We start from the raw sequence: 57,671 nt of genomic DNA, 5'->3' as shown, positions 1-57,671 counted from the left end.
CGAGGGCCTGACGTTCCCGTTGCTCAGCGACCCGGAGAAGAAGGTGCTCACCGAGTGGGGCGCATTCGGGGAGAAGAAGATGTACGGCAAGACCGTCACCGGCGTCATCCGGTCGACGTTCCTGGTCGACGCCGACGGCACGATCGAACTCGCGCAGTACAACGTCCGGGCCACCGGACACGTCGCCAAGCTGCGCCGCGACCTGTCCGTCTGAGCCGGCCCCGATGCCCGAGTCCGCCGAACCGCTGGTGCCGCGCAAGCGGCCCACTCAGGAACGCAGCAAGCGCAAGTTCCAGGCGATGCTCGAAGCAGCACGCGAGCTGTTGATCGACGTCGGGTTCGAATCGCTGACCTGTGAGGAGATCGCGACCCGGGCCGAGGTCCCCATCGGCACGCTCTATCAGTACTTCGCGAACAAGTACGTCATCGTGTGCGAGCTGGACCGCCAGGACACCGTCGACGTCCGCGAGGAACTCACGGCGTTTTCCTCGGAGGTGCCGTCCCTGGAGTGGCCCAGCCTGCTCGAGAAGTTCCTCGATCACCTGGCGGCCCTGTGGCGCACCGACCCGTCGCGGCGGGCGGTGTGGCTGGCCGTCCAGTCGACACCGGCGACCCGCGCCACGGCGTCGCTGAACGAACGGGTGCTCGCCGAACAGGTCGCGCGGATCATCGCGCCGCTCACGCCGTCGCAGCGCGAACGCCGCGAGATGATGTCCCAGGTGCTCGTCCACACGGCCTACTCGCTCCTGAGCTTCTCCGTACAGGACGGCCACGACCACGACGAGACCGTCGCCGAACTCAAGCGGATGCTCGCCGGCTATCTGCTGCTCGAGGAGTCGACGACGGTCTGAGAGCCGCGCGGGGCTACCTGCCCTCGAGGATGGCCACCGCCGCAGCGGTGTCCCCGTCGTGGGTCAGCGACACATGCACGGTCGTGTCGCGCAGATGCTCGCCGATCTCGCCCGACAGACGGATGGCCGGACGGCCCCACGTGTCGGTCACGACCTCGATGTCGCTGTGCCGGATCAGCGGCAACAGCGGCGACCGCGAGAAGCGGCTCACCGACCACGCCTTCACGACCGCCTCCTTGGCCGCCCAGCGGGCGGCCAGATGCCGGGCGTCGTCGCCGGTCCCGGCGGCCGAGTCCCGACGCTCGCCGACCGTGAACCGGTCGGCGAACGTCGTACCCGGCTGCCGGAGCTGCTCGCCGAACTCCGGGATCGACACGATGTCGATTCCCACACCGAGAACGCTCATCCCTTGGTAGTCGCTCGCGCCATTCGCCTCACCGGGTGTCACCGACCACCCGCCACCGGCTCACCGGCGACGTAGACGTCGGCGCCGTCCAGACGGGTCTGCGGATCGAGGAGCATGCCCGCCTCGGCGTCGTGCTCGTCGACCGACTCGTCGAAGCGACGGTTCGGCGGACGCTGGTAGGCAGGCTCGCCACCGCAGATCGACTGCAGGAAGCGCTGACTGCCCAGGCGGGTCCGCTCGTCGGCGCGCTGACGGTAGGCGTCGCGCTCCTCCGGGTTCAGCGAGGCGATGAACGCCTCCGGGTGCACCACCGCGATCAGTCCGGACACGTGACCGAAGCCGAGGCTGGTCAGCAGACCCGCCTTGAGCGGGAACCGCTCGCCGAGCTGGAGGGTCTCCCGCGGCCAGACCAGGTGCGGGTACTCGGCCATCTTGTCGTCGACACAGTCGAGGCTGCGGTTGGGCGGGATCACGCCGTCACGCAGGATCTGGCACAGACCGATGAGCTGGAAGGCCGCCGCGCCACCCTTGGCATGACCGGTCAGCGACTTCTGCGACACCACGAACAGCGGTGCGCCCTTGCCGCGGCCGATGGCCGCCGCGAGCCGCTCGTGCAGTTCGGACTCGTTCGGATCGTTCGCCTTGGTGGAGGTGTCGTGCTTGGACACGACCGCCACGTCGTCGGCGCTGACGCCGAGCGAACCGAGCGCACGTGCCAGCGGCGAGGACAGCGACCCGCGAGCCGCGCCCAGGGCACCGAGACCCGGAGCCGGGATCGAGGTGTGCACACCGTCGCCGAAGCTCTGCGCCCACGCGACCACACCGAGCACCGGCAGACCCATCTCGGCCGCGACATCGCCGCGGGCGAGCAGGATCGTGCCGCCGCCGGCCGACTCGACGAACCCGCCGCGTCGGCGATCGTTGGCACGCGAGAACCGGCGATCGTCGATGCCGCGCGCGGTCATCTTCGCCGAGTCGGCGGTCGCCGACATCGCGCCGAAGCCGACGATGCCCTCGATACCCAGGTCGTCGAAGCCGCCCGCCACCGCGAACAGCGCCTTGCCGAGGCGGATCTTGTCGACGCCCTCCTCGACCGACACAGCTGCGGTCGCACATGCCGCCACCGGGTGGATCATCGCGCCGTAGCTACCGACATACGACTGGACCACGTGTGCCGCCACGATGTTCGGCAGGGCCTCCTGCAGGATGTCGTTGGCGTTGGCCTCGCCCAGCAGGGTGTTGATGTACAGGTCGCGCATGGAGGTCATGCCGCCCATACCGGTGCCCTGCGTGTTGGCGACCAGACCGGGGTGCACCCAGCGCATCAGTTCGCTCGGCGTGAAGCCCGACGACAGGAAGGCGTCGACCGTGGCCACCAGGTTCCACAGGGCGACCCGGTCGATCGACTCGACCATGTCGGGGCTGACGCCCCAGCGGGTCGGGTCGAAACCGGTCGGGATCTGACCGCCCACGGTCCGGGTCAGCGCGAACTGGCGCGGAACGCGGATCTCGGTGCCCGCCAACCGGGTGACCTGCCAGTCGCCGTCGGCGTTCTGCGTGACCCGGGTCTTCTCCGGGTTGGCACTGGCGAATGCTCGCGCCTCGGCCTCGGAGTTGACCGTGAAGGTCAGGTCCTCGTCGACGAAGACCGAGGTCAGCAGCGGCGAGGTGTTGTCGACCATCGCCCCGTCGTCGGCGTAGCGGCGGATACCGCAGCGGGCGACGACCTCGTCGTGGTACCGCTCGGCGATCTCGCTCTCCGGCACCGGGTCTCCGGACGCGGTGTCGTACCAGCCCGGCTTCGGCGCCGAATCCCAGTGCACCAGTCCGGTGTTCCAGGCGAGCTCGAGAACGCCTGCGGCCGAAAGCTTCTCGTCGACCTCCATCTCGAAGCGGGTGCGGGCCGAACCGAACGGGCCGAGCTCGCCGGCACCCACGATGACCACGAGGTCCTCGGGTCGGGCGTCGATCGACGGCCACTGCGGACGCATCGCCTTCGGGGCGCGCGCCGGTGCCGGCAGCGCCGCGACGGTCGTCGCCGACACCTCGTCGGTGTCCGCGGACTCCTCGGCGGCCGCCGCCGCGGTGGCCGCGAGCGCCTTGAGGTCGGTCGAGCTGTCCAGGCCGCCGGTGAAGTCGGCCAGGATCGGCGCACTCACCGCGGCCGACCGCTGCTCGGGGCGGCACAGGGTGAGCAGGTTCGCCGCCATCTCGTCGGTGCTCCAGGTGCGCACACCCGCCGCCTCGACCGCGTCGACCATCCCGTCGTTGTGACCCATCAGCCCGGTGCCGCGCACCCAGCCGATCAGGGCGTGGGCGAGCGTCGTCTTGGAACCCCAGGACTCCTCGGCCGACCAGCGCTGTACGAGTGCGTCGAGCGAGGCCTTGCTCTCGCCGTAGGCACCGTCGCCGCCGAACATGCCGCGGTTCGGCGAACCGGGCAACACGACGTGCACGCGGGCGGCGATGTCGTGATCGGAATGGACGTCGGCGAGACCGCCGATGAGCCGCTCCACCGACCAGAGGAGCACCTTCATCTCCAGCTCGGCGCGACCACCGGCGTCGGTGAGATCACCGGCGACCCGCGGTGCGGCGAACGGGAACAGCAGCGTCGGCTTCATCGCCGGCTTCACCACTGCCGTTGTGCCACCGAGGTTCTCCGTCTGCTCCCCCGCGATCCAGCCGACGAGGTCGTCGACATCGGCGTACGACGCCATGTTCGCGGGAGCAATCCACAGCGCGGCACCGGCCCGGGCGTTCTCGCGGTACAGCTTCTTGTAGAAGGCGAGACGGTCGGAGTTCAGGCGCGACGTCGTGGCGATCACGGTCGCGCCACCGGCCAGCAGCCCGGCGACCACGCCGGCGGCGATCGAACCCTTGCTCGCACCGGTCACCACGGCGATCTCGCGGCTGTAGGCACCCTTCTCGGGATTCTCCGCAGCGTGCGCGATCGCGCCGAAGATGCGGCCGTGCACGGCGTTTCCGTTCGCGAGGGCCTTGCCCTGCCACCAGGTGGCGTGGTCGGCGACGGTGTCACCGGCTCCGGCGAACCCGCCGACGATGGTGTCGAAGTCGGCGTCGAGGTCCTGCTCGTCGGTCAGCCAGAGTCGGACGAGATCCTCACGGGCGGTTGCCCACCGGTCGTCGATGAGGACGACCTTGGCCGCGTCGAAGGCCGGCGCCACCGTACGGGCCCAGTCCGACCCGAGTTCGGCGCTGACCAGCTCGGCGAGCTCGGCGTTCGGGTCGGCCACGGCCTCGGCGAGATCGGCGACCTCGGCGAGTCCGAGCTTGTCCAGCAGGGTGTACGCGGCCGAGGCCAGCGCGCCGGACCGGCCGGTGATCTGCTCGGTGAACTCTCCCAGCGCCGCGGCGTCGACCGTTGCGCCACCACCGGATTCGGCGGCCGGCTTGCCGACCGGGATGCCCTTGACCGCACCCACCGCGGACACGGCCTTGTCGATGAGGGTGTCGAGTGAATCGGTGTCCGTCAGCGGGCCGTCGAGCAGATTGCCCAGCGCCTCGCCGCGGACGGACGCGCCGTCCCTGGTGCCCAACGCCAGCGCGACGGTGGTGTGCAGACCCCACCCCGGACCCAGCTGCCAGACACCCGACACGCGGTCGGTGATGTAGTTCTGGCGCTTGCCCAGCGGGCCGAGCACCTTGCGGACCTGGTCGCTGACCGCATCGGTGAGCACCGCACCCAGCGGCCGGTAGCCACGGGCGAGGGTCTCCACGGTCGACGACAGCGCGGTCATGTCGGCTTCGGCGGCACCGTCGATGGCGCCGAGTCCGAGCTCGCCGCCGATGTCGAGGAGCAGCTGGTTACGACGCGACGACACACCGTCGCAGAGCGCCTCGATTGTGTCCGCGGACCCGATCTGGTCGACGCGCATCTTGGTCCACAGCGCAATCACGGACTTCACCGCATCCGACGGCGTGAACGCGATGTCGTCGGGACGCGGGCCGCCGGCGGGTGCCGCCGGTGCCGCGGGAGCAGCAGGCGCGGGCGCCGCCGCGGCGGCCGGAGCCGCGTCCGCCGCCGACGTCTCGGCCGCTGCGGGAACGTCGAGCTCGTCCTCGTCGGGCTCGTGCCCGGCGTCCTTGGCCAGGATCGTGTCGGTGTCGCGCTCGACGTTGAGCACCTCGGTGGTGGCCGCGGCGTAGTCGTCGAGCTTGAGGGTGTTGGTGGCCAGACCCGACAGCGTCGGGGCGCCCTTCAGACCGATCTCGACGAAGCGCTGGACTCCCAGCCCGTTCCGCTCGGGACCGCTGAACAGCAGTTCCTGGGTCTCGATCCACCGCACCGGGCTGGCGAACTGCCAGGCGAGCAGCTCGATCAGGATCACCCGGGCCAGTTCGCTCGGGGTCGCCTCCCAGGCGTCCCAGTCGGCGAGGACCTCGTTCAGCGGATCCGACGGCACCAGCGCCGCGATCTCCTCGACGAAGTCGCGTCCGAGGTTGAACAGGCGCGGCACCAGGTTGGGGATGTAGCGGCCGATCAGGATGTCGATGTCGATGTCGGCGGGCAGCAGCTCGGCGAGCTTGCCGCGGAATTCCGGGACCCCGGCGCGCAGCACGCTCGAGTGGAACGGGACGTCGATGCCCGGGATCAGGATGAACGCGCGCTTGCCCCCGAACTCCGCACGCCGCCGGTCGATCTCGGCCTCGAGCAGTTCGAGACCGCGAACCGTGCCGGCGATCGCGTACTGCGAGCCGAGGAGGTTGAGGTTGACGACCTCCAGGAACTCGCCGCCCGCGGCGCCCACGCCGGACACGAAGTCGGTGACCTCGGCGTCGGCCAGACCGAACTGGCTCGGCCGGATGGCGGCCATCCGATAGTCACTGCGCCCCTGCTCATCTCGCGGGACGAGGTGATGCATGGCCTCGCCGCGCTGGAACACGACTTCGAGGACGGCCTCGAGCGGGAGGACGCCGGCGCATGCGGCGAGCGCGTTGTACTCACCGACCGAGTGACCACACGTGATGGCACCCTCGACGAAGCCACCGGACTCCTTGAGCTCGGCGATCTGCGCGACACCGAGCGTCGCCATGGCGACCTGGGTGAACTGCGTCAGGTACAGCACGCCGTCGGGGTGGTTGTAGGTGGTCCCGTTGGCGACGAGCGTCGTCGGGTTGTCGCGGACCACGGCGAGGATCGAGAAGCCCAGCGCCGCACGGGTGTGCTTGTCGGCACGATCCCAGATCTTGCGGGCGGCCTTCGACCGCGAGCGGGCGTCGAGTCCCATGCCCTTGCTCTGGATGCCCTGGCCGGGGAACGCGTAGACGGTCCGCGGCGCGGCGAGCAGACCGGTCGCGCTCATCACGAGGTTGTCGCCGACCTTGGCGCTGACCTCGACGACCTCGTTGCCGTTGTCGAGACCCACGCGGTCGACGCGCACCGAGATGCGGTCGCCGAGCCGGACCATGCCGAGATAGCGTGCGGTCCAGCCGATCAGCGGACGAGGCGATGGCGTCGGATTCTTCGCGTCGGTCGCGGTGACGACCTGCTGCGCGGCGGCCGACAGCCACATCCCGTGGACGATCGGGTCGCCGAGACCGGCCAGCTTCGCGGCTGCGGCGTCGGTGTGGATGGGGTTGCGGTCACCGGACACGACGGCGAAACCGGTCATCCGGTTCGGCGCGGTGATGGTGGCCGTCCGGAGCAGCTTGCGGGTGGCCGACTGCTCGGCGGCGGGTGCACCGCCGGCCCGGGCCGGGTCGGTGAGCTCGGCGGCGCCCAGACGCCCACGGATCGCGAAACGCTCCTCGAGCGTCGCGATCGGGCCGGCTGGTCCGGCGATCTCCACCGTGACCTCGACGACACGACCGACGTCGGCATCCCGGACCGCGCCGGTCCGTGCGGTGACGGTCAGTTCGGCTGCGGTGGCGGGGATCTCCCCGGTCAGCGCGATCGCGTGATCGAGGTGGACCAGGTCGAGCAGACCCTCGACGACCGGGTCACCGGAATCGGTGCGGGCGGCGCCGATGACGCTGAACACGCTCGGCCAGCACGCGCCGACCAGGGTGTCGGGCACGGCGAAACCGAACGGGTCGGTCGGGGTGGTCGGGCGCAGGTGCGGCGGCAGGGAGAACCCGGTCACCGCAGCGTGATCGGCGACCGAATCCGGCTGCCAGGAGACGGTCGTGACCGACACGCCGTCGGTCACCTCGGCCAGGCTGCCGCCGGCGGCCACGGTGAGGATCTCGCGCATCGCGGTCGACGCGTCGTCGAGGCCCACCAGCGGCGAACCACCGTCGCGCAGGCTTTCGCCGGCCAGCAGCGGGATACGCACGGAAGCGCCCGAGATGGGGACGACGAGGTCGAAACGGGTGGCGTCGGAGTCGGCGGAGACCTGCTCCAGGACGGCGCCGCTGACGGCGTGTTCGGCCCGCTCGGGTCCGACCACGGTCCAGGCGTCGCGATCGCCGAGCAGCGCGATCGGGCTCGCCACGATCCGGCCGGCCCAGCTGACGTCGTCGGACTCCAGCACCGAGGTCAGCACGCCGGCCTCCTCGGCCAGCCCGGCCCGGTGCCGGGAGGCGACGGCGACCGGGCGCTCGCCGGTGGCCTGCAGATCGGACGCGACCCGGGCCTCGAACCGATCGAGCAGTTCGCCCACGGGCTCGTCGACGCGGGTGATGCCCGCGACGGCGACCGGCCCCGGGATGACGCAGACGGCGTCGGCGCCGTAGCGCGGGTCGTGGGCCTGCCACAGGGAGTCACTGCGCCACCAGCGGCGCACGTCCTTGTCGATCACCGGCACGAAGTTGACGGGCTTGCCGGGGGTGCGGCACAGCTCCAGGAAGAACGCGACGTCCGCGGGATGCAGGATGTCGGTGTCGATCTCGGGGTACACGCTGCCGAGCGCGTCGATTGCGGCATACGCATCGGCGGCAGCGGTGACCTCGGCGAACATCGTCGGGATGGGCCCGGAGTCCTGCGGGTGCATGCGCGCCTCGGTGCGCTGCAGCATCTCCACGAAGCGCTGCTGCCAGGTGATGTCGGCCCACGGGACCTGCTCGCCGCGGGCGTCACCGACGGCCAGCGCGGCGTACCGGTCGAGCCACTCGCGGTAGGTCATGGTGGCGACGTCGCCGAAGTACGGCTTCGCGGTGTCGGCCATCGCGGCGATGATCTCGTCGCGGCGGGCGGCCACGGCGTCGGCGTCACCGGCGACCTCGTCGAGCAGCCGGCCGCACCGCGACGCGGTGTTGTCGACCTCGTGGATGTCGGCGCCGAGCTGCGAACGGCCGGACGCCATTCCGGCGGTGGCGTGACCGGCGCCGATCCACTCGTCGATGCCGGCGGTGTCGACGAGGAGCTGCTTGACCTCGGGGGTGGTCGTCGCCTCCTTGGCCGCCATGGCGGCGGTGCCGATGAGGATGCCGTCGAGCGGCATCGTCGGGTAGCCGTAGCCGGCCGACCAGCTGCCGGTGAGGTATTCACTGGCGCGCTCGGGCGTGCCGATGCCACCGCCGACGCAGATCACGACGTTCGGGCGGGCGCGGAGCTCGCCGTAGGTCGCGAGCAGCAGGTCGTCGAGGTCTTCCCACGAGTGGTGGCCACCGGCGCGGCCGCCCTCGATCTGCACGATGATCGGGTGATGCGGAACCTCGGCCGCGATGCGCACGACGGACCGGATCTGCTCCACGGTGCCGGGTTTGAAGGCGACGAACCGGAGTCCGGCCTCGACGAACTCGTCGACGAGCGCGACCGCGTCCTCGAGTTCGGGTATGCCCGCCGAGACGATGACGCCGTCGAGCGGGGCTCCCTGCGCGCGGGCCTTCTGCACGATGCGCTTGCCGCCGAGCTGCAGCTTCCACAGGTAGGGGTCGAGGAACAACGCGTTGAACTGCGCCTCGCGTCCCGGCTCGAGCAGATCGGTGAGCGTGGCGATGTTGCGCGCGAAGATCTCCTCGGTGACCTGACCGCCACCGGCCAGCTCGGCCCAGTGTCCGGCGTTGGCCGCGGCGGCGACGATGGCCGGGTCGACGGTCGTCGGCGTCATGCCGGCGAGCAGCATCGGCGAACGTCCCGTGAGGCGGGTGAAGGAGGTCTCGACGACGGTACGGCCGTCGGGCAGCTCGACGAGGGTCGGCGCGAACTGCGACCACGGGGTCGCGACCTCGGGCACGCCGCCGGGGCTGAACAGGTTGCGCTGTCCGACTCGCAGCGCGGCGGGCACCAGGCCGACGCCCTGCCCGCGGACCAATGATGCGGTGAGACGGGTTGCGATGTCCCCGGGACCGAAGTCCAGGACCCACTTGGCGCCGCCGGCCACGATCGAGTCGACCGAGGCGACCCAGTCGACGTGCCCGACGAGGATGTCGTGGGCGTGGCGGGTGGCGAGGTCACGGTCGATGCCGCAGCGGTCAGCCCACTGGCCGACCAGCTCGACAGCCTCTGCCATCGCCGGGTGGTGGAAGGCCACCGACACCTGCAGGTGGTCGAACTTCGGCGCGAACGGCGCCCCGCCGGTGAGCTTGCGCTTGCGCTCGTCGGCCTCGGTCGCGGCGACCCGCTCACAGAGGGCGGCGAACGCGGCGAGGTGCCGCGGTGCCCCGGACAGCACGACGGCGGTGCGGCTGTTCTTGATGGCGACCACCGGGGCGGTCGTCAGATCGTTGTCGGACAGGCCGGCGCGGTACTGCGCCAGGATCTCGTCGACGCGAGCCGGGCTGACGTTGGTCAGTGCGAGCATCGGCGTGCCGTCGGTGGTGACACCCAGCCCGCGGCGACGCGCGGTCAACGAACCGGCGGCGCCGATGAGGTGCGCGACGGCCAGCAGCAGGCCCTGACCGGACTCGGCGATCCGGCCGTCGGCGCCCACCGCATCGGTGGCCAGCGAGCCCTGGGAATGCCCGACCACGGCCTTCGGCGGGAGCACGGCGGTGTCCAGGCCCTGCTTGCGGAGTGCCTCCACGGCGGCGAGCTGGGTGAGCAGCACACCCGGACCCGAGAGGGTGAAATCGGCGAGAGTGGCCTCGGCGGGCACGTCTTCACCTGCGTCGTGCGCGTGCACCCAGGTGAGCGGGTGGAACCCGGACACCCGTGCCACGACGAGTTCGTCGGCAACCGGCTCGACGAGCCGTTCGGCGGAATCGACGATGGTGGCGACCCGGTGTTCCAGGTCGGCGTCGACGACCAGCTCGGTCAGCGTGGGCAGCCATGCGCCGCCCTGCCCGCCGAAGCTGATCGCGTAGGGCTCGCCCTGCGTGAGCCGCTCGATGAGCGTGGTGGTGGGCCGTTCTGCGTTGGCGGCGCCCTGCGAGCCGGAGCGGAACTGGTCGACGGTCACGGATACTCCTCTGTGGTGGTCGGTCTCAGAGTGTGGACTTGCGGAGTGCGTAGGTGCGGTGCAGTAGATGTCTGTGGGTGTTGTGCGGTTGGTCTGCGAGTCGCGGCGGCGCGAGAAACGCTGTCGGCAGCGGCCTTTCCGTGCGCTGACGTGATCGGTCTCGCCGCCGTCGCGCACGACCGGCCGCGGTGGCGACACCGCCGGGTCGAACTAGCTGGTACAACAAAGGAACACGCCTGCCGCACAACAACATTGGCGCGCACCGGTTTTGTCCGGAGCCGGCGTCGGCGTGAACGTGACACCAATGATGACACACGAAAGTGAGGGAACCCTCATGTTTGTCGGTGACCGGTCGGTATACCGACCAGTAACCGCGCGGGTAACTTTCGGCACCGTGTCAACCGCCATGGGAAGCGTCGGAAAACCGCCAGGCCAGGCAACATACCCAGGGGTACGCGTGCGCCCGAACTCTCGCTCGGTCAACCGTTATCAAACCGTTATGTGATGTGGGGCACCATTGCGCGTCGCGGTCCAGCCGTGCCGCAGGCCGAGTGCCATCGAGACACCCCACTAGAGTCGGCCGCATGAGCAGTTGCATCTTCTGCGCCATCATCGCGGGCACCTCCCCGGGTCGCATCGTCTACTCCGACGACGACGTCCTCGGGTTCCTCGACATCCGGCCCGTGACCCGCGGGCACACCCTCCTCGTGCCCCGGGTCCACTCCTCCGGGCTCGGCGACCTCGACCCGACCCTCGGCGCCGCTCTCTTCCGCGCCGGCCAACGAGTCGCCACCGCGATGAAGACCGGACCGGTGTCCGCCGACGGGGTCAACCTGGCACTGAACGACGGCCGCGCGGCCTTCCAGACCGTCTTCCACACCCACCTGCACGTCGTCCCCAGACACGACGGGGACAAGCTGAGTTTCGCCAAGGGCTTCCTCGTCCGCCGCGACCCCGACCCCGACGAGACCGCCGCTGCGGTGCGCGCCGGGATCGAGTCCGTCGGATGACCTTCGCCGGCGAGCCCGACCCGGACACCGGGGCCGGGACCCGGATTCCGGACGGGGTGGCCGACCTCGTGCGCCGCGCGGAGTGGATCACGGTGTTCAGCGGCGCGGGTATGTCGGCCGAGAGCGGCATCGCCACCTTCCGGGACGCCCAGACCGGTTTGTGGGAGAAGTTCGATCCCGCCGAACTCGCCACCCCGGAAGCGTGGGCGCGCGACCCCGCACTGGTCTGGGGGTGGTACCGCTGGCGCGCCCGCGAAGTGCTTGCCGCGCAGCCCAATGCGGGCCACCGCGCGCTCGCCGAACTCGCCACGAGCCGCACCGTCATGATCGTGACGCAGAATGTCGACGATCTCCACGAGAGGGCCGGCAGCGATGTCGTCAGCCACCTGCACGGCAGCCTGTTCGCCCCCCGGTGTTCGGTCTGTGGGACCCCGTACGACGGCCCGGGCGCATTCCCCGATCCCGGCGACACCGGTACCGCGCCGGACGACCCGCGCGTCGACCCGCCCACGTGTCCGCGCTGCGGCGGGAAGGTGCGGCCCGGCATCGTGTGGTTCGGCGAAGCACTGCCCGGATCGGACTGGCAGCGAGCGGATCAGGCGTTCCGTGCGGCCGAGGTGGTGCTCGTCGTGGGCACCAGCGGGATCGTCTACCCGGCAGCCGCGCTACCCGAACGCGCGGTGCGCGCGGGCATCCCGGTCATCGAGTTCAACCCGTCGCCGTCCGCGCTGTCCGACATCGTGACCCACAGTCTGCGGATGCCCGCCGCGGTCGGTCTGCCGGCGTTGCTCGCGTCACTCGGCTGACGTGGTGCGGCGTCACTCCCCCGCGGTGAGATCGATCGGCTGCCATCTCCCGACATCATCCGTCGTCTGAACCGCGACGAGCGACCCCGGCTTGCATCCGCGCTCGTCGAGCACGGCGGCGACATGGTCGAGCACGCGGTCGGGATCGAGTTCGAACTCCGACTCGCGCACGCGGACGAATTCCCAACCGCAACGGCGCAATTCACGCTCGCGTTCCAGATCCGACCGAGCCTGCTGCCCGGTCCCGGCGAACTCGTCGGCATCACACTCGACGGCCATGCGCGCATCGGCCCCCAACACGACCAGGTCGACGATCCGGTTGTTGACCGTGACCTTCGGGGTCACGTGATAGCCGAGCGCCGCGAGACGGTTGAACACGCGCTGTTCGAGGAGGTTGTCGAACGGGCTCACGCGGCGATCATCGGGCACGTCGGACGGCATGGCCCCGATCGACGGACCCTCGTTGGCGGACACGTAGGACAGCAGCGAGGCACGAAGGTCGTTGGGGCGCAACTCGTCGAGTCCGATCGACTGGAACAGCCACAACTGGTCCATGGCCCGGGTGGCCGCCACGTTGACCCGGCGTTGGGACTCCGCGCGGGTCAGCGCGGAGATCGCACCGGCGTCCGAGACGACCATCGACAGGAAGACCACGTGCCGCTCGTCTCCCTGGAAATCCGGGGGTGAGCCGACGCGGATACGACGCGAGCGCCAGGTCTCGATGTCGATCGCGGCGCGTAGCGCCTTCTCGATCGTCTCCACCTGCTTGACGCCCTGCAACGCGATCACACCGAAGTCCAGATCGTCGTATGCCGGGTCGGCCAGACACCCCCGGAGGGCATCGACGATGGCGGCCGCCTCGGCCTCGTTGCTGATGCCGTTGCCGGTCCCGGTGGCCGTTCCGTCGACCGCGACCGTCCGCAATGGTTCGAGCCGGTCGGAACCGTACTGGCGCACCGGGATCAGCGGCGCGGACCCGTAGAATTGGCGCGACGAGAACTCGATGATCTCGGGCATGGACCGGAAGTGTTCCCGCAGTCCCACGACGTTGCCGAAACGGCTGCGCAACAACGAGAACAGGCTGGACCGCGGCGTCAACCCGTCGCGCAGGTATGTCGGGAGGTCGGGCAGCGCGGCATCGAGTTCGGCGAACGCGGAATCGAGGCTGGTGCCGCTGAGACCGACGGGCGCGCACTGCTTGTCGTCACCGACGACGATCACGCGCGGGGCCAGCCAGAGAAGGAACGCGCTGGTGATGTCGGCCTGGGACGCCTCGTCGACGATGACGACGTCGAAGGAGTTGCGGCGCGGTGGGAGGGTCTCGGCCACCTGGCTGATCGACATGATCCAGGCGGGCACGGCGTTGCGCGCCTCGGCCATGGCCTCGCGCGCCGCGCGTCGGAAACGATTGGCGTGCTTGCCCGATCCCTTGCCCAGGTTGATCATGTGGTCGCGGTAGGACTGGACGGCCTGCAACTCGCCGGCCGTGGTGCGCGCCAGCACCTCGCGGACGGCGCGCGCAGAGGCCAGCCGGGTGGTGAGGGCCGCGATGTCGACCTCGACGGCATCGAGGTCGGACTGCAGCCGGTCCTCGGCGAACGGATCGCTGCGTTCCTCCGCCCAGGTGTGGGCGAACCGCCACGCCCACGCCGCGCCCATGTCCCGGGCGCGTTCGGTCCAGATCGGGTCCTGCGCGCTCGACCACATCGTCTTCGCGAGTTCGGGTGCCCGGCTGCGCAATCGGAGCCCGAGAAGCTCCAGGGCATTCTGCTCGTCGGCCTCGGCTGCGGCGGCCGCGAACGCGCGCCGCGCGTCTCGGATCGCGACCGGGTCGGCCGTGGCGAGTGCCGAGAGCAGCGCGTCACCCTCCGGCGACGGCCCCTGTTCGAGTTCGGTCGTCAGGCCGTACACGCGGTCGGCGAGTTCCTGTTCGGCGAGGACCGCGCCGTTGGCGGCCGCCACCGATCGCGCCTGATCAGCCACCTCGGCTGCCTCGGCGACGGTGCGTGGTCTCGGGCCGCCGGGGCTGATCGCCTCGAGTTCACGGACGAGATGCTCCCGGCCGGTGAGCAGCCTCGAGATCCACGCCAGTTGGTTGTCCAGGCGGACGAGGTGGTCGAGCTGCGCCGACCGCGACCCCGACGCGTCCACCGGGACGTGCAGGTCCGCCAGGATGCGATGCACCTGATGTACCGCGTCGATGACGGTGAGGTGATCGGCGACCCGGCGCAACGAGGCCTCGTCGCGAGGAGGCCGACCGTCCACGGTGGCCCGCACCGGCGACTCCTCGACCGCGCGCTGCTCGGGCGAACGCCGCAACCGTCCCCGCCACTGACCGCCGTCTCGCAGGAAGTCGGCGGCGGCGTCGAACAACGCGGCGTCGCCGGGCCGCGCCCCGTCGACGACGACCGCATGCGCGCCCAGGTCACGGTCCCGACGAGCGGCCTCGGCGATGACCGGTGACAGCGTCGTCACCCGCGACCAGAGGTGCGCGGCGCGTCCGGCGAGCAGCCGGTCCGCCATGTCGACGATCGGCTCCGGGTACGACGCCACCTCGCCGGAGGCGACGGCGAGTTCGTCGCAGATGTCCTTGATCCGGACCAATCGGTCACTGTCGACCCCGTCGAGCACCGACAGCAGCGTCCCGGCGCCGGCCATCGGCTCGCGGGGCCGCGCGGCGATCCGGGTGCAGATGGAGTCCATCTCCGCCGGCTCGGGCAGGTGGTGGTCGAGGTCGACGAACCGTTGCGCGAGACGCGATCCGGAGCCACCGGTGCTCGCGAGCAGGTCTGCCAGCCGGACGAACTCGGCCGAGTCCAGCGGGGGCACCGCGCCGTGGACCGGCCCGGGCAGCCAGTCGAACGCGGCGGCGTCTGCCCGCACCCGGCGGACGATCTCCGCCGGGGATCCCCGATAGTCCCCCGCGACCCATTCGTGGACCTCGGTCTCTTCCGCACGGAGGTCCCAGAGTTCGCGGAGCAGCTGATCCCGTTGTCGCAGAGCGTGATCGCGGCGCGCGGCCAGGTCGGCGATCTCCGCGTCGGCGACCCCGGGCGTGAACGACGCCTTGCGTTCGGCGAGCTCGGTCACCGCATCGACGATGCCCTCGGAACTGTCCTGGGACACGTCGGCGATCGACACCGTGAGCGCCCGCAGAGCGGGCGGCAGCATGTCCCGGAGCACGTGGAGCGCATGGGCTTTCTCGCTGACGACCAGGACGCGCTGTCCTTTCGCCAGCAAGGCCGAGGTCACGTTGGCGATGGTGTGGGTCTTGCCGGTTCCGGGCGGACCCTCGACCACCACACCGGTGTCGGACCCGAGCCGGGCGAGCACATCGCGCTGTTCGGCATTGGACGGCAGCGGGAACAGCGCATCGGCGACCAGGTCCGCTGGATCGAGGACGCCGGGGGCGCGGAGGGCGGCGAGTCGGTCGGGCGCCTCGATCGGGCGGACGAGCTGGGTCAGTGCGACCGGTACCTCCGACTCCTCGTCCCGCAGGTCGTCGATGATGGCGTCGTAGAACGCGGGGGAACTCCCCACCCCGCGACGGCGGAGGACCACCGCGGGCCGGCTCTCGACCGTCAACGACACACGCTCGGCGTCGACTTCGATCGCCTCGCGCCACTCGGCCATCAGCTCGGAGGTCTTCGGCGACAGCACCGAGGTCTGCGCCGACAGCTTGCCGCGGATCCCGACCGCGCCCGCGAGATCGAGACCGTCGAGAGCAGCGAGCAGATGGGTATCGCGAACTGCGGGAGACGAGCCCGCCCCGAGCGAGAACCGGATCGTGTCGTCCGCGTCGCGGTCGGCGACCAGAACCTGACTGAGGAGATGTTCGCGGACCAATGGGTCGGCGTCAGCGTCTGTCGCGTCCCGCACCGTGACCAGTGCGGACGCGATGACGAGTTCGAGTTCTTCGGGCTCCGCGCCGAGCGCGTCGACCAACGCGGCGAATTCGGCATGGACCGCGCAGGCCCGAGCGGCGTCGGGGTCGTCCGGACCGACCTCGACCACCACCTGGCCCGGCACCGCGTTCGACCGGACGGCGACGGCGGTGGACGGACCGACCCAGACATGGCCGGGGTGGTCGGAGATGTCGTGGACGTCTCCGGAGCGAGACCGGACGAGATCGGCCAGAAACGTCATCAGCCGGGTGACCTGATCGCGCAACGTCTCGCGCGTGTCATCCTGCATACCGATGTGTTCCTCTCGTCGCCGGCGACTCCTACGCTACAAGACGCTGGTCAGAGGAACTCCGTGCCTCCGCGCGGGTCGGCCGGATTCCCGACACCGAGCCGGTCAGCCGACGGAGCTCGAACGCAGCGCGCGGTATCCGCCGTCGACATAGCGCACGTTGGTGTATCCGCACTCGGCGATCTGTTCGGCGATCCGCGGGGCCTCTGAACGGACCGACACCACGGCGATCTCGGTGTCGCGGTCGCGGATCACCGGGAAGGTGCCCGACGGAGTCGGGGTGAACCGCTTCGGCACCTCGGTCGGGTCGACCACGAGGGCACCGGGCAGACTCCCCTGATGCCGAACCACCTGGGGACGCGCGTCGACGACGACCGCGTTCCCCTCGCGGCTGTGATTCATTGCCTCGACTGCCGAAATCGAATTCACCACTGACACCGGTGACTCACCAATCCTGTTGCTCGAATTTGTCCGTGTTCATGCGTTCGCGACGGCCATCGGGTGACGGCCGTGGCGTAATGACCCCCGTCGACCAGGTTACGGAACGATCTCGAATTGACAAGTTTTCTCACACAGCTCTCAGAAGGGCGCAGTCATGCGCTCCTTCTGGTAGGCGATCCGCAGCGGAACCGTCGGGGTCAGGAATGGCGGCCGCGCCCCGCGACACGCGGGGACGGACGCTTACCCCAGTTGTCGCCACGACGACCGTCCCGACCGCCGCCGTGCCCGCCCGCCCCGCGCTTTGCGCCCCCGCGCGTGCGCGGTGCGCCCATGTCCTTGCGGATGTCGATCGGGTTCTTCCCGATCTTCGTGTGCCGCAGCGACGAGAGGGTCTCGTTGTCGAGATCATCGGGAAGCTCGACGAGGCTGAAGTCGTCGCGGATGCTGATGTTGCCGAAGTCGGCACGGGTCAGGCCGCCCTCGTTGGCGATGGCACCGACGATCGCACCGGGCGACACCTTGTGCTTGCGGCCGACGGCGATGCGGTACGTCGCGAAGCTCGCGCCCGGGCGCCGCGGAGCACGCTCACGCTCGGAGCGCTTCTCCGACTGCGGCGGGTCCGGGGTCATCAGGAAACCGCCGTCACGTGTCTCGAGCGCCAGCGCGGCCGCGATGTCGGCCATCGCGACGTCGTTGTCCCGCGCATAGTTCTCGATCAGCCCGCGGAACAGATCCAGGTTGTCCGACGACAGGTTCTGGGTGATCGAGTCGGCGAACTTCGCGACCCGCTGTGCGTTGACATCGTCCACGCTGGGCAGGCCGATCTCGGTCAGCGTCTGCCGCGTGGCGCGCTCGATCGCACGCAGCAGGTGGCGTTCGCGCGGCGAGACGAACAGCAGCGCGTTTCCCGAGCGGCCGGCGCGCCCGGTACGGCCGATGCGGTGCACGTAGGACTCGGTGTCGTGCGGGATGTCGTAGTTCACGACATGCGAGATGCGGTCGACGTCGAGCCCGCGGGCCGCGACATCGGTCGCGACGAGGATGTCGATCGAGCCGTTCTTCAGCTGGTTGATGGTCCGTTCCCGCTGCGCCTGCGCGAGGTCGCCGTTGATGGCGACCGCGGAGAACCCGCGAGAGCGCAGCTTCTCGGCGAGTTCTTCGGTCGCCTGCTTGGTGCGGACGAACACGATCATCGCGTCGAAGGTCTCGACCTCGAGGAAGCGTGTCAGCGCGTCCAGCTTGCGCTGGTGGGAAACCTGGAGATAGCGCTGCGTGATGTTCTGCGCGGTCGCGGTCTTGGACTTGACCGTGATCTCCTGCGGCGAGTTCAGGTACTTCTGCGCGAGGCGCCGGATGGCACTGGGCATGGTCGCCGAGAACAGCGCGACCTGCTTGGTGTCCGGGGTCTCGGCGAGGATGCGCTCGACGTCCTCGGCGAAGCCCATCGTCAGCATCTCGTCGGCTTCGTCGAGGACCAGGAACTCCAGACCGGAGATGTCGAGGGTCTTGCGATCGAGGTGGTCGATGACCCGACCGGGTGTGCCGACGATGACCTGCGCGCCGCGACGCAGACCCGCGAGTTGGACGCCGTAGGACTGCCCGCCGTAGATCGGCAGCACCTTCACCTCGGGCATGTGCGCCGAATACTTGCCGAAGGCCTCGGAGACCTGCAGTGCCAGCTCTCGCGTCGGCGCGAGGATCAGCGCCTGCGGGGTACGCGCGGAGGTGTCGAGGCGGGACAGGATCGGGATGGCGAACGCGGCGGTCTTGCCGGTACCGGTCTGCGCGAGGCCGACGACATCGCGTCCGTCCATGAGCGGCGGGATGGTCGCCGCCTGGATGGGCGACGGGGTTTCATAGCCGACGTCGGTGATGGCCGCGCGTACCCGCGGGTCGATCTCGAGGTCGTCGAACGAGCCGACCTGCGGGTCGGCGGGGGCGTCGTGCTCGCCGTGATTCGAGGTACTCATGCGGCGGAAGTCTCATTCATCGCCCTCAACTGTAATGGCCGTCCACCAGAAAGTCGGCATCACGCCCGGGCGGGGTCGCACCAGCCCCCTGAGCAGGGCACGAGCCACGTTCGGTCACCGGTGTGATGCATCTAACGAATACTGGTACTGTCAGTGCCACTCATCCGGCCATCGGTCCCGGTCACACGCACACCGGTGTCCGGAATGTCCATTTGTTCTCCCGTCTCAGGAGTGCCATGCAGCAGCAGTACGCCACCCCGTCCGATCTGACGATCGACGACAAGGCGACGACCGTCGACACGATCCTGCGCTACCGCGCGGAGCGCCCCACGATGCCGCTCTTCCGCAAGCGCTCGCACAACCAGTGGGTCAACGTCACCGCCAAGCACTTCACCGACGAGGTGGACGCGGTCGCGAAGGGTCTGATCGCCTCGGGTGTGCAGGCCGGTGACCGCGTCGCGATCCTGTCGTCGACGCGCTACGAGTGGACCGTGCTGGACTACGCGATCTGGCGCGCCGGGGCGTGCACCGTCGCGATCTACGAGACGTCCGCCCCCGACCAGGTCCAGTGGATTCTCGAGGACTCCGGCGCCAAGCTGCTGTTCGTCGAGAACCATGAGCACTACACCCGCCATCTCCGGGTCATCGACGAGACGCCCACCCTCAAGGAGACCCTGGTCATCGACGACCACGCGCTCCCCACGGTCACCAAGCGCGGCGCGAAGACCGCCGACGCGGACCTCGACCAGCGTCAGGCGAATGCGTTGTCGTCGGATGCCGCCACGCTGATCTACACCTCGGGCACCACCGGACGGCCGAAGGGCGTCGTCCTGACGCACGCGAATTTCCTCGCCGAGACGGCCGCGACCCGCGACGCGGTCGGCGCCGGTATGCGGGAGGGCAAGTCGACGCTGCTCTTCCTGCCGCTGGCGCACATCTTCGCCCGCGTCGTCGCCGTCGGCTGCGTCGAGAACGGCGTGATCCTCGGCCACACCAACGACCTGACGAACCTCGTCGCGGACCTGGGCGTGTTCAAGCCGAACTACGTGCTGTCGGTGCCGCGCGTGTTCGAGAAGGTGTACAACTCGGCCAAGCAGAAGGCCTACGACGGCGGCAAGGGGTCGATCTTCGACAAGGCCACCGACACGGCGATCGAATACAGCAAGGCGACGGAAGCCGGCAAGGTCGGCCTCGGCCTGAAGCTCCGGCACGCCGTCTTCGACAAGCTCGTGTACGGAAAGCTGCGCGACGCCCTCGGCGGCCAGTGCGAGGGAGCGATCTCCGGTGGCGCTCCGCTCGGTGCGCGCCTCGGCCACTTCTTCCGCGGCGTCGGCATCCCGGTGTACGAGGGCTACGGATTGTCGGAGACCACGGCCGCGGTGACGGCCAACAACGAGGAGAACCAGAAGGTCGGTTCGGTCGGACGCCCGATCCCCGGCGTCACCGTCGCCATCGCCGACGACGGCGAGGTCCTGCTCAAGGGGCCGGTCGTGTTCGGTGGGTACTGGAAGAACCAGTCCGCCACCGACGACGCGATCCGCGACGGGTGGTTCCACACCGGTGACATCGGCACCCTCGACGACGGCTACCTCTTCATCACCGGCCGCAAAAAGGAACTGATCGTCACCGCGGGCGGCAAGAACGTCTCCCCGGCGCAGCTCGAGGACACCATCCGGGCGCACCCGATGGTGAGCCAATGCCTCGTCGTCGGCGACAACAAGCCGTTCATCGCCGCGCTGATCACGATCGACCCCGAGGCCGTGCCCGGTTGGTTGGACCGTCATGGCCTGCCCGCCGACACCCCGATCTCGGACCTGGTCGAGAACGCCGATCTCAAGGCCGAGATCGACGCCGCGGTCAAGGAGGCGAACACCAAGGTCTCCAACGCCGAGGCGATCAAGAAGTTCTCGATCCTGGACACCGATTTCACCATCGACACCGGTGAGCTCACCCCGACCATGAAGCTCAAGCGCAATGTCATCCACGACGCGCACAAGGAAGCGATCGCCGACCTCTACACCTGAGCGGATCTCTCACGACTCGCCGCGGCCCGGGATGCCCCCGGGCCGCGGCGCTGTCTATCGTGCAAGTCAATGAAACGAGACCTGGCCATCGATGCCACCCGCGGGGTGGCCATCTGGAGCATGATCACCGCGCACTTCGCGCATGAGTCCGTGCTGGCCACCCCGACCCACGCCTTCCCGTACGTCGACGGCATGTCCGCGTTCGTGATGCTCTCGGGCGTCGTGCTGGGTCTGGTCTATCAACGATGGGTCGCTCGCCATGGGCTGGCTTTCGCATACAAGCGTCTTGCCAAGCGGATCGTCGTCCTCTATCTGTGCCAGCTGGCGATCGCCCTCGTCGCGGTCGCGGCCGCCCTGGCCGGTCACCGATGGCTGACACTCCTGCTGCCGGTCGACGGGTGGGGTGACGGCCTGCGCCTGGCGCTGACCATGGATTACCTGCCCAGCGGGGGCAACATCCTGCTGCTGTACATGGTCTTGCTCATCTCCGCCTTCGGGCTGTTCCCCCTCCTGCGTCAGGGCTGGTGGCGCTGGGTGCTCGCCGGTTCGATCGCCCTGTACCTGATCTCGCTGGTCCACTCCCCCGACTGGTTCTATCTGAGCGCCTACCAGGCGGCACCGCACATCCAGAACGTCGCCGGCTGGCAGATCATGTTCGTCCCGGCACTGGTGATCGGCTGGAACTGGTCGCAGTGGCGTGTGACGGAGTTCGTCGACCGCTGGATCATCGCGATCGTCGCCGTCGCGCTCGCGGTGGCACTGTTCTTTCACTTCGGCATCGACTACGGGCCGTGGGCCCATCTCGAACCGGCGGTCGCCGACAAACTCGACTTCCGCCCGGCCCGCGCGATCGGCGCCTATCTGGCCATTCCGGCCGTCTACGGGATCTTCCGACTGTTGCTCAGGTGGTGGCATCACAACTGGCTGCGCCCACTCGTCATGACCGGTACCCGCAGTCTCGACTCCTACGTCATCCAGGCGATCGCCCTCGTCGTGGTGCCGATCCACATCGCACACCGCCCCTGGAACACCGTCACGATGGACGCCGTCGCGCTCCTGGTGTTCGCCGCCTGCTGGGGGTGGGCCGAGTTCCGGTACTTCGCTCACGTCGACAAACTGCACAAACTACCGCTGCGGATGGTCCGGCTCGTGCGTCCGCATCGACCCGACATCGTCCCCGGCCCCGAGCCCGGCGTCCCCACCCCGGAGAGCTCGGACGTCACCCGGGAACCCCGACCGGTCGTCGACGACCTGCCCGGCGTCGACCGGACCGGGACAGCCGAAGACGGGCCAGAACGAGACGGGCCAGTCCGGGCCGGAACAGCGCCGGCCGGGACACGTGCGACCGAGCCGATGGGAGTTCATCCGTGACGGGTGAGATGACACGCAGCGTGCACGCCGGAAACGATTCGTCGGGCCCGTCGGTGCGGACGCCCATCACGATGGCGAACTCGTATCACCTCCCGCCCGAACCCGAGGCGATGAGCTGGTCGGGCACCGAGCAACTGTTCTACACACGCAACACCGGCGCCAATCAGGTTGCGCTGCAGGACAAGCTGGCCGCACTGGAAGAGGCCGACGACGCCGTCGTCCTGGCCTCGGGCGTGGCCGCGCTGCACGCGGTGTTCTTCACGTTCCTGTCCGCCGGGGACCACGTGGTGGTGTCCGACACCACCTACGAGGCCACCTGGAAGCTCTGGTCGGAACTGCTGCCGACCAAGTACGGGATCGAGGCGACCTTCGTCGATGTCGGCGATCTCGACGCCACCCGGGCCGCCCTGCGCCCCAGCACCCGCATGCTGATCGCCGAGACGATCGCCAATCCGACGACGAAGGTCGCCGACATCGGCGCGCTGGCGCAGATCGCCGCCGACGCCGACGCCCTGCTGCTCGTCGACGCCACCTTCACGCCGCCCACTCTGTACCGTCCGCTCGCCGACGGCGCGGACCTCGTCGTCCATTCGCTGACCAAGTACATCAACGGGCACGGCGACGCCATGGGCGGTGCCGTGCTCGGCCGGTCGGAGCTCATGTCGCAGATCCGGGAACAGGCGATGGTCGACGTCGGCGGCGTCATCTCGCCGTTCAACGCATGGCTGATCGCCCGCGGCGCGATCACCCTGCCGCTCCGGTTCGCCCAGCATCAACGCAATGCCGAGCGGGTCGCGGCCTTCCTCGACGACGACCCGCGCATCACCTACGTGCGGTACCCGGGTCTGGCGTCGCATCCCGAACACGACCTCGCGGCACGACAGTTCGGCGGCCGCGGCTTCGGGGCCATGATCGCGTTCGCGGTGCGCGGCGATCCGGCCACCCAGAACCGATTCGTCGCGGCGCTGACGACGATCACCTCGGCGGTGTCGTTGGGACACGACGAGTCACTCATCGTCCATGTCGGCACCGACGGCCCACGGGTCGCGGCCTACCCCGAACCGTTCCGCGAGTGGGGACATCTGCGGTTCTCCGTCGGGCTGGAAGACGCCGACGATCTCATCGCGGATCTCGCCGCGGCGCTCGACGCGACCTTCCCGGCCACCCCCGCTGGTTGAGCCGGCACCGAGCGAAGCCGAGAGCCCACCCCCGCTGGTTGAGCCGGCACCGAGCGAAGCCGAGAGCCCACCCCCGCTGGTTGAGCCGGCACCGAGCGAAGCCGAGAGCCCACCCCCGCTGGTTGAGCCGGCACCGAGCGAAGCCGAGAGCCCACCCCCGCTGGTTGAGCCGGCACCGAGCGAAGCCGAGAGCCCACCCCCGCTGGTTGAGCCGGCACCGAGCGAAGCGAGGAGCCCACCCCCGCTGGTTGAGCCGGCACCCAGCGAAGCGAGGAGCCCACCCCCGCTGGTTGAGCCGGCACCGAGCGAAGCGAGGAGCCGTGTCGAAACCACCTCCGCCACAACCCCTCTCAGATCGCCTCGTAGAGAATCCCCCGGCCGATCGCTTCGCGGACGACGGGCAACGCGGCTTCCGCGAGGGCCTCGGCGTCGACGCCGTGGAAGCCGGCGAGCAGTTCGAGCAGTACGCCCAGCGGGACCTGCCCCCGACTGCCGGCAAGCAGTGCGCGCGAGACCTCGTCGACGCCGAGTACGGCGCCCGGACCACCGGGCCTGCGCACAGTTGCCGACACCTGTTGCCAGCCCTCGTCACCCGGGAGCGAGTGCTCCTCGAGCATGACCGGCGCCACCGAGAGGCGACGGGTCAGTAGCTGCTCGTCCGAGGTCTCCCGCAGGTAGCGTCGTCGCGCCAAGAACGCCTGCGCCTCGTATCCGGTGACTTCTTCACCCGCTCCGGTGATCTCCTCGATCACGACGTCGGCCTCGCGACGCTCGCCCGGCAGTGGGGCGTGGGCGGTGATCGAGCCCATCCCGATGGCGACGATGCCGTTGGCCTCGAACCATTCGAGCCACTCCGCACCTCGCCGCGCGGCGGTCGCCTCGTCCTCACCGGCATCGGACAACCACAGCGACACATAGCTGATGGGGTCGGCGACCTCCCGCTGGACGACCCAGGCGTCGAGTCCGGTGCCGGCGAGCCAGGAGCGGACCCGTTCCGGCCAGTCCTCGCCCTCGCGGATGACCCAGTTGGCCAGGATCTGGGCGGTGCCACCAGGATTCAGATGGGCAGGCAACTCGCGGACGAGTTGCTCGCACAACCCGTCTCCGACGACGCCCGAGTCGCGGTAGATGTAGTCCTGCCCGCCCGCGCCGATGACGAACGGAGGGTTGGACACGATCAGGTCGAACCGCTCCCCCGCGACGGGTTCGAACATGCTCCCCGCCCGCAGATCCCACGACATCCCGTTGAGGCGGGCCGTCGCCGCAGCCAGCGCCAGCGCCCGGTCGTTCGTGTCGGTGGCCACGATCTGCTCGCAGTGCGCATCGAGATGCAGCGCCTGGATGCCACATCCGGTTCCGATGTCGAGAGCTCGGCGGACGGGTTCGCGGATGACGGCCCGGGCCAGCGAGATCGACGCGCCGCCGATCCCCAGGACGTGGTCGCGGGCAACGGGTCCGGGCCGCATCGCGGCGTCCTGGTCGGCGACGACGAGGTAATCGCGGGTGTCGTCTGCGTGCGGCCGGATGTCCAGGCAGGCGCGTACCCGTGAGTCGTCGACGCGTGTCAGTACGCCCTGTGCGACGAGCGAATCGGTGCTGCACGTCGGAAAAGCCTCGGCGATCGCATTTTCCGGTTCGTCCGAACCCAGCAGGAACAGCCGGATCAGGGTCGCCAGCCGCGCGTCTTCGCCGGTGACCTCTCGGGTCACTGCGAGGGCGGGCCACCAGACTCCGCGGACGAGGGCATCGTGGGCGTCGGCGCCGAGCAGTTCGGTCACGCCGTCGTTGTTGTACCCCGCCGACCGTAGATCAGCGCCGAGCGCCGCGACGGTTGCGGCATCAGCGAGTGGTCGGGGTCGTCCCTGGTCCGAGGTCACGGTCTCCACGCTACCGACGACGTGCGCGCCCGCGGCTCGACGGGTTCAGCACGACGCGAGGACCCGACTCATCGCGTCGCGTTCGGCAGGCGTCACCCACAGCCCGTAGATCTTCTTGACCTCGATCTGCCGGCTCACGTAGGTGCACCGGTAGGACTTGTTCGGGGGAAGCCAGGTCGCCGCGTCGCCGTCGCTCTTCTGTTGGTTCACGGCTCCCGACACGGCCTGGAGGTTTCGCGGGTCGTTCGCGAACTCGATGCGCTTGACCGCGGTCCACCCGGCCGCGCCCTTCTGCCAGGCGTCCGACAATGCGACGACGTGGTCGATCTGGACCAGCGCCGAGGTGTCCTCGCCTCGGGTGAACGGCATCGTTGTACCGGTGTACGGGTCGGCCAGTGTGCCGGCGAGCACCCGGCACCCGTCGGCGTGGAAGGTGATGCCGGTGAGGTCTCGCCGCAGGATGTCCTCCCGGGTCCGGCAACCGTTGCGGCCGTACTGCACGTCGACCGCGTCGTCCCATGCCCTACCGAATCGCGACCGTTCATATCCGGTCTTGGGCGCGCGACCCTTCACCTGCAGCGACGCGAGATCGGCCTGTTCACGGCCGGCCGCCGGTGGTGGCATATCGGGTGACACACCAGCCGGCGGTGACGATGGCCCCGTCGTCGAGGGCATGGACTGGGTGCGCTCGGATGAGGGGCGCTCGAGGCCCGGGGCGGGTTCGACGTCGACGCACGACACGAGCGCCACGGCGACCGGCACCGCGGCGAGTACTCCCGACAACCATGCCGCTCGACGCCTCACCCCGGAATCGTTGCACGGCGCGCCGACATCCCCGTTCGCCGACCCGGTGCGCGGGTTCTCGCCGCGCACCTTAAGCTTCGTTCGACTAACTTTCCCTTCGCGGACTGCTGTGGTCACGCACGACGCCGCCGCGGCGCACGATCGCCGGCGGTGTCGCCGGGTCATCGGACGACTATTCGGGTAGTGGGTGCATGAGTTCAGGTCGGGGCAATGCGGCGCGGGGTGTACCGCCATGGGTTCTGCGGATGATCGCCGTGTTCACACTGGCGATGTCGTTGCCCACACTTGCCGGCGGGTCGGGCACCGCCGCGGTGCTCGGCAGCCCGGCACCCTTCTCCGCGTCACCCCTGCGTGCGACGCCGGTCCACGAACTGACTCCGACCGTCGACCCGGAGACCGAGACCTACCCTGAACGACTCGAGCGCATCGAGACCCTGACGCGCCCGCTGCTGCCGACGCCGAAATCATTCGAAGGCGTCGAGACACGCTGCGCGAGCGGTGATTTCACGACCCTTGCAGTGGTGTACGACTCGATCTTCGATGCGGTGTACGACATCCTGCCGCCATCTATGCACGCGTCGGCCCGGGCAAGTCGGATAGCGGCGCACCGCGACATGCGGCGCCTGCACATCTCGACCCTCGCCGTCACCGAACATCCGCTGACCCTCGGGGCGGACGACGACGATCCCGCACTCGACTACCGCGACCCGATCTCCCAACTGCTCGTCTCGAACCTCCTCAAGATCCGCGACGGCCGCCACACCGAGGCGATTCCGCTCGGGAACATCACCGTCATCCAGGCAGTGGAGACGGTGTGGCTCTACATGTTCACCACCGTCCTGGTCCCGGCACGGCTCCTCATCGGCTCGGCACCCGACCTCGGGAGCCCGTTCGCCGGGACCGAGGCCGACGGCCTCGCCCAGTTCGTCACCTACAACTGGCTCATCACGGCCTTCGTCTTCTCGTCGGAATTCGCGGTGAAGGCCCTGTTGCGGGCCACCGCGAGAACGGTCCTCGAGCAGTGCCTCGCACGCGTCACCGATGAACAGCGCGCCCTCGCCGGACGCGCGAGCGACACCGTGCATTTCGACATCCCCATCCCGCCGATGGTGGCCGAGATCGCCGAACACCTCGCACTGGCGGATGTCGAGACGTGTACGCCGATCGGGTCGCTCACACTCGGCCGGTTGGTGCGGTATGTGTCTGCGCAGGCGCAGGAGAACAACCCCGCCGACGCACCCCGCATCCGGGCCGAGACCACCAGAATTCTCGGTGCCATGCGCGGAATTCGCATTCACCACAACCTCATTCCGCTCGACCCGGCGGAGGACCGCTCCGTCGGCGAGTTGGCGGCGTCGTTGTTCGGTTCGCTGATCCCGATCTTCGGCGGGGCGCCGCTCGACATCCTTCTCGGCATCGGGCACAACATCGGCCACGGGGCGGACCCATGGGAGACCGTGTCGCTCGACGAGCTCACGGTCAGCAAACCGATCACCGCGGCGCATTATGCGTACAAGCTGGCGCTGCATTTGATCCGGGAAGTAGGCAATGTCATCGAGCCGTCGATCGTCGGTGACAGCCCGCTACGACCCACCAGACTGCTCGTCACGGTCCTGGGCCTGCCGATGACCTACGGACTGGTGACCGCGCACCACGTAATCCGGTCGATGTGCCTACGCGTCGACGACACGACGGGCAGCGGACTCGGCGCGGAGGCCAATCGGCGGACGACAACCGACTCGACTCCCCGCATCAAGCCGACGCGAAAGCCGGAAGCCTCCCGGTCATCGGCGTCGAGAACATCGGAACCGTCACGTCCGGAAGAATCCATTCGCCATCCCGAACCGCCCCGATTCGCCATTCCCGGCCGCGATTGACTCCGTGTTGCGCATTCGGTAATCGCGATGTCGGACGATTCGCCCGAGAATCCCGACACCGGGAAAGCGCAGGTCCATGCTTCCCGCGCGTCTATCGACTACCGTTGGGGGCGTGTCGAAAATTCAGACGGTGACCTTTGTCGACGACCTGGACGGTCGCGAACTCGATCCCCAAGACGCACAGACCGTTTCGTGGTCGTGGCTCGGTGTCGACTACGAACTCGACGTGTCCGCTGCCAATCTCGACAAGATCGAGCAGGGCAAGGTGACAGTCGCGAAACTACTCAAGGCATCGACCCGGGTCGGTGGCCGACGACGGTCGCCATCCGCACGGACGAAGACCAATTCCGCCGGGAGTGGTGCGTCGGTGAATGCCTCGATTCGAGACTGGGCAGCCGAGAACGGATATGAGGTGTCCGCACGCGGCCGCATTCCGAACGACATCGTCGAGGCATACAACTCCGCACACTGATGTAGCCCACCGTGTTGTCACATTGATCGCCAGAGCCCGATTCTTCGGACTCTGGCGATTGTTCTTCCGCGGGGCTGATTGTCGATCCCCCGCCGATTACGTTCTGCCCTAAGGAGTTCCGCCGGCAGGGCGGAAAAACCCTGCGGCGGCGTCGAATCGAGATGCCGCGCAGATTCCGCCACCGATCAGCACCTTCCCCGTCTTCATCCTGTCAATGGACATCTTTGATAAACTGATGTCCACGCATGGTGTGCCACCGACGTGCAATGCAGTCACCGTCGGAGGCCACCCGAGGGGGACAGGACAACCGGATGAGCACAACGGAGAACGAGTCGGTCGACGCCGACCACGCTGACGGCGAGGCCCCAGGGGAGGTCACCGTGGCGGCCCGGGTCAGGGTCACGCTCGACGACGGTTCGACAAGGGAGGGCGAGGTCGTCGACGACTTCGCGGACCTGGCCGGCGACACCACCGTCGAGACCCGTATCGATGACGAGCACACCGCCCGACTGCGCCGCTGGGCGATCTCGACCGACGATCATCAGATCGTCTTCGCCGACGACGACGCGGTCGAGGTCATCTCGGGCGAGCTGTGACTCAGAGCGGCGCGAGCCCGATCATCCGACGGTCGGACGAGAAGATCCAGCCGTCGCCGTAGGGTTCGAGTGCACTGCCGGTTGCGAACGCCTCCGGGTCGGAATCGATCGCGAGGAACGGCGCCGTCCACGCGACCTCGCCGGTGGTGACGTCGACAGCGGTCAGGGCGGTGCCATCACTACCGGCCAACAGACCATCACGGTAAGCATCTGGACTCACCGTGGCGTTCGCATACTCATCCCACACGTTGTGCCACAGGCGTTTCCCGGTGTGGAGGTCGATGCCACTCTCGCTGCGGACCCTGCTGTTGGTGTCGAGCAGGTACACAACGCCGTCGACGACCGCTGTGACGGTTCCTGTTGCGTTGGAGTCGCGCGAAATGAGGTCGCCGTTGGTCCACAGCCGGTCGCCGGTGGCGCGGTCGTAGGCCGAGTCGCCGAGCAGGACGGGGTCGGCGTCGGTCGTGGACTCGTACCCCGGTCGTTGCACGGTGGGGGCAGAACTCGACGCGATCACCTTCCCGTCCGGATCCCGGAGTAGTTGCTCGGTCGCGTGACCGGCCGACCGGCAACCGGTGTCGGCGTGGACGAGGAACCCGCCCGGCAGCAGTGACGACGTTCCGACGCATTGTGAGCCGTTGGTCCACAATTCTGCGCCCGACGTTGCATCGAATTGCGCGACGTCGCCGCCGGTGCGCACCAGGCCCACACCATCGATCACGGCGAGAGCCTCGCTGCTGTACACCTCCTCATAGGAGGCGCCCATGTCGAGTCGGCGGGTCCAGTGGGCGGACACGTCGTCGAAGGTGCCCGAGTGGACTCGCACGTCGTCCTCCTCGACGTTGCCCTCAGCGACGTACAGGGCGTCCGACGTGGTCGTGATGGCGAAGATGTTCTCGGAGACCCTGCGTCGTACGGATTCACCCGAGTCGATGTCGTAGCTGACGAGTTCGTGGTTCTTGCGCAGGGCGTGGCAGTAGATCATGCCATGGAGGGGAACGTCACTGCAGCTGACGAGGTCATGTGCCGGAGCCTGCCAGCGAACCTGTCCGTTTGTCGCGTCGATGCCGATCATCACGGGGTCACCGAGGGTCATTCCCTCGTTCGGGGTACCGACGACGGTGAGAAGCGTGTCGCCGGACCGGATCATTCCGGGTTCGCCGACCCCGTACGCAGTGCCCGCGCGCGGGTCGGCGAAAGCCGCGAAGGGGCGACCCAGCCGGTCGGCAGGGTCGAGCGACCACGCCAAACCCGGTGTCGCCGCTGTCGTTCCGGTGATCTTCTGCACTGTGGCCGGAACCCGGTCCACCCACACCACGGTTGCCGCGGAGACCGTCACGACCGCGGCCACCGCGGCGACAATCAGTGTCCACGTGCTTCGGGCCGGCACCGGTCAGAGCTCCAATCCTGGTGTCAGGGCGATCTGTTCCAGCTCTTGTATCAACAGCGGCTCGGTCGGTGAGGCCGCCGTCGAACTCACCGAGACGCGCGTGCCAGTCGGGCGGGTCACCACCGCCGAATGGGTCGTCTCCCTGATCTGTTGCCGTGGGTCGGTCGTCGAAAGCCTCGACTGCCGCACGACGTCGGTCTGGACCACGGTGCCGTCGAGTAGGGTGCGTTGCGTCTTCTGGCTGCCCCGACCCGGAACCGGGCGTTCCACAGACGGCCTCGGTTGACCGCCGACGATCGTGATCTCGAGTGCCACACCATCTCCGAGGTTCGCGACACCGGTGCACAGCATGCCCTCCGCGTTCGAACCGACCGGCACCATCGGCGGCAACCGGGCGCCGCCCAGATCGACCGCTGCGAGAACGGAATCGAGAGCGCGAGCCTTCCCACGCGTCACCGACGGGCCCTTGTACGACTCGAACGGGTTGGCGCAATCCTCCATCGGCGCCGGTGTATCCGGGGCGACCGGAGTGCTGACGCGGAGCCCCGGATCACGGACGATCCGGACCAGCTCGTCGACAGTCAGCGGGATCGACCCACTGTGGTCCTGCCTGCTGCCGCCGATCGCGTCATCGGCTCGCGCGATGATCCACGATCCGTCGGGCACGTAGGCACGTGCCGTCCTGCTCAGCGCGCGCACCCCGTCCACTTCCTGCCAGGTGTCGTGGACGTCGACCACCACGCCGTCGGGCAGCGTACGACGCTCGTCGAGTTGCCCTGCCACACATGACGGAACAGTCGCTGACGCGCGCCGGACATCGACCGAAACAGCGCCTCTGCCCTCACCATTGATCAATACGCCTCGGGCCGAAGTGAATCCGCGAGGCTCCGGATCCGGCTCGCCGAAGGCGATGATCGGCTGGAAGACAAATGACTGCTCCGGACTCGCGAATTCGATCTCGGCTTCGACCGGCAGCGCGTTCACCAGCGCTGTCGACATCGCGGTCGCCTTCGGCCCGTTGAACCACGGGAACTGAGGGTTGTCGTATGTCGGTTGCCCCATCCCCGTGTACGCGGTGTAGCCCGACTGGTCGGGAGCCTCGACGACGGTGCATCCAGGGATCGGGGCGTTCGGGTCGACCGGCTCGCTGACGACAACCGGTGTCTTCACGGCAGCGGAATCGGAATGTTCGGTCGCCGAGGACGCCGGGGACGGCGTCGTCAGCTCGGGATCGGTTGGCGGCAGCACCAGCCCGACCACCACGAAGGCGAGAGCGACAACCGATACCAGTGCCAATGCGTAGGTCCACGCCCGCTTTGATGCCGACGAGCCCGTGTCGTCGACCATCGATGCCGCTCCGCTTCACCTACAGACGCCGTCAGGCCGGCCGGCGCCGAACAAGCACAGAGTGCGCGAGGGGGGACTTGAACCCCCACGTCCTGAGACACTGGAACCTAAATCCAGCGCGTCTGCCAATTCCGCCACTCGCGCGTGGGCGCGACTCGCCGGAGTGTGAGTCACGCAGTGTAACGGCGACCACCCTACCGCCCGCGTTCTGATCATCGCAGGCCAGGTACCGTCGTAGCCATGTCCCCCACCCGCCGCCGCACCCACCGGCCCGCGCTCACGGTGCTCGCCGTATCCGCCGCGGTGGTGTGCCTGGTGCTCGCGTGGTGGCAGTGGTCACGCTATGAGTCCGCATCCGGTTCCGGACTCAATCTCGGCTACGCCCTGCAGTGGCCGGCGTTCGCCGCGGCCGTGATCTATGCCTATCGACGTTTCGTCATCCTGGAGAGCGATCCCGAGGAAGCCCGCAAGGTCGCGGCGAAGAACTCCGTCGCCGAGATCCCGGAGGGCATCCTGCCCGAGCGCCCCACCACGCCCAGCGCGTCGTCGTTGGCATCGCCGGACCCCGCCAACGATGTCGCGCTGGTCGAGTACAACCGCTATCTCGCCGAGCTCCGCGACGCCGACGCGCACACCACCGACGCCCGACCCACCCCCTCATCGAAAGGCCCGCAGTGACCGAGACCGACCCCACCGCCCCCGCCCTCGCCGCCCCGGTGGAGAAGGTCCGCGGCGCGCTGTTGCGGTATCGCGTCCTCGCCTGGATCACCGGCGTGTGGCTGCTGCTTCTCGTCGTCGAACTCGTCCTGACCTACGGCTACGACAACCACGCTCTGGACTTCGTACCGTTCGTGCACGGCTGGGTGTACTTCGTCTACCTGATCATGGCCATCGACCTCGCTATCAAGGTCCGCTGGAGCGTCGGGAAGACCATCATCACCGCGATCGCGGGCACCATCCCCTTCCTGTCCTTCTGGTTCGAGCACAAGCGCACCAAGGAAGTGAAGGCGCAGTTCAACCTCTGATCTCCTCGTGCTGGGCGGCTGTTCACCCGGGTCCGGCTGACTGGACCCCGTGCGGATCGTCCAGCTAGCGAACTTCTACGGCGGCCGCTCCGGCGGTCTCCGCACCGCGGTGGACCGCTGGGGCGCCGGTTATGTCGGGGCTGGTCACGACGTCGTCCTGATCGTCCCCGGCGCTGATCCCGGTGAGGAGACGCTGAACTCTGGGGTCACGCGCATCACCGTGGCCGCACCGCGGATTCCCGCCTCGGGCGGCTACCGCCTGGCGTCGGCCCGCCGCGTCGCCGACGTCCTCGCCCATCTCCGTCCCGACGCCCTCGAGGTGTCCGACCGCCTCACCCTGCGCGGCTTCGGCCGGTGGGCTCGCAGGCGAGACATCCATTCGACGATGGTGTCCCATGAACGCCTCGACCGTCTGCTCGGCCAGGTCATGCCCGGCCGCTCCGCACGTGCTCTGGCCGACCGCGCGAACGCGGCCACCGCCCGTGACTACGACACCGTCGTGTGCACCACCGACTTCGCCGCCGCGGAGTTCGATCGCGTGAGGGCGACCAACGTCGTCCGCGCCCCGCTCGGCGTCGACCTCGATGTCTTCGACCCCCGGCACCTCGACCCGAACCTGGGCGCACGGTGGTCCGACGGCACCGGAGCGCTCATCGCACACTGCGGACGCCTCTCGGTGGAGAAGCGCGCCGACCGCAGCATCGCCGCGCTCGGCAGACTCCATCGGTCGGGAACGACGGCGCACCTGGTGATCGCGGGCGACGGACCGATGCGAGCCCCGCTGCAGCATCTGGCCCGCGGGTTACCCGTGACCTTCCTGGGCCATCTCTCCGAGCGGAGTCAGGTCGCCGCGCTCCTCGCCAGCGCCGACATCTCCCTTTCCCCCGGTCCGCACGAGACCTTCTGCCTCTCCGCGCTGGAATCACTGGCCGCCGGCACACCGGTCATCGGGTCGCAGTCGTCGGCAGTCGCGACCCTGGTCGACGACACATGCGGCGCAGCTGCCGAGGACTCTGGCCCGGGCTTCGCGAGCGCGATCCGGCAAGTCCTCAGCCTCCCCCGCGTCGACCGCGAACGGGCGGCGCGTCATCGAGCGACCCAGTACCCCTGGCCCGACTCGGTCGCGCGGATGTTAGGAGTCCACGCGGGCTGCTGAGCGCCCCTCTGCTTCGCCCCGTCCACAGGCGATGCATTTCGACGCCCGGTCGACGGGATCGAGCGCACAATCAACCGGCCATTGAAACTGTACCGTCTGGACGGTATAGTTATATGTGATCCGGGAAGTCCTCGGGACATCGAGCACGGAGGGTCCGATGGCACGCACGTCCGGGCGGAGTGCCGCCGACACCCGACGGTTGATCCTCGACGCCGCGGCCCGGCTAATTTCGCGACACGGTGCCGCCGTGTCCGTCTCCGAGATCGCCGCCGCGGCCGGGGTGTCGAAGGGCGGACTGCTCTACCACTTCCCCGCCAAGGACGGCCTGCTCGAAGAACTCGCGGCGGACCTGATGGCCCAGTTCCGGTCGAACGTCGAACGGACCGCCGACGAGGAGGACGACGCGCCGGGACGGCTGACCAGGGCCTACATTCGGGTGAGTTTCGCCGACGCGCGAGACTCCGCCGGCCTGCGCGACCAGATCGCGCTGGCCGCCAGCCTGATGTACGAACCGGGCCCGGCCGCGCTCGCCCAGCAGGACGCTGATCACTGGCGCGCCGCGCTGTCCGACGACGGTCTCGACCCGGCGGTCACGCGACTGATCATCGCGGCCGCCGACGGCTCGAACACCGCTCCCCTGTGGGGAGCCGTCCTCGACGACACCGAACGGGCCGCCCTCGAAGCAGACCTCATCGCTCTCACCCACACACACGCAAAGAAGGGATCATGACCGACATCACCTACCGCCCCTACCGTTCCACCGACGCCGAAGACGTCAAGAAGATCATCGACGAGGCGTTCTACATCCACCGCTACGTCCACGGACAACACGTCCTGGACGCGGCACTCGAGGTCTACCTCCGCGAGCAACTCGTCGCGAGTACCTGGAGTCGCGTCGCGGTGAAGGACGGCCGCGTGGTGGGAATCATCCTGGGACGGATCGACGGCGAGCCACATCTCGGCGAGCGGACGAAGAATCGCGCGCTGCTCTGGGCGCATACCGCCAGAGCTGCGATTCTCGGACTGCCCCAGTGGAAGTCGCTGCGGGCCCTGTTCGCTTTCGAGTCGGTGGCCCACCGGCTCGGCGCCGCGACGGGCACGTCGCTCGACGACGAACTGACCCTGTTCGCAGTCGCCTCGACGACGCGCGGACACGGCGTCGGAGCGGCGCTGTACGGCGCGTTCCTCGACCATCTCCGAAGCCGCGGCCGCTCCGACTTCCACCTGTACACAGACTCGCTGTGCACCTTCGGATTCTACGAGCGGCAGGGCATGTCACGTGCCGGCGCCGACGATATGGACATCCTGCTCGACGGCGAACCGCACACGCTGGGGGTCTACATCTACACCGGCGCCGCGAGCTGATCGGAGTCCGGACGCCGACGCAAGGGGGGTCAGCCCGCGAGCGCCCGCAGCGCCGGAACCAACTGCGCCAACGCTTTTCCGCGGTGACTGAGCCCGTCCTTCTCCGCCGGCGACAGCTCCGCCGCGGACCGGCCGTCGGCGATCTCGTCGTCGGGGGCGAACAGCGGGTCGTACCCGAACCCGTTCGGCCCGCGCTCCTCTCGCAGGACTCGTCCGCGCCACTCGCCGCGCACCACCGTCTCCGTCCCGCCCGGCAGCACGAGCGCGCAGGCCGAGACGAACGCGGCGCCGCGTCGTTCGTCCGGGGTGTCCGACAGCTGGGCGAGCAGCAGCGCGTTGTTGGCCGGGTCGTCCCCGTGCCGGCCCGACCAACGCGCCGACAGCACGCCCGGCATGCCGTTCAGGGCATCCACCGCGATACCGGAATCATCCGCGAGACATGGGATTCCGATGGCCTTCGCACCCGCGCGGGCCTTGATCAGCGCATTGTCCTCGAAGGTGGCACCGGTCTCGGGTTCCTCCGGGTACTCGGCCACGGCGTCGAGACCGATGACCTCCACCCCGGTGATTCCCGCGGCGTCGACGACGCGCTGCAATTCGGCGAGCTTCTTGCGATTACGGCTGGCCAGCAGCACCGAGGACATCAGGCCCGTCCGGGGAGTTCGCCGGGGTACGGCTCGGCGAGTACGGCTCGCTGCGCCTCGAACAGCTTCTCGGTTCCGATCGCGGCCACGTCGAGCAGCGCATCGAGCGTCGAGCGCGGGAACGTCGCACCCTCGCCGGTGCCCTGCACCTCGACGAGCGTGCCGGCGTCGGTCGCCACGACGTTCATGTCCACCTCGGCGCGCGAGTCCTCTTCGTAGGGAAGGTCGAGCCGGACGCGGCCGTCGACAACCCCCACGCTGACCGCGGCGATCGCGCACGAAAGCGGTTGCGGGTCGGACAGTTTGCCCGCGGCACGCAGGTAGGTGATCGCGTCCGCCAGCGCGACATAGGCACCGGTGATGGCTGCGGTGCGGGTACCGCCGTCGGCCTGCAGGACGTCGCAGTCCAGGGCGATGGTGTTCTCGCCCAGGGCACCGAGATCGACGCACGCACGCAGCGACCGGCCGATGAGTCGACTGATCTCGTGGGTGCGACCACCCACCCGGCCCTTGACCGATTCACGTGACGACCGGTCGTGGGTGGCGGCGGGCAACATCGCGTACTCCGCGGTCAGCCAGCCCAAGCCTGAACCACGACGCCACGGCGGGACACCCTCGGTGACACTCGCGGTGCACATCACCCGCGTCTTGCCGAATTCCACCAGGACCGAACCCGCCGGATGGCTGGTGAAACCGCGGGTGAACGTGATGGGACGGAGTTCGTCGTCGGCTCTGCCGTCAGCTCGTGTGGTCACGGGTCTCACTGTAACGACCGGCGCGGACACGACAGCTAGGTGAGGTCGAAGACCTGTCCCTGGCTGACGAGCTCCGTCGGACCGGAGAACGTGCTGCGGGCCTCGGCGAGGATCTCCGCCGAATCGGACCACGGGGCGACGTGGGTGATCGCGAGTGTTCGGACGTTCGCCTTGGTCGCGGCCTCCCCCGCCTCGATGCCCGACATGTGCAGATCCGGTGGGCGCTCCGAGGGCGCATGGGTCCACGACGCCTCGCACAGGAACAGGTCGGCGTCGGCCGCGAGGTCGATGAGTTCGTCGCACGGCGCGGTGTCTCCGCTGTAGGCGATCACCTGTCCGTCGGGACCGGTGATCCGCAGACCGAAGGTGTCGGGCGGATGATTGACGTTCATCGCCCGGATTCGCATCCCGCCCAGGGTGATCTCCTGGTCGTCGCTCCACTCGTGGACGTCGAAGGTGTCGGTGATGTCGTCGAGCTGTCCGGGGAATTCCGACGACCCGTAGCCGATCCGGAGGGCGGTGCCGGGTGGGCCGTAGAGCGGCGCCCGCCGCCGTGCCGGCTGTGGTGCGTACCGACGCCAGACGAGCATCGCGGGCAGATCGAGGCAGTGATCGGCGTGGAGATGACTGAGGACGACGGCGACATTGTTGGGGTCGGTGACGCGCTGCAGTTCGCCGAAGACACCCGGGCCGCAGTCCACGAGGACCGGTTGTTCACCGGGTACGGAGAGCAGGTAGCCGGAGCACGCGGCTCCCGGTCCGCCCACACTGCCCGAGCACCCGAGGACCGTGAGACGCATAGGCCCCACTGTGCCACGATTCCGCGCGCGGGCGGCGGCATACGGGTCACAAGTGCGCGGCGATGCGCAGTTGACCCCTCACACGTGCTGCACGGCTCCGATCACCGGCCCCAAAAATCGGTTCGACAGTTTCGCGAAGAGCTCCGGGTCACCGGTCGCCTGGAAGACGCGGGTGGCGTCGCGGCCGGTGTGCGGGTGCAGCAGGTCGGCCTCGGTGAGGACCCGGAAGAGGTCCTTCGCCGTCTCCTCCGCGCTCGACACCAGGGTGACCTCGTCGCCCATCGCCAGCTGGATGACCCCGGACAGCAGCGGGTAATGGGTGCAGCCGAGGACCACGGTGTCCACGCCGGCCTGCTGCAGTGGTTCGAGGTAACCCTGCGCGAGTCCGAGGATCTGCCGGCCGCTGGTGATACCGCGTTCGACGAAGTCGACGAACCGCGGACAGGGCACCGAGGTGATCACCGCGTCGCGTGCTGCCGCGAACGAATCCTGATATGCCCGTGAGGAAATCGTCGCCTCGGTACCCAGCACGCCGATCCGGCCCGTCTTGGTGGCGACCACCGCGCGGCGCACCGCCGGCAGCACGACTTCGATGACCGGGATGGGGGCGTATCGCTCGCGCGCGTCGCGGAGGCAGGCGGCCGAGGCGGTGTTGCAGGCGATGACGATGGCCTTGACCCCGCGCTCGGCGAGGTCGTCGCCGATAGCGAGGGCGTGGCGTCGGATCTCCGGGATCGTGAGGGGACCGTACGGCCCGTTGGCCGTGTCGCCGATGTAGACGATGTCCTCGTCCGGCAGTAGATCGATGATGGCGCGCGCGACCGTCAGTCCCCCGACACCCGAGTCGAAGATCCCGATGGGTGCGTCCTGGCCGCCCGCCGCGATTATGGCGCGACCCCCGGTGCGGTGACCGCCGGCTTCCGTCGATCCCGGGCCGCGAGTGCCCACGCCGCGAACACGCCGGCCATCGCGCCGAACAGGTGGGCCTGCCAGGAGACCAGGGGCTCCGAGGGCAGGACGCCCCAGAGAATCGAGCCGTAGACCAGGAAGAGCACGAGGCCACCGAGGATCTGCCACAGATCACGATTGAACAGGCCGCGGACGATGAGGAAGGTGAGCCAGCCGAACACGATGCCCGACGCCCCGACGGTGATCGAGTACGGCGCTGCGAACAGCCACACACCGACCCCCGACACCACCCAGATGATGCCGGTGACGATGAGGAACCGCCGCGTCATCAGCACGAGGAAGCACAGCACCGCGCCGGGCATCAGATTCGCGAGCAGATGCTGCCAGTCGCCGTGCAGCAGCGGCGCCCACAGGATGCCGTCCAGCCCGTCCACCTGACGTGCCACGATGCCGTTCTGGTCGAGGTCGTAGTAAGTCGCCACATCGATGGCCTCGATGACGAACAGCACCGCGACGATGCACGCGGTGATGATCGCCGAACGCAGCCACAGCGGACGCGCGCGTCGCGCGGGCTGTTGCCCGACCGGCGGGGTGTACGAGCTCATGGCGGGGAAGTCCTCGGTAGCGGGGTCAGGCCCAGAGCTGGCCTTCGAGTGCCTGCTCCGCGTCGTCGAGACTACCTTCGTACGCCCCGGTCGACAGATACTTCCATCCCGCGTCGGGCACGACGAAGCCGATGTCGGCGCGGGTCCCGGCCTTCAGTGCCCGCCGGCCGATACCGCGCGCGGCCTGCAGGATCGCGCCGGTGGAGATGCCCGCGAAGATGCCTTCGAGGTCGATCAGCTCCCGCACTCGCGCGACCGCGTCCACGCCGGTCACCGAGAAGCGGCGGGTCAGCACCGAGTCGTCGTACAGCTCGGGGATGAAACCCTCGTCGATGTTGCGCAGGCCGTAGACCTCGTCGCCGTACCGCGGTTCGGCGGCGACGATCTCGATCTCGGGATTGCGTTCGCGCAGGAATCGCCCGACGCCCATCAGCGTTCCGGTCGTGCCGAGCCCGGCGACGAAGTGGGTGATCTCGGGCAGGTCGGCGTACAACTCGGGGCCGGTGCCCTCGTAGTGCGCCGCGACGTTCGCCGCGTTGCCGTACTGGTAGAGCATCACCCAGTCGGGATTGTCCGCGGCGAGGCCCTTGGCCACCGCGACCGCGGTGTTGGAGCCGCCCGCCGCGGGTGAGGAGATGACCTGCGCGCCGAACATGCGCAACAGCGAGCGCCGTTCCTCCGAGGTGTTCTCGGGCATCACGCAGATCAGTTGATAGCCCTTGAGTTTCGCCGCCATCGCGAGCGAGATGCCGGTGTTGCCGCTCGTGGGTTCGAGGATCGTCGAGCCCGGCCGCAGCAACCCGTCGCGTTCGGCCTGCTCGATCATCCGCAGCGCGGGGCGGTCCTTGATGGATCCGGTCGGGTTCCGGTCCTCGAGCTTGGCCCACAGGCGGACGTGCGGGCCCTCGTCGGAGTCGTCCCAGCGCGGCGAGAGCCGTTGCAGACCGATGAGCGGTGTGTTGCCGACCGAGTCGATCAGGGAGTCGTAGCGGGCCACGCTCAGCCGCCGGCGACCGCGGGCAGGATGGTCACCTCGTCACCGTCGTCGATCGGGGTGTCGAGGCCGCCGGAGAACCGCACGTCCTCGTCGTTGACGTAGATGTTGACGAACCGGTGCAGTTTGGCGGTGCCGTTCTCGTCGGGCGCGACGAGTCGTTCCTTCAGCCCGGCGTTGCCCGTCTCGAGGTCGTCGATCAGGGCGGCCAGCGTCGAACCCGACCCCTCGACGCGCTTCTCCCCGCCGGTGTGGGTGCGCAGGATCGTCGGGATGGATACGGTGACAGACATTCTCAGCTCCTGATCTCGATCTCTTCTTCGGTGACCGCACCGTCGACGATGCGATAGCTACGGATCTCGGCGGTCTCGGGGTCGCGCGTGGACACCAGCACGTAATGTGCGCCGGGCTCGCCGGCGTAGGAGATGTCGGTGCGGCTCGGGTACGCCTCGGTGGCGGTGTGCGAGTGGTAGATCACGACGGGTTCCTCGTCACGGCGGTCCATCTCCCGCCAGACCGCGAGCTGCTCGGCCGAGTCGAAACGATAGAAGGTCGGCGACCGCTCGGCGTTGATCATCGCGATGAAACGCTTCGGATCGTCGGAACCCTCCGGCCCGGCGATCACCCCGCAGGCCTCGTCGGGATGGTCGGCGCGCGCGTGCGCGACCATGGCATCGACCAGCTCCTGCCCGATCTTCAGCATCGGTGTCGCATTCTCCTGTCCAGACGTGTCCACACCCGGGGACCCCGGGGTTCCCCGAGGCGCAACATCGTCGCCTCGGCACCTATTCCGTTCGCCGTTCGCGACGACCCCGGTCAGCGGAAAGCCGACGGCGCCTTTTGTGCGTAGGTGGGGATCGATGCGACCGGTTCCGCCGCGAGGACCGCGTTCACGATGGCCTGCTGGACGACGTCGGCCGCGGCCCGGCACACCTCGGCGACCACGGCGACGTCGGCATGCATACCCGCCGGCGCCGGCACCGGTGTCGACGGCCGGACCGCGCCCGTGGCGACGCCGAAGATCGTGTCCCCGTCGAGCGGCGAGTGCGCGGGCCTGATCGCCCGCCCGAGACCGTCGTGTCCAGCCATCGCCAGCCGCTTGGTCATCGGAGCGTCGAGCACGGCATCGGTGGCCACGACACCGATCGTCGTGTTGAGCACGGTGTGCTTCGCCGCGAGGTCGGCGAGCCGGTCGATGTCGCCGGCCGATGGCCGGCGCAACCCCAGGCGGCCCAGTTCGGTCTCGCCGAGGTCCCACGGCAGCCCGGTCTGTGGGTCGATGACCGCCCCGACCGGGTTGGCGACCATCACTGCACCGACGGTGATGCCGGCCGCGGGACCGGCGTCGAACGTCATCGACGCCGTCCCGACCCCGCCCTTGAGCGCGCCGGCCCGGGCGCCGACACCCGCACCCACGCACCCGACGGCGAATTCCGTGTCCGCCGCGCGGACCGCGTCCACTCCGAAGTCCGCGTCGGGTCGGTGGTCCCAGGCGCCGACGGGGAGGTCGAAGATCACCGCGGCGGGGACGATCGGCACCACGTGCCCGCGGTCGTCGAGCGGGAGTCCGATCCCGTCGGCCTCGAGCGCGCGCATGACCCCGTCGGCGGTGGCCAGTCCGTAGGCACTACCTCCGCTGAGCACGATGGCGTGCGCGGTCTGGACCGTGTTCGACGGGTCGAGGAGATCGGTTTCGCGGGTACCCGGACCGCCACCGCGGACGTCGACGGCGGCGATGGCGCCCGGCGCCGACACCCGTACGACGGTGGTCCCGGTGGCCCACCCGTGACCGTCGGGGGCCTCCGGTGCACCGGCGACCCGGGCGTCGGGGTCGACGCGGTGCGCGTGCCCGACGGCGAGGCCGGCGATGTCGGTGATGCGATTGCCGGCCGGGGCCGGTCGGCCGAGTGTGCTCACGAGACCCCTGACGTCGAAGCGGACGAAGTTCCCGAACGGAACCCTAGTGGTGTGTCTCGGAAATAGGTGGCCGGTATCCGGTGGAGCGATCGGCGGTCTGGCAAGGCGGAGGAGGGAGGGATAGCGGAGCTATCTCGACCGACGACAACGCAGCCAGGCGCCGATCGAGCGCCGGAGACCAGTCGCTTATTTCCGAGACACACCACTAGTCACATCAGGGCTTCGACGAGGAGGTCCTGCATCACCGTGAGCCAGTGGTAGACGTCGAGATGCGCCGCATGCGGGTGGTCGGGCGGCAACTGCTCGGGCGTGTCCTCGGAGATCCCGAGCATCGCGCCGAGTGCCAGTCGCACGTCGTTGAGCGAGGTGAGCCACGCCGCGGCCTCGTCGGGAGTCAGGGCGAAGTCCCCGCCCCCGGCCGGCAGGGTGTCGAGCAACACCCGGGCGGCGCCCAGCTTGGCGTCGATGATCTGTGGTTCGTGAACGCTTCGCAGCGCCGAGTTCAGTTCGCCGTTGACGACCTCGGCGGAGAGTTCGTCGTCCTGGTCGGGCCGGTGGAAATCCGGGAGGAGACGGCCCAGGGTCACATCGTCGGGTGCCTGCGAGTGCCCGACGTCGATACCGGTCAGCCTCGCGAGGTCGTCGCGGGGCGCGGAATCGGCTCGTTCGGTGAGCAATTCGCACATCGACGTGACCATCGACGCGAGCAGCTCTGCTTCGTGCGCGTCGAGTTGCGATGCGATGCGCATCGTCTCGCCGCGCCCCTTGCGTTTCCAGGTGCGCACGCGTCTCAGTGTGCCTGCCGCGCCGCGAAAGCCGATCGACCGGTTGGGAGTCGTCCGCGGCCGGTCCGGGTCACGAATCCCGCTGCATCGTCGCCCACAGCCCCGCGGCGTGCAGCTTCGCGACGTCGGCCTCGACCTTTTCCCGGTCCCCGGAGGACACCACTGCCCTGCCCTCGGTGTGGACCTGCATCATCAGTTCGTTGGCGCGGGACTCGGAGTAGCCGAAAATCTTCTGGAAGACGAAGGTGACGTACCGCATCAGATTGACCGGGTCGTCCCACACGATCGTCATCCAGGGCTTGTCGAGTCCCGCCGCGCCGTCGGCGACCTCTGGTTCGGCAACCGCCGTACCGCCGGGGGTAGCCTCGTGCGCACGAGTTTCGTCAGGCGCCATGAGGACAGGGTAGGCGATTGTGAGCAACGACAACACCGCGCTGCTGACCGATCAGTACGAACTGACGATGGTCGCAGCGGCACTTCGCCACCCGGTTGCGCACCGCCAGTGCGCATTCGAGGTCTTCGCGCGCCGCCTCCCCGACGGCCGGCGCTATGGCGTGGTGGCCGGAACCGGCCGCGTTCTGGACGAACTCGCGGCGTTCCGGTTCGGCGACGAGGAGATCGCCGTGGTCGAGCGATTCCTGGACGCGGACACGGTCGCCTGGCTGCGGGACTATCGGTTCTCCGGTGACATCGACGGCTACCGGGAAGGCGAACTCTACTTCCCCGGTTCGCCGATCCTCACCGTCCGCGCGCCCTTCGCGGAGGGAGTCCTGCTCGAGACCCTGATCCTCTCGATCCTCAACCACGACAGCGCGATCGCGTCGGCCGCGGCTCGAATGGTCAGCGCGGCGGGGTCGCGCCCGATCATCGAGATGGGCTCGCGGCGCACCCATGAGCGCGCCGCCGTCGCCAGTGCGCGCGCCGCCTACATCGCCGGCGTCGCCGCCACCTCGAACCTCGAGGCGGCCCGGAGCTTCGGCGTGCCCAGCGCCGGCACCGCCGCCCACGCCTTCACCCTCGGTTTCACCGGACCGGACGGGCCCGACGAGAAGGCCGCGTTCGCCGCGCAGATCGAGGCCCTCGGGATCGGTACCACGCTGCTGGTCGACACCTACGACATCACCCAGGGCGTGCGCAACGCCATCGAGGTCGCCGGCCCCGGACTCGGTGCCGTGCGCATCGACTCCGGCGACCTCGGTGTGCTGGCGCGCCAGGTCCGCGCGCAGCTCGACGACCTGGGCGCGACGGAGACGAAGATCGTCGTGTCCGGTGATCTCGACGAGTACGCGATCGCCTCGCTGCGCGCCGAGCCGGTCGACACCTACGGGGTCGGGACATCCCTGGTCACCGGGAGCGGGGCGCCGACGGCGGGGATGGTGTACAAACTCGTCGAGGTCGACGGCCTGCCGGTGGCCAAACGGGCGAGTCACAAGGAGTCGCGCGGCGGCGCCAAGTCGGCCGTGCGGGCGGCCCGGTCGAGCGGCACGATCGTCGAGGAGATCGTGTATCGCGCCGACGGCACCCGCCCCGCGCCGGACGGGCTCGGCATCCGGGACCTGCAGATCCCGCTCGTCCGCGGTGGGACGCCCGTGGCGTCGCTGCCCACTCTCACCGATGCCCGCGCGCACCTCGCGGCCGGCCTGGTGAGCTTGCCCTGGGAGGGTCTCGGCCTGTCCCATGGAGATCCCGCGGTGCCGACCCGCTACGAGCTCGGCTGACCGCACCCCGACGCCCGGAACCGATGTCCCCCGACGACAGGAGAATTGGATGAGCGCCGAACGCAGCGACGGCACCCGTCCCGCCGACGCGCTGATCGTCGTCGACGTGCAGAACGACTTCTGCGAGGGCGGCGCCCTCGGGGTGAACGGCGGCGCCGCGGTCGCGCGGGCGGTCACGTCGATCCTCGACGAATACCGGACCGTCGTCGCGACCCGCGATTATCACATCGACCCCGGTGCGCACTTCTCCGACGACCCCGATTACGTCGACACCTGGCCACCGCACTGCCGCGTCGGCACCGACGGCGTCGCGTTCCACCGGGAATTCGACGCCGCGGCGGCGCACGAGGTGTTCTCCAAGGGCGAGTACAGCGCCGCGTACTCCGGCTTCGAGGGCGCGGCCGCCGACGGCTCCACCCTCGCCGTGTGGTTGCGGGAACGGAAGGTGAAGTCGGTCGACATCGTCGGCATCGCCACCGACCACTGCGTGCGGGCGACCGCGCTCGACGCCGTGGAGGCCGGTTTCAGCACCCGCGTCCTCCTGAACTTCACCGCCGGTGTCGCGCCCGAGACGACGTCGAAGGCTCTCTCGGCACTGCGGCAGGCGGGTGTCGAACTCGTGGGCGACCTGCTCTACGACGGGTCGAGTCGGACCGGGTAGCAGCGCCGCGGTCCCGACCACGATCCCGATCTCGACAGCGGGAACCGACCGGGCCCGCGATACGTCTGAAAGAACACCGTTCCCGCGCACGGCGAACCCAGCAAGGACAACCGGAACACACCTCATGCCCAACACACCCCCGGTGACCGACCTGCTCGACGCGGCGGTCACCGCACTCGGCGGTCGCCGCCGCGACGGTCAGGTCGCGATGGCCTCCGCGGTCGCGCACGCCATCGACACCGGTGAACATCTCGCGGTCCAGGCCGGCACCGGCACCGGCAAGTCGCTGGCCTACCTCGTGCCGGCCATCCGGCACGCCGTCGAGAGCGGCCGCACCGTCGTGGTGTCCACCGCGACGATCGCGTTGCAGCGCCAGCTCATCGAGCGCGATCTCCCCCGCCTGGCCAAGGCGCTGAAGAAGCCGATCGGCCGCGAGCCCACCTTCGCGATTCTCAAAGGGCGCGGAAACTATCTGTGCCTGAACAAGATCCACTCCGGTACCGCCGACGAGCCGGACACCGAGCTGTTCGACCCGTTCGAGCTGTCGCGCACCGGCCGGGAGGTCACGCGCCTGCGGGAGTGGAGCAGCGAGACCGAGACCGGCGACCGGGACGACCTCGTCCCCGGCGTCTCCGACCGGTCCTGGCGACAGGTCAGCGTCACCGCCCGCGAGTGCCTGGGCGCGGCCAACTGCTCCTACGGCGAGGACTGCTTCGCCGAGCAGTCCCGCCGCCGGTCCGGGAAGGTCGACGTGGTGGTGACCAACCACGCGCTGCTGGCCATCAACGCCACGAGCCCGGCCAACGTCCTGCCCGAGCACGACGTCGTCGTCATCGACGAGGCCCACGAGCTCGTCGACCGGATGACGTCGGTGGCCACCGACGAACTGTCGGCGGCCTCGGTGGCGCTCGTCGCACGCCGGTGCGGGAAGCTCGTCGACGAGGAGACCGCCGACGCCCTCCTGGGCGCCGGTGAACAGCTGGGCGAATTGCTCGACAACGCGCCGATGCGCCAGTGGACCGGCCTGCCGTCCGACGCCACCGCTGTCCTCGTGATGCTGCGGGACCGGCTGTGGCAGGCGCGCACCGCGATCGGACCGGTACGGATGGCCGGCGCCGACGACGGCGCGGCGGCCGCCCGCTCGGCGGCCCTGACCTCACTCGAGGACATGCACGACACCGTCGTCCGCGTACTCGGTGCGTTCGACGAACCCGACGAGGCGAAGCGGCGCGACGTCGTGTGGGCGTCACTGGACACCTCACGCCGCGGGGCCGAGCCCCGGCCCATCCTGCACATCGCACCCCTGTCGGTCGGCGGCCTGCTCCGGGCCTCCCTGTTCGCCGACGCCACGGTCATCCTGACCTCGGCGACCCTCACGATCGGCGGCTCCTTCGACGCCCTCGCCGCGACCTGGGGACTCCCGGCGTCGGGGCGCGGGACCGACCGTCCGGTGACGGACGAGACGAGCCCGGCAGCGGGGTCGAGCACAGCCGACGTCACCGCCAGCGGGAAGGCGGTCCCGTCCGATTCGGGTTCGGCACGCTGGACCGGCCTCGATGCCGGCTCGCCCTTCGACTATCCGCGGTCGGCGATTCTCTACGTCGCACGTCACCTCCCCCGACCCGACCGCTCGGGCATCTCGTCGCGGACGATGGACGAGATCGCCGAGCTCGTGAACTCCGCCGGCGGACGCACGCTCGGTCTGTTCTCCTCGATGCGCGCGGCGCGCGAAGCCGCCGACGCGATCCGCGACCGCACCGACCACCCGGTGCTGTGCCAGGGTGACGACACGACGTCCACCCTGGTCCGGCGGTTCGCCGACGACCCGGCGACCTGCCTGTTCGGCACCTTGTCCCTGTGGCAGGGGGTCGACGTGCCGGGCCCGTCGTTGAGCCTCGTGCTCATCGACCGCATCCCCTTCCCTCGTCCCGACGATCCGCTGCTGACCGCCCGGCAGCGTGCGGTCGATGCGCGCGGCGGCAACGGATTCCTGTCGGTGGCGGCCAACCACGCCGCGCTGCTGCTCGCCCAGGGCGCCGGCCGCCTGCTGCGTTCGGTCGACGACCGCGGGGTCGTCGCGGTCCTCGACTCCCGACTGGCCACGGCGGGGTACGGCGGTTATCTGCTCGCGTCGCTGCCCCCGATGTGGCGTACCACCGACCCCGCGGTCGTCCGTTCGGCACTGACCCGATTGACCGATCCCGCCCGTTCGGTGGGCTGACCTCGACCGACCCCGCTGCGCCCGGCCCGCCCGACACGGCGGGCGATCCATGACAAGACAATCCCGTCCGCGGGGCACTAGGTTGGGTACCGGTGATACCAACGAAGGCGAGACCGACAGCGCACCCCGGCCACTCACGGGAGCTGACGACAGGAGGCTCCACGTGATCGGGCGCATGGGTATCGACGACATCGCACCCCTTGTGTCAGCGGGCCAGCAACCTGCCAAAGCCGTTGTGGGAGAATACTTCCCGGTCAGTACCACGGCCTGGCGCGAAGGACACGACGCGCTCGGCGTCACACTGCACGTCGAGGCTCCGCGACGCGGGCCGTTCGATGTCCGGATGGTTCCCGCGCCGGAACCGGACACCTTCAACGCAGCCTTCGTCCCCGACGCCGTCGGATTCTGGTCGTACCGGATCGAGGCCTGGAGCGACCCCTACGCCACGTGGCGTTCGGCCGTTCTGAAGAAGCTCGACGCCGGGCAGGGCGCCGCCGACCTCGCCAACGACATCGAGACCGGCGCGCGGGTACTGGACACCGCAGCCGACCTGGTCGCCGGTGATGACCGAGAACTCCTGCTCGACGCCGCGCGCCAACTCCGGGCACGTCGTCGCCGTGTCGAGAACCGGGTGGGTCTGGCGGTCTCCGACGAGGTCGTCGAACTGCTGACCGCCCATCCCGTCCGCGAGCTCGTCACCAAGAGCCGTACCTACCGGGTGTGGGTCGATCGCAAGCGCGCACTGTTCGGCTCGTGGTACGAACTGTTCCCGCGCTCGACCGGCGGCTGGGACGGTGAGGGCAATCCCGTCCACGGCACGTTCCTCACCGCCGCCCAGGATCTGCCGCGCATCGCGGACATGGGCTTCGACGTCGTCTACCTGCCACCGATCCACCCGATCGGTGAGATCAACCGCAAGGGCCCCAACAACACCCTCGTCGCGGGACCCGAGGATGTCGGTTCGCCGTGGGCCATCGGATCTTCCGACGGCGGGCACGACGCCATCCATCCCCTCCTCGGCACCGAGGAGGACTTCGAGTACTTCGTCGGCCGGGCTCGCGAACTCGGCCTCGAGGTCGCGCTCGATCTGGCCCTGCAGTGCGCACCGGATCATCCGTGGGCGCTCGAGCATCCGGAGTGGTTCACCACCCAGCCCGACGGCACCATCGCCTTCGCGGAGAACCCGCCGAAGAAGTACCAGGACATCTACCCGCTGAACTTCGACAACGACCGCAACGGCATCTACCGAGCGGTCCTCAAGGTCGTCCTGCACTGGGTCGGGCTCGGAGTCGACATCTTCCGCGTCGACAATCCGCACACCAAGCCGCCGAACTTCTGGGAGTGGCTGATCAGTGAGGTGAAGAAGCGCCACCCCGACGTGCTCTTCCTCTCCGAGTCCTTCACCCGGCCGGCGCGGCTCTACGGCCTCGCCCGGCTCGGCTTCAGCCAGAGCTACACCTACTTCACCTGGAAGACGCTGAAGTGGGAGCTCGAGCAGTTCGGCCGGGAGATCGCCGACCACGCCGACGAGGCCCGCCCCAACCTCTTCGTCAACACCCCCGACATCCTGCACGAGAGTCTTCAGCACGGCGGTCCGGGCATGTTCGCACTGCGCGCCGCGCTCGCCGCGACCCTGGCCCCGACATGGGGTGTCTACAGCGGATACGAGCTGTACGAGCACGTCGCCGTGACCGAGGGCAGCGAGGAGTACCTCAACTCGGAGAAGTACGAGCTGCGGCCCCGTGACTACAAGGCGGCGGCGAGCCGCGGCGAGTCGCTCGAGCCGTGGATCACCTCGCTGAACGAGATCCGGCGCCGGCACCCCGCACTGCAGCAGCTGCGCAACATCCATTTCCACCATGTCGACAACCCGTCGCTGATCGCCTACTCGAAGATCGACCCGGTGTCGGGCGACCGGGTCATCGTCGTGATCAACCTGAACCCGTTCGGTCCCGAGGACTCCACGGTCTGGCTCGACCTGCCGACGCTCGGCTTCGAGTGGTACGACCGCTTCCCCGTCCGCGACGAGGTCTCCGGCGAGGAGTACTGGTGGGGCCAGGACAACTACGTCCGGCTCGAGCCATGGCGGGCGGTGGCGCACATCCTCGCCTTGCCGCCCCTCGAACCTGTTGCCGCACAACAGCTCGCCTATCGGATCCAGTGAGGTATCAGTGACCGATCGCACCGATCCGCCAGACCTGCCCGACCCCTACGCGACCGACCACGACCTGCGTCGGCTCGCGGCGCAGACCCATCCCGATCCACACGCCTTCCTCGGCGCCCACGACGCGCCCGGCGGCGCGACGATCCTGCGCACCCTGCGCCCGAACGCGATCTCGGTGTCGGCGGTCATCGGCGGAGTCGATCATCCGATGACCCGTCAGACCGACGACCTGTGGGTGGTCACCGTGCCGATGGCCGACCTGATGGACTACCGGTACCGCGTCGTCTACCCCGATTCCACCGGGGGCACGTCGGAATTCGTCGTGGCCGACGGTTACCGGTTCCTGCCGAGCCTCGGCGACGTCGACATCCATCTGTTCAGCGAGGGCCGCCACGAGGAACTGTGGAACGCCCTCGGTGCGCGGGTGACGTCGTACACGACCACCGACGGCGACGTGCACGGCACCGCCTTCTCCGTGTGGGCGCCGAATGCCCACGGTGTCACCGTGATCGGCGACTTCGACGACTGGACCGGGCGGGTTGCACCGATGCGCAAGGTCGGGGTCAGCGGGGTGTGGGAGGTCTTCATCCCCGACGTCGGCGACGGGACCCACTACAAGTTCCGCGTCCATGGCGCCGACGGCGTCATCCGCGACAAGGCCGACCCCATGGCCTTCCGCACCAGCACGCCCCCGGCAACCGCGTCCCGGGTCACCGTGTCCGAACATGTCTGGACCGACGACGCGTGGATCGCGCGCCGGGAACGGTCCGCGCCCGAGCGTGAGCCGATGAGCGTCTACGAGGTCCACCTCGCGTCCTGGCGTCAGGGCCTTGGCTACCGCGAACTCGCGCACGAGCTGGCCGATTACGCCGTCGAGAAGGGCTTCACCCACGTCGAGTTCCTGCCCGTCGCCGAGCACCCGTTCGGCGGTTCCTGGGGTTACCAGGTCACGTCGTACTACGCGCCGACGGCGCGCTTCGGAACGCCCGACGACTTCCGCTACCTCGTCGATCACCTCCACTCCCGTGACATCGCCGTGATCGTCGACTGGGTGCCGGCCCACTTCCCCAAAGACGACTGGGCGCTCGCCCGATTCGACGGCACCCCGCTGTACGAGCACGCCGATCCGATGCGCGGCGAGCAGCTCGACTGGGGCACCTACGTCTTCGACTTCGGCCGGCACGAGGTCCGCAACTTCCTCGTGGCGAACGCCCTGTTCTGGTTCAGCGAGTTCCACATCGACGGTCTCCGCGTCGACGCGGTGGCCTCGATGCTCTACCTGGACTACTCACGACCGGCCGGGCAATGGCGCCCCAATGTGCACGGCGGTCGCGAGAACCTGGAGGCGGTGCAGTTCCTCCAGGAGACCAACGCGACTGTGCACAAACATTTCCCGGGCGTGATCACGGTGGCCGAGGAGTCGACCGCATGGCCGGGCGTGACCCGCATGACCGATCTCGGCGGGCTGGGGTTCAGCTTCAAGTGGAACATGGGCTGGATGCACGACACCCTCGACTACCTGTCCCGCGATCAGATCCACCGCAGCTTCCACCACCACGAGATCACCTTCTCGCTGGTGTACGCGTGGAGCGAGAATTTCGTGCTGCCGCTCTCCCACGACGAGGTCGTGCACGGCAAGGGCACCCTGTGGACGCGCATGCCGGGCGATTCGTTCGCCAAGGCCGCGGGCGTGCGGGTCTACCTCGCCTACATGTGGTCCCACCCCGGCAAGCAACTGCTGTTCATGGGACAGGAGTTCGGGCAGACCGGCGAATGGGCCGACAACCGGAGTCTGGACTGGCATCAGCTGGAGGGCTGGGAGGGCGAACTGCACTCCGGCATCTCGGCCCTCGTCACCGACCTGAACCGGATCTACCGGTCCCGACCGGCGCTGTACACCCAGGACATCGATTCACTGGGTTACGAGTGGATCGACGCCAACGACACCGCCAACAACGTGATCAGTTTCCTCCGGTACGGCACCGACGGATCGGTCGTCGCGTGCCTGTTCAACCTGAGCGGCTCCGACCGCGCCGACTATCAGGTCGGGTTGCCCTCGGCCGGGGTCTGGGACGAGATCCTCAACACCGATGCCGACGCCTACAGCGGTGCCGGGCGCGGCAACATGGGTTCGATCACGGCGGACGGGCCGTCCTATCACGGACGTCCCGTGTCGGCTCGGGTCATGCTGCCCGCCAACTCGGCGATCTGGCTGGTGCCGCGGGAGTGAAGGCCCCGCGGCACGCGGCGCTCAGTAGAGCGCGCTGGCGAGCTTGCGCCGGGCGCTCACGACGAACTGCTCGGCGGGATCGAAGAGTTCGAACAGCTCGAGCAGCCGGGTGCGCGCCCGGGTGCGCTCCTCCCCCGCGGTCACGCGCACGACGTCGATGATGCGGTCGAACGCGGCTTCGGGCTGTTGGTTGAGCAGCAGGACGTCCGCGGCCGCGAGCTGCGCGTCGACGTCACGGGGGGACGCCGACTCCACGATGGCGGGATCGTGCGCCTGCGCCCGCAGGATGAACTCGAGGTTCCGCGCGGCGGACACCGCTTCGAGGTTCTCCGGCTCGGCCTCGGCGATCGCCCGGTAGTCGGCGAGTGCGCCGTCGAAGTCGCCGTCGTTCAGCTTCGTCTCGGCGGCGACCAGCCTCGGGTCCTCGGGCTCCGGCTCGGGTGCGGGCCCGTCGGGAACGCCCGGGAGGATGTCGCCGATCTGGGCGAAGATGTCGTCGATCCACTGGGTGATCTCGGCCTCGGAGCGCACCCCGTTGAAGGCGGTCACCGGCTGTCCCTGCACGATCGCGACGACCATCGGGATCGACTGCACCCGGAACGCCTGTGCGATACGGGGATTGGCGTCGACGTCGACCTTCGCCAGCACCCAGCGCCCGCCCGACTGCGCGGCGAGGCGTTCGAGGACCGGCGACAACTGCTTACACGGCCCGCACCATTCCGCCCACAGGTCGATGACCACGAGCTGCTGCATCGACCGGTTGAGCACCTCGGCCTCGAACGTCTCCTCGGTGACGTCGAGGACCGCGGCCGCCGCGGTTCCCGCACCGGCGGCCGGCGATTGCCCGCCCTCGGCGGGCGGCTCACCGGGCGCGGCAGGTCGTGCTGCGGCCTGCGACTGGGCCCGTTGCGCTTGTGCGCGTTCGGCTTCGGCCCGCTCCTTGAGTACGCCGAGATCCACCGCGCCGGACATGGCCATGGCTGCTGCCGCCTGCTGTCGGGCCGCGGCGGCGGCCTGCTGACGATTGGTTGGTCGCGTCACCCCTCCAGTGTGTCACGACCGCCCACGCGGAATCAGACGACGTCGGGCGAACGCGTTCCGTCCGGCGCGGCGGTGCGCGTGCGGTCCGGGCGAACGACCGGCGCGAGCACGACGGCGAGGACGAGCGCCGCCACGGCCGCGAGCAACCCGGTGTTCAGCGAGGTCCGGCTGCTGATGAAGCCGACGACCGCGGGACCGGCGAGCATGCCGAGATAGCCGCATCCGACGACGGCGGAGATCGTCCGGCCGCTCGACTCCCCCGACAGATTGCCCGCCGCGGTGAAGATCTGCGGGATCAGCCCCGCCAGGCCCAGTCCGAACACACCCCATCCCACGATGGCGAGCGCGGGTACGGGCGAGAGCACCGCGATCAGGATCCCGGCGGTGCCGAGCAGGCCGCCGTAGCGGACGACCGCCACCGGTCCCACCGACCCGACGACCGGATCGATGACGAATCGCGCAACGGTCATCGTCGCGCTGAATGCGCCGAACGCGATGGCGCCGACGGCTTCGGCGGAACCGAAGGTCTCGACCACGTGCAGTGCACTCCAGTCGTAGGCGGTGCCCTCGGCGAGCATGAGTGCGAACGCGACCACCGCCAGCAGGACCAGGCGGCGCCGGTCCACGGTGTGCCACCACTTCCCGGACGCGGGGCCGTCGGCGTCTGCACCGCGTGCACTCGCATCGTCGGTCCCCACCTCGCGACCAGCCAGACCGCGCGCGTTCCACGCCACGACGCCGATGCCGGCCGCCGCGGCGCAGGCCACGGTGAGGACGACACCGACGTCGGCCCACAGGGTTGCCGCGACCACTCCCGAACCCACGAGACTGCCCGCCGAGAAGAACCCGTGGAACGACGACATGATCGGTCGGCCGTAGGCCCGTTCGACCACGACCGCCTGCGCGTTCATCGACACATCCAGGCAACCGTTGGCGAATCCGAAGGCGACGAGCGCGGCGGCGAGCGTCAGGGCGTCGGCGGCGAGCACCGGGGCGACGATGACCGCCGACAGCAGCAGCGCGGCACCGATCGTCACCGGCCGGGACCCCCGACGGTCGATCAGACGGCCGCAGACCTGCATGCCGACGAACGCCGACGCGCCGAGCAACAGCAACAGTCCGCCGAGTTGGTCGTGATCGACTCCGGTGCGCGCACTGATGACCGGGATGTGGGCCACCCACATCGCGGCGAGAAACCCGTTGAGCGCGAAGATCGCCCCGACGCTGCGGCGGGAGCGCCGGAGCGTCGGGGCGATCGAAGGCGGGATCGGGGCGGTCAGGCCGTGGCCTGCCTGGGCGCGCGGTCGGCGGACAGTTCGGCGAGATGGCCGTTACGGCGCGCCCACCACTCGAACACGATCGTGCCGAACGGCGGGAGGCTCGAGACCAGCGCCAGCAGGGTGACGATCGGGATTCCGATCCGCCGCGAACCCACCGGCAGCTCCCACTTCACCGCGTTCCACTTGAGCTGGATCGCCGTGATCAGGGCGACGACCACGAAGATCACGAAGACGATCCCGTGGATCATGCCCGGCTTGGCGATGGCCTCGTCGTCGTCGTTGACCCGCTTGACGACCATGGCGACCAGCAGGACCGCCCAGGTGATCGCCTCGGCGACGGCGACGAACCGGAAGCGCTTGGCGGGAGTGGTCAGGTCGAAGAATGACAGCATGGCCCTCATTGTGCCGAATCGGACAGCAAACTACTACAAGATGTCGTAGACATCTCGTTCGTTCAGGACTTCGGAACCCGGATGATCAGCGCGTCACCCTGGCCGCCGGCTCCACAGAGCGCGGCTGCACCGACGCCACCGCCCCGTCGCTTCAGCTCGAGCGCGACATGCAGCGCGACGCGCGCCCCGGAGGTCCCGATCGGATGTCCGACGGCGATCGCACCACCGTTGACATTGACGATCTCGGGATCGACGCCGAGCTGCTTGGTCGAGGACAGCCCGACCGCCGCGAAGGCCTCGTTGATCTCGATGAGGTCCAGGTCCGCGGGTGCGATGCCCTCGCGGTCACAGGCCTTGACGATCGCATTGGCCGGCTGCGCCTGCAGGCTGGAGTCCGGGCCGGCGACGACGCCGTGGGCGCCGATCTCGGCCAGCCACGTGACGCCCAGTTCCTCGGCCTTGGCCTTGCTCATCACCACGACGGCCGCCGCGCCGTCGGAGATCTGCGACGAGTTGCCCGCGGTGATCGTGCCGTCCTTGCGGAAGGCCGGCCGCAGCCCGGACAGCGACTCCACGGTGGTGTTGGCGCGAATCCCCTCGTCCTCGGCGAACTCGATCGGGTCGCCCTTACGCTGCGGGATGGCCACCGGCACGACCTCGTCGTCGAAGACGCCGTTCTTCCACGCGGCTGCGGCGAGCCGGTGGCTTCGTGCCGCGAACTCGTCCTGTTGCTCACGGGTGAACCCGTCGGCGTCGTTGCCCTGCTCGGTCAGCGCCCCCATCGGCTGATCGGTGAAGGCGTCGAAGAGCCCGTCGAACGCCATGTGGTCGACGAGTTCGGTGTTGCCGTACTTGAAGCCGCCGCGGCTGTTGGGCAGGAGATGGGGCGCCTGGGTCATCGACTCCTGGCCGCCGGCGACGACGACGTCGAACTCGCCGGCCCGGATGAGCTGATCGGCCAGCGCGATCGCGTCGATCCCCGACAGACACATCTTGTTGATGGTCAGGGTCGGGACGTCCCAGCCGATGCCGGCCTTGATCGCGGCCTGGCGGGCGGGCATCTGACCGGCCCCCGCGGTCAGCACCTGGCCCATGATCACGTACTCGACCTCGGATGCCGGAACGCCGGCCCGCTCGAGTGCGCCCTTGATGGCGACCGCGCCGAGATCGACCCCGCTGAAGTCCTTCAGGGAGCCCAGCAGGCGGCCGAAGGGGGTGCGTGCGCCGGCGACGATGACCGTGGTCTTGTCGGCAGTCGAAGTCATGAGGGAACCTCCGGGAAGTGTCTAGATAGGGGGCCAACCGAGCGCCCGCTCTGTGCGCTCAACACCTCAACGCTACCGTTGTCCCATGTCTTCCTCAGCAACGGACCCCAGCGCCACCGCACTCATCTCCGACCTGATCGTCGCCATCGATCACGTCGGCATCGCCGTCCCCGATCTCGACGCCGCCAAGGAGTGGTACGCCACCCACCTCGGGTTCGAGACGCTGCATCAGGAGACGAACGCCGAGCAGGGCGTCGAGGAGGCCATGGTCGGCCCGGCCGGCGGCACCGGTGCGGTCATCCAGTTGCTCGCCCCGCTCGACGAGTCGTCGACGATCGCCAAGTTCATCGACCGCAACGGTCCTGGGCTCCAGCAGCTCGCCGTGCGGGTGACCGACGTCGACGCGGTCACGGCACGACTCACCGAAGCCGGCGTCCGGGTCCTCTATCCTGCCGCGAAGCGGGGCACCGCGGGCTCCCGCATCAACTTCGTCCACCCCAAGGACGCGGGCGGCGTGCTGCTCGAACTCGTGGAACCCGCCGCCACCGCACACTGATCCGCCGCAACGGCCGAAAACCGTTGCGCCGCTAGCTGACTCGACATGCCGAGCCGGCCGCTCCCATCCGTGGACCGGCCGGCTCGGCACCTCCACGCACGGCGTCGCCGACGTCGAGGAGATCCCGCACTCTCTCCGATACACTGGCCGCCATGCCAGGTCCCGCACGGCAATTGCCCTTCGCGATCGTGATGCGCGGTTATGACCGTGAGCAGGTCGCCGATCACCTCCAGCGCCTCGACGCCGATCTGCGCGTCCTCGCCGCCGATCGCGACGCCGCCACCGCCAACGCACACGAACTCGCCGCGCATCTCGAGGACGCGCGCGACGAGATAGCCGAACTGCGCCGGGAGGTCGACAAGCTCTCGGTCCCGCCGACCACCGCGCAAGGGATGAGCGAGCGACTGTCGCGGATGCTGCAGCTGGCGTCCGACGAAGCGTCGGAGATGCGCGCCGAAGCGGCCGCCGAAGCCGCCGAGACGCTGTCCATCGCGCGCCAGGAGGCCGCCGACATGCGGTCGTCGGCCGCGACCGACGCCGAGCGCGTCCGGGGCGAGGCACGCACGGCCGCGAAGAAGCTGGTCGACGAGGCCGCCGCCCGGGCACGGCAGGTCAAGGAGACCGCGGCCGCCAACGAGTCGGAGTCCGCCCGCCTCATCGCCGAGCGCACCGCCGCGATGGAGGCCGAACACACCAAGACCATGCAGGCCGCCAAGGACGAGGCCCGCCGAGTGGTGGAGAAGGCGAAAGCCGAGGTCGCCGAACTCGAGGCGGTCAGCGCCGCCGAACGCCGGGCCGAGCGGGAACGCCATGATGCCGAACTCGCCGATCAGCGCGAACGCGCACTCGACGAGGCGGCACACATCCGTCAGACCGCGCTCGACATCGCGACCGAACGACTCGATCGATCACGCGAACTCGCGCAGGCGGCTGATCGCACGCGTCAGGACATCGCCGCCAACCTCGGGCGGCTACGCGAGGAGCTGGCCGAGTTGCCGGAACTGCTCGCCCAGCCCGACGACTCCGAGTACTCCGTGCTGTCCGACGCCGACGATCTCGACCTCCTCAACCGCAAGCTCTCGCCCGAGGCGCGGTCGCCGGAGGTCCGCTCCGCCTGATCCGAAAGAACCACACAACCTCAGGTCCCAGCCCCTGCTCCCTGAGCCTGGATCCGTGGATGGGTTCGGGGTGTCGGTAACGTGAAAATGCCCTCTGAGCTGGAATGATTGGTGGTGTTGAGACACAAAACATTCCAGCTCAGAAGGCACTTTC

The 57,671-nt window shown here is 69.2% G+C and carries 46 protein-coding genes and 1 tRNA gene (1 of these 47 running past the window's edge); 22 read left to right on the top strand and 25 right to left on the bottom strand.

The window, feature by feature from the left end:
* Nucleotides 1-214, top strand: partial view of a thioredoxin-dependent thiol peroxidase gene (bcp, locus tag KB201_RS07665; protein ID WP_055474734.1) — the 3' portion only. 263 nt of this gene lie to the left of the window's left edge; the window shows 214 of its 477 coding nt (coding positions 264-477); its start codon lies off the left edge, out of view; it ends in the stop codon at nt 212-214.
* A 10-nt stretch (nt 215-224) separates the two neighbouring features.
* Nucleotides 225-851, top strand: coding sequence for a TetR family transcriptional regulator (locus KB201_RS07660; RefSeq protein ID WP_055474733.1), 627 nt, complete (start codon nt 225-227; stop codon nt 849-851).
* 13 nt (nt 852-864) lie between these two features.
* On the opposite strand, the gene KB201_RS07655 is transcribed toward KB201_RS07660, so the two are convergent.
* Together KB201_RS07655 and KB201_RS07650 are read right to left on the bottom strand one after the other, a co-directional pair.
* Nucleotides 865-1,257, bottom strand: coding sequence for a holo-ACP synthase (locus KB201_RS07655; RefSeq protein WP_055474732.1), 393 nt, complete (start codon nt 1,255-1,257; stop codon nt 865-867).
* A 38-nt stretch (nt 1,258-1,295) separates the two neighbouring features.
* The gene (locus KB201_RS07650) at nt 1,296-10,559 is read right to left on the bottom strand and encodes a type I polyketide synthase (protein ID WP_205333121.1); all 9,264 of its coding nucleotides are present in this window, start codon (nt 10,557-10,559) and stop codon (nt 1,296-1,298) included.
* 584 nt (nt 10,560-11,143) lie between these two features.
* Here KB201_RS07650 and KB201_RS07645 point away from each other — a divergent pair.
* Both KB201_RS07645 and KB201_RS07640 read left to right on the top strand, forming a co-directional pair.
* Nucleotides 11,144-11,569, top strand: coding sequence for an HIT family protein (locus KB201_RS07645; RefSeq protein ID WP_058250012.1), 426 nt, complete (start codon nt 11,144-11,146; stop codon nt 11,567-11,569).
* Nucleotides 11,566-12,375, top strand: coding sequence for an NAD-dependent deacylase (locus tag KB201_RS07640; protein ID WP_058250011.1), 810 nt, complete (start codon nt 11,566-11,568; stop codon nt 12,373-12,375). The genes KB201_RS07645 and KB201_RS07640 overlap by 4 nt, the downstream gene beginning before the upstream one ends.
* A 12-nt stretch (nt 12,376-12,387) precedes the next feature.
* Here the strand turns inward: KB201_RS07640 and KB201_RS07635 are convergent, their stop codons facing one another.
* The 3 genes from KB201_RS07635 to KB201_RS07625 all read right to left on the bottom strand — a co-directional run bounded on the left by KB201_RS07635 (nt 12,388) and on the right by KB201_RS07625 (nt 18,980).
* Nucleotides 12,388-16,569 (bottom strand): AAA domain-containing protein, encoded by a 4,182-nt coding sequence (locus KB201_RS07635; protein ID WP_058250010.1) that lies wholly within the window; start codon nt 16,567-16,569, stop codon nt 12,388-12,390.
* Nucleotides 16,570-16,674: 105 nt separating this feature from the next.
* Nucleotides 16,675-17,007, bottom strand: a complete 333-nt coding sequence (locus KB201_RS07630) for a rhodanese-like domain-containing protein (protein ID WP_058250009.1) — start codon at nt 17,005-17,007, stop codon at nt 16,675-16,677.
* A gap of 200 nt (nt 17,008-17,207) precedes the next feature.
* Nucleotides 17,208-18,980, bottom strand: coding sequence for a DEAD/DEAH box helicase (locus KB201_RS07625; RefSeq protein WP_058250008.1), 1,773 nt, complete (start codon nt 18,978-18,980; stop codon nt 17,208-17,210).
* A gap of 236 nt (nt 18,981-19,216) precedes the next feature.
* Here KB201_RS07625 and KB201_RS07620 point away from each other — a divergent pair, with 236 nt between their 5' ends.
* The 3 genes from KB201_RS07620 (at nt 19,217) to KB201_RS07610 (ending at nt 23,553) form a co-directional block, all read left to right on the top strand.
* Entirely contained in the window at nt 19,217-21,004 is a 1,788-nt protein-coding gene (locus KB201_RS07620) for a long-chain fatty acid--CoA ligase (RefSeq protein ID WP_211538763.1), read from the top strand.
* Between the two features lie 69 nt (nt 21,005-21,073).
* Entirely contained in the window at nt 21,074-22,375 is a 1,302-nt protein-coding gene (gene opgC, locus KB201_RS07615) for an OpgC domain-containing protein (protein WP_058250006.1), read from the top strand.
* 8 nt (nt 22,376-22,383) lie between these two features.
* Nucleotides 22,384-23,553, top strand: coding sequence for a PLP-dependent aspartate aminotransferase family protein (locus tag KB201_RS07610; protein ID WP_058250282.1), 1,170 nt, complete (start codon nt 22,384-22,386; stop codon nt 23,551-23,553).
* 350 nt (nt 23,554-23,903) lie between these two features.
* On the opposite strand, the gene KB201_RS07605 is transcribed toward KB201_RS07610, so the two are convergent.
* The gene (locus tag KB201_RS07605; protein WP_307848054.1) at nt 23,904-25,430 is read right to left on the bottom strand and encodes a methyltransferase; all 1,527 of its coding nucleotides are present in this window, start codon (nt 25,428-25,430) and stop codon (nt 23,904-23,906) included.
* 45 nt (nt 25,431-25,475) lie between these two features.
* A complete protein-coding gene (locus KB201_RS07600; protein WP_254859753.1) occupies nt 25,476-26,234 on the bottom strand; it encodes an HNH endonuclease family protein in 759 nt (252 codons plus the stop codon).
* Between the two features lie 191 nt (nt 26,235-26,425).
* Between KB201_RS07600 and KB201_RS07595 the strand changes: the two genes are divergently transcribed.
* From KB201_RS07595 to KB201_RS07585, 3 genes are all read left to right on the top strand, one after another.
* On the top strand, nt 26,426-28,111 hold the full coding sequence (locus KB201_RS07595; RefSeq protein ID WP_249145225.1) for a hypothetical protein: 1,686 nt from the start codon (nt 26,426-26,428) through the stop codon (nt 28,109-28,111).
* A 112-nt stretch (nt 28,112-28,223) separates the two neighbouring features.
* Nucleotides 28,224-28,583: an Lsr2 family protein gene (locus KB201_RS07590; protein WP_226513021.1), complete on the top strand. Its 360-nt coding sequence runs from the start codon at nt 28,224-28,226 to the stop codon at nt 28,581-28,583.
* A 311-nt stretch (nt 28,584-28,894) separates the two neighbouring features.
* Nucleotides 28,895-29,179 (top strand): hypothetical protein, encoded by a 285-nt coding sequence (locus KB201_RS07585; RefSeq protein ID WP_078113600.1) that lies wholly within the window; start codon nt 28,895-28,897, stop codon nt 29,177-29,179.
* 1 nt (nt 29,180) lies between these two features.
* On the opposite strand, the gene KB201_RS07580 is transcribed toward KB201_RS07585, so the two are convergent.
* The 3 genes from KB201_RS07580 to KB201_RS07570 all read right to left on the bottom strand — a co-directional run bounded on the left by KB201_RS07580 (nt 29,181) and on the right by KB201_RS07570 (nt 32,060).
* Nucleotides 29,181-30,569 (bottom strand): PQQ-binding-like beta-propeller repeat protein, encoded by a 1,389-nt coding sequence (locus tag KB201_RS07580; RefSeq protein WP_078113570.1) that lies wholly within the window; start codon nt 30,567-30,569, stop codon nt 29,181-29,183.
* Nucleotides 30,570-30,572: 3 nt separating this feature from the next.
* Entirely contained in the window at nt 30,573-31,916 is a 1,344-nt protein-coding gene (locus KB201_RS07575; RefSeq protein WP_078113569.1) for a hypothetical protein, read from the bottom strand.
* 62 nt (nt 31,917-31,978) lie between these two features.
* Nucleotides 31,979-32,060 (bottom strand) — tRNA-Leu (locus KB201_RS07570).
* Between the two features lie 96 nt (nt 32,061-32,156).
* On the opposite strand from KB201_RS07570, the gene KB201_RS07565 reads away from it, so the two are divergent.
* The 5 genes from KB201_RS07565 (at nt 32,157) to KB201_RS07545 (ending at nt 35,462) form a co-directional block, all read left to right on the top strand.
* Nucleotides 32,157-32,594, top strand: coding sequence for a hypothetical protein (locus KB201_RS07565; protein WP_058250000.1), 438 nt, complete (start codon nt 32,157-32,159; stop codon nt 32,592-32,594).
* On the top strand, nt 32,591-32,941 hold the full coding sequence (locus KB201_RS07560; protein WP_058249999.1) for a DUF3817 domain-containing protein: 351 nt from the start codon (nt 32,591-32,593) through the stop codon (nt 32,939-32,941). Before KB201_RS07565 ends, KB201_RS07560 begins: the two co-directional genes overlap by 4 nt.
* A gap of 49 nt (nt 32,942-32,990) precedes the next feature.
* The gene (locus KB201_RS07555; RefSeq protein WP_211538761.1) at nt 32,991-34,097 is read left to right on the top strand and encodes a glycosyltransferase; all 1,107 of its coding nucleotides are present in this window, start codon (nt 32,991-32,993) and stop codon (nt 34,095-34,097) included.
* A gap of 157 nt (nt 34,098-34,254) precedes the next feature.
* Nucleotides 34,255-34,827: a TetR/AcrR family transcriptional regulator gene (locus tag KB201_RS07550; protein ID WP_078113567.1), complete on the top strand. Its 573-nt coding sequence runs from the start codon at nt 34,255-34,257 to the stop codon at nt 34,825-34,827.
* Nucleotides 34,824-35,462 (top strand): GNAT family N-acetyltransferase, encoded by a 639-nt coding sequence (locus KB201_RS07545; RefSeq protein ID WP_058249996.1) that lies wholly within the window; start codon nt 34,824-34,826, stop codon nt 35,460-35,462. The genes KB201_RS07550 and KB201_RS07545 overlap by 4 nt, the downstream gene beginning before the upstream one ends.
* Before the next feature lie 29 nt (nt 35,463-35,491).
* Here KB201_RS07545 and rdgB read toward each other — a convergent pair whose 3' ends face one another.
* The 11 genes from rdgB to clpS all read right to left on the bottom strand — a co-directional run bounded on the left by rdgB (nt 35,492) and on the right by clpS (nt 43,265).
* The gene (gene rdgB / locus KB201_RS07540; RefSeq protein ID WP_058249995.1) at nt 35,492-36,106 is read right to left on the bottom strand and encodes an RdgB/HAM1 family non-canonical purine NTP pyrophosphatase; all 615 of its coding nucleotides are present in this window, start codon (nt 36,104-36,106) and stop codon (nt 35,492-35,494) included.
* The gene (gene rph / locus KB201_RS07535) at nt 36,106-36,861 is read right to left on the bottom strand and encodes a ribonuclease PH (RefSeq protein WP_058249994.1); all 756 of its coding nucleotides are present in this window, start codon (nt 36,859-36,861) and stop codon (nt 36,106-36,108) included. Before rph ends, rdgB begins: the two co-directional genes overlap by 1 nt.
* 35 nt (nt 36,862-36,896) lie before the next feature.
* The gene (locus KB201_RS07530; RefSeq protein ID WP_058249993.1) at nt 36,897-37,661 is read right to left on the bottom strand and encodes a cyclic nucleotide-degrading phosphodiesterase; all 765 of its coding nucleotides are present in this window, start codon (nt 37,659-37,661) and stop codon (nt 36,897-36,899) included.
* A gap of 78 nt (nt 37,662-37,739) precedes the next feature.
* Nucleotides 37,740-38,549 (bottom strand): glutamate racemase, encoded by an 810-nt coding sequence (murI, locus tag KB201_RS07525; RefSeq protein WP_211538852.1) that lies wholly within the window; start codon nt 38,547-38,549, stop codon nt 37,740-37,742.
* Nucleotides 38,546-39,175, bottom strand: coding sequence for a rhomboid family intramembrane serine protease (locus tag KB201_RS07520; RefSeq protein ID WP_211538760.1), 630 nt, complete (start codon nt 39,173-39,175; stop codon nt 38,546-38,548). The genes murI and KB201_RS07520 overlap by 4 nt, the downstream gene beginning before the upstream one ends.
* A 25-nt stretch (nt 39,176-39,200) precedes the next feature.
* Nucleotides 39,201-40,172, bottom strand: coding sequence for a PLP-dependent cysteine synthase family protein (locus KB201_RS07515; RefSeq protein WP_058249991.1), 972 nt, complete (start codon nt 40,170-40,172; stop codon nt 39,201-39,203).
* 2 nt (nt 40,173-40,174) lie between these two features.
* Complete coding sequence (locus KB201_RS07510) at nt 40,175-40,462, bottom strand: MoaD/ThiS family protein (RefSeq protein ID WP_065629054.1); 288 nt, start codon at nt 40,460-40,462, stop codon at nt 40,175-40,177.
* Between the two features lie 2 nt (nt 40,463-40,464).
* Nucleotides 40,465-40,872, bottom strand: a complete 408-nt coding sequence (locus KB201_RS07505) for a Mov34/MPN/PAD-1 family protein (protein ID WP_211538759.1) — start codon at nt 40,870-40,872, stop codon at nt 40,465-40,467.
* A 113-nt stretch (nt 40,873-40,985) separates the two neighbouring features.
* Nucleotides 40,986-42,086, bottom strand: a complete 1,101-nt coding sequence (locus tag KB201_RS07500; protein WP_068971706.1) for a P1 family peptidase — start codon at nt 42,084-42,086, stop codon at nt 40,986-40,988.
* Between the two features lie 209 nt (nt 42,087-42,295).
* Complete coding sequence (locus tag KB201_RS07495) at nt 42,296-42,871, bottom strand: DUF2017 domain-containing protein (RefSeq protein WP_137810879.1); 576 nt, start codon at nt 42,869-42,871, stop codon at nt 42,296-42,298.
* Nucleotides 42,872-42,941: 70 nt separating this feature from the next.
* Nucleotides 42,942-43,265, bottom strand: coding sequence for an ATP-dependent Clp protease adapter ClpS (gene clpS, locus KB201_RS07490; protein ID WP_058249987.1), 324 nt, complete (start codon nt 43,263-43,265; stop codon nt 42,942-42,944).
* A gap of 19 nt (nt 43,266-43,284) precedes the next feature.
* Here clpS and KB201_RS07485 point away from each other — a divergent pair, with 19 nt between their 5' ends.
* The 5 genes from KB201_RS07485 (at nt 43,285) to glgB (ending at nt 51,865) form a co-directional block, all read left to right on the top strand.
* Nucleotides 43,285-44,589, top strand: coding sequence for a nicotinate phosphoribosyltransferase (locus KB201_RS07485; protein ID WP_065629058.1), 1,305 nt, complete (start codon nt 43,285-43,287; stop codon nt 44,587-44,589).
* A gap of 49 nt (nt 44,590-44,638) precedes the next feature.
* Complete coding sequence (locus KB201_RS07480) at nt 44,639-45,250, top strand: isochorismatase family protein (RefSeq protein WP_058249985.1); 612 nt, start codon at nt 44,639-44,641, stop codon at nt 45,248-45,250.
* A gap of 124 nt (nt 45,251-45,374) precedes the next feature.
* Nucleotides 45,375-47,471: an ATP-dependent DNA helicase gene (locus KB201_RS07475; RefSeq protein WP_058249984.1), complete on the top strand. Its 2,097-nt coding sequence runs from the start codon at nt 45,375-45,377 to the stop codon at nt 47,469-47,471.
* Between the two features lie 163 nt (nt 47,472-47,634).
* On the top strand, nt 47,635-49,635 hold the full coding sequence (locus KB201_RS07470) for a maltotransferase domain-containing protein (protein WP_211538758.1): 2,001 nt from the start codon (nt 47,635-47,637) through the stop codon (nt 49,633-49,635).
* 7 nt (nt 49,636-49,642) lie between these two features.
* Nucleotides 49,643-51,865 carry a 1,4-alpha-glucan branching protein GlgB gene (gene glgB, locus KB201_RS07465; RefSeq protein WP_065629060.1) on the top strand — a complete coding sequence of 741 codons (2,223 nt, stop codon included), beginning with the start codon at nt 49,643-49,645 and terminating at the stop codon, nt 51,863-51,865.
* A 21-nt stretch (nt 51,866-51,886) separates the two neighbouring features.
* Here the strand turns inward: glgB and KB201_RS07460 are convergent, their stop codons facing one another.
* The 4 genes from KB201_RS07460 to KB201_RS07445 form a co-directional block, all read right to left on the bottom strand.
* Nucleotides 51,887-52,843 carry a tetratricopeptide repeat protein gene (locus KB201_RS07460; RefSeq protein ID WP_175401053.1) on the bottom strand — a complete coding sequence of 319 codons (957 nt, stop codon included), beginning with the start codon at nt 52,841-52,843 and terminating at the stop codon, nt 51,887-51,889.
* 95 nt (nt 52,844-52,938) lie between these two features.
* Nucleotides 52,939-54,090, bottom strand: a complete 1,152-nt coding sequence (locus tag KB201_RS07455) for an MFS transporter (protein ID WP_211538757.1) — start codon at nt 54,088-54,090, stop codon at nt 52,939-52,941.
* A 92-nt stretch (nt 54,091-54,182) separates the two neighbouring features.
* Nucleotides 54,183-54,578 (bottom strand): DUF3817 domain-containing protein, encoded by a 396-nt coding sequence (locus KB201_RS07450; protein WP_058249980.1) that lies wholly within the window; start codon nt 54,576-54,578, stop codon nt 54,183-54,185.
* Between the two features lie 62 nt (nt 54,579-54,640).
* Nucleotides 54,641-55,843, bottom strand: a complete 1,203-nt coding sequence (locus KB201_RS07445) for an acetyl-CoA C-acetyltransferase (protein ID WP_065629062.1) — start codon at nt 55,841-55,843, stop codon at nt 54,641-54,643.
* Nucleotides 55,844-55,928: 85 nt separating this feature from the next.
* On the opposite strand from KB201_RS07445, the gene mce reads away from it, so the two are divergent.
* Together mce and KB201_RS07435 are read left to right on the top strand one after the other, a co-directional pair.
* Complete coding sequence (gene mce, locus KB201_RS07440) at nt 55,929-56,399, top strand: methylmalonyl-CoA epimerase (RefSeq protein ID WP_211538756.1); 471 nt, start codon at nt 55,929-55,931, stop codon at nt 56,397-56,399.
* 152 nt (nt 56,400-56,551) lie between these two features.
* Nucleotides 56,552-57,517: a hypothetical protein gene (locus KB201_RS07435; protein WP_058249977.1), complete on the top strand. Its 966-nt coding sequence runs from the start codon at nt 56,552-56,554 to the stop codon at nt 57,515-57,517.
* Nucleotides 57,518-57,671 lie beyond the last annotated feature (154 nt).

The organism is Gordonia sp. SCSIO 19800 (assembly GCF_018132775.1).
In the GTDB taxonomy this organism is placed as follows: domain Bacteria; phylum Actinomycetota; class Actinomycetes; order Mycobacteriales; family Mycobacteriaceae; genus Gordonia; species Gordonia hongkongensis.
Note: the sequence above shows the minus strand (reverse complement) of the source record. Positions and strands in the feature narration are given on the sequence as shown.

Coding starts and splice junctions, on each gene's coding strand:
- KB201_RS07455 (WP_211538757.1), bottom strand. CDS start 54,090: ATGTGGGTGGCCCACATCCCGGTCATCAGTGCGCGCACCGGAGTCGAT.
- KB201_RS07505 (WP_211538759.1), bottom strand. CDS start 40,872: ATGCTGAAGATCGGGCAGGAGCTGGTCGATGCCATGGTCGCGCACGCG.
- KB201_RS07635 (WP_058250010.1), bottom strand. CDS start 16,569: ATGCAGGATGACACGCGCGAGACGTTGCGCGATCAGGTCACCCGGCTG.
- KB201_RS07510 (WP_065629054.1), bottom strand. CDS start 40,462: ATGTCTGTCACCGTATCCATCCCGACGATCCTGCGCACCCACACCGGC.
- KB201_RS07475 (WP_058249984.1), top strand. CDS start 45,375: ATGCCCAACACACCCCCGGTGACCGACCTGCTCGACGCGGCGGTCACC.
- KB201_RS07595 (WP_249145225.1), top strand. CDS start 26,426: ATGAGTTCAGGTCGGGGCAATGCGGCGCGGGGTGTACCGCCATGGGTT.
- KB201_RS07660 (WP_055474733.1), top strand. CDS start 225: ATGCCCGAGTCCGCCGAACCGCTGGTGCCGCGCAAGCGGCCCACTCAG.
- KB201_RS07655 (WP_055474732.1), bottom strand. CDS start 1,257: ATGAGCGTTCTCGGTGTGGGAATCGACATCGTGTCGATCCCGGAGTTC.
- KB201_RS07625 (WP_058250008.1), bottom strand. CDS start 18,980: ATGAGTACCTCGAATCACGGCGAGCACGACGCCCCCGCCGACCCGCAG.
- KB201_RS07620 (WP_211538763.1), top strand. CDS start 19,217: ATGCAGCAGCAGTACGCCACCCCGTCCGATCTGACGATCGACGACAAG.
- KB201_RS07435 (WP_058249977.1), top strand. CDS start 56,552: ATGCCAGGTCCCGCACGGCAATTGCCCTTCGCGATCGTGATGCGCGGT.
- KB201_RS07445 (WP_065629062.1), bottom strand. CDS start 55,843: ATGACTTCGACTGCCGACAAGACCACGGTCATCGTCGCCGGCGCACGC.
- KB201_RS07545 (WP_058249996.1), top strand. CDS start 34,824: ATGACCGACATCACCTACCGCCCCTACCGTTCCACCGACGCCGAAGAC.
- KB201_RS07550 (WP_078113567.1), top strand. CDS start 34,255: ATGGCACGCACGTCCGGGCGGAGTGCCGCCGACACCCGACGGTTGATC.
- KB201_RS07585 (WP_078113600.1), top strand. CDS start 28,895: ATGAGCACAACGGAGAACGAGTCGGTCGACGCCGACCACGCTGACGGC.
- KB201_RS07565 (WP_058250000.1), top strand. CDS start 32,157: ATGTCCCCCACCCGCCGCCGCACCCACCGGCCCGCGCTCACGGTGCTC.
- KB201_RS07640 (WP_058250011.1), top strand. CDS start 11,566: ATGACCTTCGCCGGCGAGCCCGACCCGGACACCGGGGCCGGGACCCGG.
- KB201_RS07480 (WP_058249985.1), top strand. CDS start 44,639: ATGAGCGCCGAACGCAGCGACGGCACCCGTCCCGCCGACGCGCTGATC.
- KB201_RS07530 (WP_058249993.1), bottom strand. CDS start 37,661: ATGCGTCTCACGGTCCTCGGGTGCTCGGGCAGTGTGGGCGGACCGGGA.
- mce (WP_211538756.1), top strand. CDS start 55,929: ATGTCTTCCTCAGCAACGGACCCCAGCGCCACCGCACTCATCTCCGAC.
- opgC (WP_058250006.1), top strand. CDS start 21,074: ATGAAACGAGACCTGGCCATCGATGCCACCCGCGGGGTGGCCATCTGG.
- rdgB (WP_058249995.1), bottom strand. CDS start 36,106: ATGTCCTCGGTGCTGCTGGCCAGCCGTAATCGCAAGAAGCTCGCCGAA.
- KB201_RS07520 (WP_211538760.1), bottom strand. CDS start 39,175: ATGAGCTCGTACACCCCGCCGGTCGGGCAACAGCCCGCGCGACGCGCG.
- KB201_RS07610 (WP_058250282.1), top strand. CDS start 22,384: ATGACACGCAGCGTGCACGCCGGAAACGATTCGTCGGGCCCGTCGGTG.
- KB201_RS07450 (WP_058249980.1), bottom strand. CDS start 54,578: ATGCTGTCATTCTTCGACCTGACCACTCCCGCCAAGCGCTTCCGGTTC.
- clpS (WP_058249987.1), bottom strand. CDS start 43,265: ATGGCGCCTGACGAAACTCGTGCGCACGAGGCTACCCCCGGCGGTACG.
- KB201_RS07460 (WP_175401053.1), bottom strand. CDS start 52,843: ATGGCCATGTCCGGCGCGGTGGATCTCGGCGTACTCAAGGAGCGGGCC.
- KB201_RS07645 (WP_058250012.1), top strand. CDS start 11,144: ATGAGCAGTTGCATCTTCTGCGCCATCATCGCGGGCACCTCCCCGGGT.
- KB201_RS07575 (WP_078113569.1), bottom strand. CDS start 31,916: ATGGTCGACGACACGGGCTCGTCGGCATCAAAGCGGGCGTGGACCTAC.